Here is a 57,671-nt window from a genome sequence, read left to right as displayed (position 1 = left end):
CTTCAGGCGGTTTCGGGCAATTTTTCCTATGTTCAAGGGCCGTTTATGAGCGGCTTGGAGGACATGAAGCCATTAAAGGGGAAATGGTGGAGCATTTTGCCTTGAGTCAATGGGCGAAGAAATGCGGGGAATCCGTAGAAGCGGCAAGTGGCAGGAATGCCATTTCCATGAGGATGTATGGGGAAGGAATAGGTCAATTATTCCACGGGTGGTCAAAGAGCTTCGCTTCAGGAGCTAAGTCGACAAACATCCTACTCCTGGGGCTTTCTTCTTTGTGGATGGCTTCACTTATTGCGCTGGTCATTCACTCACCCGATATGATTAGGGAATATCCCTATTTATTCATAATCCACTATATCCTATTAGGGGGTTATTTCTATTTCTTAGTGAGAAGGATCGGTAATTTCAGCGTGTTCGAGACATTATTATTTCCGGTTCACATCCTATTTTTCCTAGCTACCTTTCTTCATTCATTTTTGAATACCTTTTTCAGGAAAAGGACTACTTGGAAAGATCGTTATGTATACATAGAGAAAGGAAAGAACGAGAAGATGAAATGATCCTGTTAGTGAATATTACTTCACAAACATAAACCTGCACCACCCGCAAGTCACCACATTTATAAGAATGTTACTTATCATACATACATTTTATGAATATGCACATTTTATTAATAAGAACCGAGGAAGTCCTCCACGAATGATAAGCCGTTAATCCCTTGATTTGCTCGGTTCCCCCTTATTCCGTCACTTCTTCCATAAATAAAAACGGCTCATTTGTATCGAACTTCCCTGACATTTTCCGGACGGGAATATTTCTTCCCCTGACCCATTCCTGAAAGTCCACCACCAATCCATCGGAACTTTCCCCGAATCCGATTAAGCATTGCAGTGATTCACATTGAAAGACACATGTATGAATCGTCCCTGCCCAAGCATCATACGCTTTCTTGAAAATCGGGCTGTCTCCACGGTTAAACAGTTTGAATGCCCCATCCATGGTTAATTCCTTTTCCTGTACTGAATGTAACAGGTCCAGCCTTTTTTGAGAATCCTTTAAATAATGTCGGTTATCCTTTTTCATATGATTCATTTGAAAATGGTTGGTACAACTTAAGGTTGAATGGTGATACACCCCTATTCCCCTCGGGGAAGCTTCCACCACGGCAGCTTTGCCACCTTGATCATATAAAGAATAGTTGAAACTGTGTCGGTGAGGCAGCCTGCGCAACACTTCGATGGCCTCGTCTGTATTCTTACATGTGTCCAGGAGGATGCGGGCGATTGTGGTACAAATGAATCCATCTCCCGGCTTTATTCGATTCACGAAATGAAAACCAACTGCCAATCCTTTTTCGTTCAACCCGTCAATCCGTCCGATTCCCCTTCCTGAAAATCCGATAGATGCATAGCCCCCCTCAGGCTCGACGAGTAACAGCCGGCCTTCATATGTTTTCGGGTGATAATCATAATTCCTCACGTATATACCGTCTTTGGCCAATGACGAACATCCTGACTCCTTCCATTCCTGTTGAAATCCCGAATATTCATGTATAGTATCTTCCAATGACCACTGTAAACCATGGGACAGTCCATTTAATTCATCCCATAATCCGGGTGCAAATTGCCGGAGTAGTCCCTCGACTTCAAGCAGCTTTACATTGTAATCTCTCAATGACTTCTTTCGTCTCTTTTCATGATGGGAATAGAGTGGCGACTGCCGAAGTTTCTGTCCGAATCGAACACCAATCTCATAATAGGTCCCTCTGGACTGCAATACGTCTACCACAACCTCTTTCATTGTTCCACGCCCCTTTCTGCGAATAAAGGATAATGTCGAATAAATATCTTCTTATTTTTCTCCCTGTTATGCTACACTTGATTCATAAAACACGAGGAGGAAATATCATGCAAAAAACATTTAAAACACTTTCACTATTTCAAGAAGGAGTGAACGTTCTGAATTAACGAAACGACGCTCCTTCTTCCGGTATATATAAAAACACAGGAAGCAGGAGACAATTTATGACAAAATCAACACTTGCCACCCATAACATCCGGGTGCTATTTTGGATTTCTTTTTTTGGTACAATCAGTTTTCTTCAACCCGTATTAACGTTATTCTATTTTGAAAGAGGGCTAAGCTCTTCTGATATTTTAATTGTGCTCATGTTCTGGAGCGGTGCCGTATTACTCGGGGAGGTACCGACTGGAATATTTGCAGATCGGTTTGGTGCAAAATATTCATTTCTATTCGGTTCTTTCCTTAAGTTCCTTAGTATTACACTGCTTTTATTCGCCTATGAACCTTGGATGTTCTTCTTATACAGCTTCATCAATGGATTCAGTGTAACCTTTTTTTCAGGTGCGGATGAAGCGTTAATCTATGATTCACTCAAAGAATCAAATGAAGAAAATCGAATGGACCATGCTATGGGAAAGATCCAATCAGCCTCGTTTATCAGTATGCTGATTGCCGTCCTTTTCGGTTCCTATTTGGCGAGGGATCTGGTGGACAGTCAATTCACTCTGCTTATCTTATTGGGATTAGCCTTTCACCTAATAGAACTATTTTTAATCCTTTCAGTCAAGCAGCCGTCTGTTGATTCATTTCAGAAAGAAAATCCTTTTTCTCAAATAAAGAGTGGTATCCGTGTAATACGCCAGGCACCCCAGTTATTGTTGATGTTTTTAAACGTAACATTGGTCTTCATTCCGGCTGGTGCCGTTTACCAATACTTTGATCAACCGCTTTTACAGGATGCAGGCCTGCCTGTCTATTTGATCGGGGTCTTTTATGCAGTTTCTGCCATTCTTGGCTATATTGCATCGAATTCAATCGGCTGGATGACAGCTCGCTATTCCAGAGTGATGCTCATGAATATTTCAGGTGTATCAGCGGCAGCGGGGTTACTCATTTCCGGCTTGTTCGGGTCTTCATTATGGATTGTATTGGGTTCATTTTTCTTATTAAGGCTTGTCCGGGCAATCCGTTATCCTATTTATTCACAATTAAGCAATGACTTAATTCCGTCCGGGGTCAGGGCGACGACCATCTCCCTGCTTTCCATTGTGGATTCGGGCTTGGACCTTGTTGTATTCGGAGTGCTCTCTACGATTGCGTTGAATGGCTATTCATACGTACTCATCGGGTGTTCCTTTATCGCACTGGTTGGAGCCCTTTTGCCGATCAGACCTGTTAACACGAAGGAAAGTCGTAAGATCGAACAAAGCGCTTCCCTTTAAATGTGAAAGAGTGCTGACAATCTGTCAGCACTCTTTCTTCTTGTGGAGATCGATTATTTATTCTTAAGATACGTCCATCCTTCTTCTTGATACACTTTATCTTCTTTCATCAATTTTCCCAGCGCCCTTTTAAAAGCCGCTTTACTCATATTGAAACGATCTTTGATTTCCTCCGGCTGGCTCTTATCCCAAAATGGTATCGCACCGTTCCGCACAGCCAGATACTCAAGGATGACTTCAGCATCATCCTGCATTTTATCCTGCTTCAATGGTAAGAACGAAACATTCAGGTTTCCGTCATCCTTCACGTCAATGACTCTGCCTTCAACGAGTTCCCCGAGTCTCGGCTCCGCTTTACGCTCATTCATGTGAACAAAGCAGCGATATCCTTGTTCAGATAAGAAGAAGGTTCCTACCCTCAGAAGTCGATACACCCGTCCCTGTATTTTAGCATTCATCATTTCAGCAGAGGCTCTTCTTGACACCTGTTCAATGATATTTTCAGTGGCCAATCTTCCGTATAAACGGTCTTGCTTATCACGATTCAAGGTGAGGAACAGCTGATCGCCAGGATTCGGCCAAAGCTCCTCAAATTTCGGAAGATCATCAGATGAGACCAAAATATCCTTAGGCAATCCAATATTCACAAATACACCTAAATCTTCCCGCTTATCAACTACTTCTGCCCAACCATATGCACCGACCTGCACCTTAGGGATTCTCATGGTCGCCGTCAAGCGAACGTCCTTATCATGATAAAGAAATACTTTCACCGTATCTCCCTCATGGATTTCTTCTGTTATTTCAGAGTGATGCAGAAGTACACGATCGATATCATTCGTTAGAAAGAAACCGTATGGCACTTCGTGGTCAACGTATAAATCCTCTACTGTACCTGGTTTTAAAGAAGACATTCTATTTATTCCTCCAATATTCATTCACTTATTAACTTACGTTTTCTCTACTCATAGTTTGTATTCACTAAATATAGCTTTTTTCAGGAATGATGTATAGGGCGTATGCAATTTTTAATAATAAATCATCAATTTAGAAAATAATGAATTCACGAACTTTTACCGGTTCCATTGACCGGAGGATAGTCAGTTGTTATGATTCTCCTAATTCAATTATACCAAATATAGATGCACCTTGTATAAGTTCAAGAATATGGCTTGAACGTTTCTACCAGCTACCTTAAATGGCTTGTCTACAAGATAAAGTAAGACCAATGGAATTATTTTATCCTGTAGATACACTCTGGTTGATTCAGTCACCGGAGTTTTTTTATTTTATTTTATCTACACGGAGGGTTATGTATGAAAACATTCTTTCAGTTTGATGAAAGAGGGACAAATTATAGAAGAGAAACGTTAGCAGGTGTCACGACCTTCCTATCAATGGCTTATATTCTGGTTGTGAACCCCATCATCCTGAGTCAGGCCGGAATGGATAAAGGGGCATTATTCACAGCCACTGCCCTGTCAGCCATTGTAGGATCCCTGTTAATCGGTCTGCTTGCAAACTTTCCGATCGGGATCGCCCCCAGCATGGGACTCAACTCGTTCTTTACGTTTTCGGTATGCATCGGAATGGGAGTCGACTGGGAAATCGCCCTGACAGGAGTATTTATTGCTGGCATCATCTTTATGATTTTAAGTGTGATGAAGATCCGTGAAAAAATCATTAATGTCATCCCCCAGGATTTAAAATTCGCCATTGCCGGCGGAATCGGTTTTTTCGTAGCATTCATAGGTTTTAAAAATGCGGGACTCGTCGTTGCCAACCCTGAAACATTTGTTTCGATCGGGAACCTTTCTTCCCCTCCAACACTACTTGCTGTGTTTGGTTTTATCATTACCCTGATGATGTTAGTAAAGGGAATTAAAGGCGGGATATTCTATGGGATGGTTGCAACGACCATCATCGGGATGGTCACGGGGCAAATCTCCGTGCCTCATTCCATTATTGGCGGAGTCCCTAGTCTCGAGCCGACATTCGGAGTGGTATTCAACCATTTAGGGGATATATTCACTCTTGAAATCATGGCGGTGATCTTTACCTTTCTGTTTGTGGCTTTCTTTGATACGGCAGGTGCCTTGATTGCCGTTGCCAGTCAAGCAGGGATCATGAAGGATAATCAGATTCCGAACGCAGGTCGGGCTCTCCTGGCTGACTCTGCATCGGGAGTGGCTGGAGCGATATTTGGTACCTCAACAACAGCATCATTTGTAGAGTCCTCAGCCGGAGTGGCCGTCGGGGGAAGAACCGGATTCACGTCTATCGTGATTGCCATCTGTTTCTCCGTCGCCCTGTTCTTTTCTCCCATCTTATCGGTCATCACTCCAGAAGTGACTGCCCCTGCACTGATCATTGTCGGTGCATTGATGGCTACGGAAGTCAGACATATCAATTGGAATCGACTTGAAGTGGTCATTCCTTCCTTTGTGACGATTATTATGATGCCTTTAACCTTCAGTGTTGCAACGGGAATCGCATTAGGCTTCATTCTTTATCCATTTGCGATGATTTCATTGAAAAAGTGGAAGGAAGTTCATCCAATCATGTACATCCTTTGTGGATTATTCATCATTTACTTTGCATTTTCTTAAAAAAACGAAGAGGTGATTCCGTTTGGACGAGATCACCTCTTTTGTTATTTATGAAAGTTTCTTACTGCTTCGTCTGAAGGGAGAAAGAATGTCATCATCCCGAACAGAGGAAGGAAGCTGCATAGGATCATGACGAATCGGATGGTGTAAAGATCGGCCAATCCTCCAAAGATGACTGCTCCGACAGCTCCCATGCCGAATGCCAAACCAACGGTCAAACCGGACACCATCCCGATTTTACTTGGCATCAGTTCTTGTGCATACACCACGATGACACTGAAACTTGACGATAAAATAAAGCCGATACAAAAAATGAACGGATACACAATGGAGAGCGGTAAATAAGGTAGTGCAAGGGTCAGAGGTGCAGCTCCAATCATAGAAAAGAAGATAATGTTCCTCTTTCCGAAACGATCGGCAAGCGGCCCACCCATGAAGGTTCCCAAGACTCCTGCAAACATAAAGGCAAATATGTAGGCCTGGGCTTTTTTAATGGTAAGACCGTAGTCCTCGATCAAGTAAAACTGGTAATAATTTGATAACCCTGCTCCGTACCATGACCTTGCAAACACAAGGAATACAACAAACACCATCGCCCACTTGATTTTTGGGTTAATTGGGGTTTTTCTCCCCTCTTCATTCTTTTTCCTCTTGCTTCTTTCATTGAAACGCAACTGATCTGAATACCAATTAGAGACCCTGTACAAGACAAGAACCCCAATAATGGCCACGATCGTAAACCATAAAGCCCCTATCTGACCAAAAGGGACAAAGACAAAGGCAGTAATCAACGGCGCAAGCGCCTGGCCGGTATTTCCACCCACCTGATAGATCGACTGAGCCAGTCCCCTTCGATTTCCGGCAGCCATATATGCCACTCTTGAACCTTCGGGATGGAAAATGGCAGAACCGAATCCGATAAATAACACAGAAACGATGATCCATATGAAATGACCGGAGAGGGCAAAACCAATCAACCCTGCCAAGCTGGACAACATCCCTAATGGAAGCAGGTACGGCTTTGAGCGTATATCGGCATAAAACCCGAAGACCGGCTGCAATAAAGAAGACGTCATATTGAGTGAGAAGGCAATCCAGCCGATTTGCATATAACTCAGTCCCAATGACTTCTCAATGATCGGGAACATAGCAGGCACGACAGCCTGGAGTGTGTCATTGATAAAATGACCCGAACTGATGGCTAATAGAATTCCATATATAGTAGGATTCACGGCCGTTTTGGATGCTGTCTGGGCCACGTCCATCTCTCCCTTCCATTTATTTCGTCACTCTAAATAGTATACTGAATCATTCGAACATTTCCTATGGGTAAATAAAAAAAGCCGAAACTGAGTTCGACTTTTTTTACGTAGCATTATCCTCTGTTCGGGAATACCCGTTTCACCATATCCGCTATCTCTTCACCAAATCCTTCAATCGGTTTCCCATTTCTGGCTTTATCGGCATACCCTCTCATGCGGTCTACGAAATCAGGATTTGTTGACACGTACACATTATTGATACTGCCATTTTCTTTTTTCACTTGATCCGAGATTTTCTTTTCCAATTCCTTTGAAACATTTCCATTCTTATCGTCTTCTAATACAGCAGCAACATATGCGTTTTGATCAGTCGTCAGCACATAAGCACTTCTCACTTCTTTAAGTTCTGCCACTTTCCCCGCTTCTCTGTCAGCAAGTGAGTAATTTTCTCTCATCATCCCGTCATTCACATAATCCCGGTTCGCCTGATCATTCTTGTAGTTCACTCTCTCCAGGTTACGGTTGTTCATTTGCTGTCCTTCTTCATTCATGTTATTGCTTGTGCCGCATCCGGCAGCAGTGATCATGAACATCAATCCAATAGTTGCAATCATTAGATATTTTTTCATTTCTTTGCCTCCTAAAATTTATTCAGTCTTACTTTCCCCAGGGCTCCCTGGAACTATACAAGGAATCGGTTTATGTTTAATCATTTACTACATTAGGGAAAACTCGATATGAAAACGATTTAGGGAGGTAGGATCATTGTTCCAGGCAGCTTTGTGGGGAGGGGTAGCCAGTCTCTCCCTCTTGATCGGGGCGTTTATGGCAATATTTCTTCATATACCAAAAAAAGTGGTAGCGTTTATTATGGCCTTAGGTACCGGCCTGATCATCGGGTCCGCTACTTTTGATCTCTTAAGTGAAGCAGAAGGAAAAGCGGATCTGTTATACCTCATTTCCATGTTCCTTCTGGGTGCCCTCATCTTTACATTATTTGAAATGTTCATTTCTAAAAAAGGTGGAAGCGAAAGAAAAAGGTCGAAGAAGAATCCCCATGGCCACTCGGGGCTCGCCATTTATGTCGGTACCATCATGGATGCGATACCCGAATCCATCATCATCGGCGTCAGCTTTATTGAAAGTCAATCCATGCAATGGGTCTTCATCATCGCTATTTTCATCAGTAATTTGCCTGAATCTTTATCCAGCAGTATTGGGTTAAAGCTCGATCATTACAGCACGAAGAAAATTCTTTACCTATGGGGAAGTGTTGTCATCCTTTCTTCTCTCAGTTCTTTGCTTGGATATGCGTTACTGCAGGATGCCCCTGAAAGCACTTCATACATTATCGGAGCGTTCGGGGCCGGGGGTCTGCTCGCTATGGCGTCTTCAACGATGATGCCGGAAGCATATGAGGAAGGCGGACCCATTGTCGGTTTCCTTTCATCCCTGGGAATCATCCTTTCCTTTGTACTGACACATATGTCATAGATGTTAGAAGCATGCATCAGAAAAAACGTACTCAGGTTCAACCCTGAGTACGTTTTTTCAATTATTCCTCAAGATTGATGGTCAAGCCTTCTACAAATCGTTTTCCCATGAGCTTATCCTTTTTACGATTTTCTTTGCTATTGAAGATAATATCGAAATCATATTCCTCTGGATACAATTCCTTGGCGGATACATACAGACGGAGCCGTTTATGACTCACAGATCTCTTTTCCCCTTTGATCTGTACGGTGTAATTCCCTAAACCATCAGGGCCTTCATAGACAATGCCAAATTCTCCTTCCGGGGAGATCTGGACATTATCTCCTTTGGCAAAGGAGATGATGCTTCTGGTTTGTTTCTGGATTTTTCCGTGATTCCTTTTTTTATGCTTGTTAACGATCATTTGTTTCTCCATTTCCTTTTTTTCACTGTAGTCGATTTCTCCAAGACTATATGTTTTCTTCTGCTTATAGGTGATTTCATGTGCTTTTTCAATGATCTCTGGGTGCATTCCAAGCTTCAATGCAATGGAAAATGCCTGACTATCCCCACCCTGACCAACAATCAGTTTATACGTTGGCTGCAAGGTGTCGATGTTAAACTCCATACTGCCATTCATAAAACCTTCATGCTCCCCTGCAAAATGTTTGATCTCACTATAGTGAGTAGTGGCAATAAGCGTGGCTCCCTTTTCATATAATTGATCCAGGATAGCCGTGGCAAGACCCATTCCCTCCATAGGATCTGTACCGGAGCCGAGTTCATCCAACAGGACAAGGGACCGGTCGTTTGTATCCTTTAATATGTTGATGATATTTTTTATATGGGAACTGAATGTACTCAAGTTTTGTTGAAGGCTCTGCCCATCCCCGATGTCCAGGAGTATGTGTTGGTATATACTGATTTCACTGCCCTCGGCTGCGGGAATATGCAAACCGCACTGGGTCATGAGGGTAAGGAGCCCAACCGTCTTTATGGTTACGGTTTTCCCTCCCGTATTGGGACCGGTGATGACCAAGGCATGAAATCCATCCCCCATCCTGATCGTTAGCGGGACTGCCTGTTTCCCGAGCAGTGGATGAACCGCATTGATCAAGTGAATCCTCTGGTCTTCATTTACAACAGCCTTCACTCCATCATAGGCGCGACTATATTTTGCTTTGGCGAACAATACATCATAGTGGACCATTGTTTCAACCGCAAGAGTTAGTTGTGGCTCGTATGTTTGCACCATACCAGTCAATGTCCATAGAATATTTTCAACTTCATGATCTTCTTCGAATTTTAGAGTGAGGAGCTGATCCTGTTGTTTGCTCAATTCCTCCGGCTCGATATACAGGGTTGAACCCGAGGCTGAAGAATCCAGAACGGCCCCTTTCATCTTCCCCCTGAATTCTTTCTTGATGGGAATGACATATCGCCCGTTCCGTTGACTCACAATCGCTTCTTGAAGGAAGGATTTATACTTTGATGATTTTACAATCGATTGTACTTTATCCTTTAGCCGTTCTTCCTGAATTCCCGCCTGCTTTCGAATCCTCAGCAATTCTTTACTCGCATAATCGTCGACTCTGCCATTCCTGATGCATCGGTTGATTTCCTCTCCGAGATCGGGGATCTCTTCAATGGAATAAACATAGGAAGAAACCATCGGTGCGAGCCATTGTTTATCCTCCATATATTTTTTCAGCTTTTTACATGCATCGAGAAAATAATATAAACTTGTGAGCTGATCCGGCCTCATGGGAACACCTTTATTCAAATTCCCCATGATGTTCTCCACCCCGTCTAATGCGTGGATAGGTACGCTGGCACTTTTCTTTAAGATGTGTACAGCTTCTGACACCTCATCGAGGAGCATTTCAATTTGACGGATATTTGTGGATGGCCGTAACTTCCACAATTCCTTTTTACCTTCTTCCGTCAGAGCAAATCCCATTAATTCTTCTTTCACTGAGTTAAACTCAAGTGTTTGAAACGTTTTTTCATTCATTCCATTTCCCTCCGAATATACAAAAATAGACCACAACGAACAATGTCCATCGTGGTCTTCCTTCACTCGTATACAATCCTCCCCATCATAATAGCGCACGTGTAATTGCAAACAGCCTCCCGATCACCTATGTGAAAAGAAGTCCTCATTTGCAGAATGATGCACAAAAAAAGAGCTGTGCACAAAGACACAGCTCTCCTGATTTAGGGGTGAGTATGCTATGACCATTGTTCTTAACTACATTTTGAAGGCATAGCTAAATAAGCTGATCCAGCAGCCTGAATTAAAAGGCTACTGCCTGCAAAATGTCCGTATTCATTTCACGGTTAGTTAAGAACGACACCTAACATATTACATACTCCCTTTGTATACACTATTTAAATTCAAGAATAGTTTACGACGCATTCCATCTATTGTCAATAGGTTACTGTAATGAACGCTTATATTGGAACCTTTTCCATTGAAAGCGGATGAAACATCCTATGCAGAATCCTGCAAGGGCGACGGACGCAGCCACAAAGACCATCCCTGAGAAAAGATATACCCCCGTATTCCATCCTGCCAGGCTACTAATGATGGAGCCTCCCAGACAGCTGACTGCAATGATATTGTTGAAACGTTGCTGCTCAGCGTCTTCAGGCGGATATGCGGTAGGTTCTTTCCTTAAGAAGAGCTTCCCTGCCTGCATGACGGGATTATACTTAAAAAGTAAAGCTGACATTCCGACCAAGAACGGAAGCAGCAAGAAAAATTCTATTTGGGACAACCATGAAAGAGCAACAGTTGTTACGATGAACCATTGATTCAACTGAACTAATGGTTTTGGTATTGAATTGGCTGGAGCTGTACTCATATTAATTCATACCTTTCTGATTGGAATTGATGTAATTATAGTGTATGGGATAGAGATGAAAAAATCAAAAGAAAAAACCGAAACCGGCTGCCCATTTTTGGCCGGTTTCGGTTTTCACTATACGGACGCAACGCCTGCTCATTTCTGTCATTTCTTCAACTCATATTTTTTTTGTAACTCTAGAGGAGCCATCTTTACCATCAGTTGAAGAATGAAGGTAAACACCGCCAGATCATCGACAATCCCCAGCACTAAAAACACATCCGGGATCAAGTCCAACGGCAGCCAGATATAAAATGCAACCAACCCCACCGATAAACCCTTCTTCACCGCGGAAACATCACTGGAACGAAAAAAATCAACCAAAAACGGAACCGATCTACGAACATTAAACAGAAACCGCACCCGCTTCACAAACCTTATCATCACATCATCACCTGTTTGTTTTTTTCGTTATCATAGCACACAAACCAACAGGAAGTATCATTTCATACAGAGCATCGATTTTTGGCTCATTCGAGGGAAACGAACGTTTCCCTCGCCTTTCAGCAAAAGCTGAAAGGTCCCCAAGTGACACAAAGCCAGGGCAAAAATGCATTTTTGCCCTGGCCTTTGTGTCACTTGGGGAAATGAGCCAAAAATCACTTGGTAAAAAATAATATACTATGTTGCCTTTTATTCTTCTTCCAATCCTCTCTCTCCTTATGTAAATACCCCGTAAAATTATCACTGTTCCTGCTAACACTCTATCTTTTTAGCATACTTGCGTGTTATAATCTTTTAGATTGAGTATTAGGAGGTATTTCACATATGATTCAGGTATCAGATGTAAGCTTACGTTTTGGTGATAGAAAGCTATTCGAAGACGTGAATATAAAGTTTAATCCAGGGAATTGCTACGGACTTATCGGAGCAAACGGTGCTGGTAAATCAACATTTTTAAAGATTCTTTCAGGAGAAATCGAAGCACAGACCGGCCATGTATCCATGGGGTCAGGAGAGCGACTTGCTGTCTTAAAGCAGGATCACTTCGAATATGAAGAATATGAAGTGCTGAAAGTTGTCATTATGGGGCATACCCGTTTATATGAAGTCATGCAGGAAAAAGATGCCATCTACATGAAAGAAGATTTTTCTGATGAAGACGGTATGAGAGCGGCAGAATTAGAAGGTGAATTTGCCGAGCTTAACGGTTGGGAAGCTGAATCAGAAGCGGCCATCCTACTAAAAGGCTTGGGAATCAACGAAGACCTTCACACGAAACAAATGTCCGAACTGACCGGTGGAGAAAAAGTAAAAGTATTACTGGCACAAGCACTATTCGGCAAGCCGGATGTCCTTTTACTCGATGAGCCTACCAACCACTTGGACATCCAGGCGATTCAGTGGTTAGAAGACTTCTTGATCAACTTCGAGAACACAGTCATCGTGGTATCACATGACCGTCACTTCTTAAACAAAGTATGTACGCACATTGCCGACCTTGACTTCGGGAAAATCCAAGTATATGTCGGGAACTATGATTTCTGGTATGAATCCAGTCAATTGGCTCTGAAAATGGCTCAGGATCAGAATAAGAAGAAGGAAGAAAAGATCAAAGAGCTTCAGGCATTCGTTGCCAGGTTCAGTGCAAATGCATCTAAATCGAAACAAGCCACTTCACGTAAAAAATCGTTGGAGAAAATTTCATTGGATGACATCAAACCAAGCTCACGTCGTTATCCATATGTACAATTCAAGCCGGAGCGTGAAATCGGTAACGATGTACTCCGTGTTGAAGGTCTTACAAAAACGGTTGATGGAGTAAAGGTCTTGAACAATGTTTCCTTTATCCTGAATAAAGAAGACAAAATCGCACTCGTCGGAGCAAATGAAATTGCCAAGACCACTCTTTTCAAAATCCTTGCCGGGGAAATGGAACCCGACAGCGGTACATTCAAGTGGGGAGTGACGACCTCCCAAGCTTATTTCCCGAATGAAAACTCAAAGTACTTTGAAGGAAATGAACCTTCCCTTGTGGACTGGTTACGTCAATACTCACCGGAAGATGAGAGTGAAACATTCCTTCGCGGATTCCTGGGTCGCATGCTTTTCTCAGGTGAAGAAGTATTAAAGAAACCGAGTGTTCTTTCCGGAGGGGAAAAAGTCCGCTGTATGTTATCCAAGATGATGCTTAGCGGGTCAAACGTCCTTCTGCTTGATGAACCTACCAACCACTTGGATTTGGAGTCCATCACGGCATTGAATAACGGTTTGATCAACTTCAAAGGGGCGATGATTTTCGCATCCCATGACCATCAGTTCATTCAAACAATCGCGAATCGCATTATCGAAATCACCGAAGACGGTGTCATCGATAAAGAAACAACCTATGATGAATTCCTGGAAATGAAAGCTGCCATGAAGGCGTAACAAGATATAAACAAAAAAGCAGATGCCGAAAAATCGGTTTCTGCTTTTTTTCTTATGTGTGACAAGGGTTATGAGCTTTGTCCGCTCTTTACTAAGTACCCTTTGATTTGAAAATAGCTGATGTCTTTCGGCAGCTCTTCTTTAATTGGTTTCAACAGGTCCGTCCCTGCCTTTGAAACCGCTTCTTCAATCAGGCTCTCCTCTTCATCTGTAAATAGGATGCTCCAATCATCAAGGATGCCTTCCTGATAGGTACGGATGATGTGATTTTCAATCGTAGCCGTACTCATCCCCCGCTCTTTCGCAATTTCTTTAATTCCTTTGTGATCCTTAAATAAGGCATAGCTGATTAAATAAGATGCCGTATCAGAATGATTCGCCTTCCGTGCAGGCGCAGGCTTCACTGTCTCCACCTGATGTGTTGGATTTTCTTGTAAGAATGCTGAAATTTCCGCAATGAACATTTCTCCATAGCGATCCTTCTTACTTTCCCCCACTCCACTTACCTGAAGAAATTCTTCTGGGGTTTTCGGCAGTTTCACACACATATCCTGTAATGCCTTATCCGAGAAAATGACAAAGGGCGGGACCCCTTCTGATTCTGCAATGGATTTCCGGAGGGCTCTGAGGGTCTGAAATAAACCATCTTCCTTAGGGATAATGGCAGAAACCGTAGGCTGTACCTTTCTGGATACGGTTCTTTCTCCCATCAATACCTCTTTCCCCTTGGATGACACCTTCAGAACAGGAAAACTGCCACCCTCCACCTGTATGATCCCTTCAGAAATCAAATAATCAATGAACAGTCCTACTTCTTTCTGAGATTGATCCTTCATTAATCCATAGGTGGATAACCGGTCGAATCCCCAGTCAAGTATTTTCTTATTCTTTGATCCCGTCAACACTCCACTGATAAGGGAGGTTCCAAACCTCTCATTCATCCTCATCATACAGGATAAGACCATTTGTGCTTCCTTTGTGACATCTTCGGATTCTCTCTCATCAAGGCAATTGCTGCAATGGCCGCAGGCTTCCTCCACCCGTTCCCCGAAATATGCCAGAATGTAGTTCTGTAAACAGGATTCGGTATGAACAAAATCGACCATGTCACGTAATTTCTGCATTTCGTTCTGATGCAATTCCGGATTGATGATATTTTGATCAATGATGTACCGCTGCGTCTGGATATCCTGTGGGGAAAACAATAACACACATTCGCTTTCCACTCCATCACGGCCTGCCCTGCCGGCCTCTTGATAGTATCCTTCCATATTCTTCGGAATTTGATAGTGAATCACGAAACGGACATTCGACTTATTGATCCCCATTCCAAACGCATTGGTCGCTATCATGATGGTGATGGAATCATTCAGGAAAGCTTCCTGCTGTTCCTGCCTTAATGTGTCAGAAAGCCCGCCATGATATTTCCCGACGGCCACTCCTTTTTTCTCGAAAAATAGATAAAGGTTTTCCACTTCTTTGCGTGTCGCACAATAAATAATACCCGAATGCTGCTGATTCTTTTTTACATACCGTTCTACCCAACGCTTTCGATCTTCTCCTTTTACTACCTGGAAAAATAAGTTCGTCCTCTGGAATCCAGTTAATACTTTGTATTTTTCCGGAATGTGCAGGTGATGAAGGATATCGGACTGCACCTGGGGAGTGGCTGTTGCTGTAAGAGCAAGAATCGCTGGATTTGAACGGAGCTGGTTCACAGCATTGTAGATCCCTAAATAGCTGGGTCTGAAATCATGTCCCCATTGGGATAAGCAATGGGCTTCGTCTACAGCTACAAGGGGAATGGGCAAGGTATTCAGGAAACGAATAAAACCATACGATTCCAATCGCTCCGGGGCAATATAAACAAGCTTGTATTCCCCTGATGATATCTCTTCCATCCTATTCTCTACTTCACTGTTTGATAGGGTACTATTAATAAAGGTAGCGGGAATGCCTTGATGAATCAATGAATCCACCTGGTCCTTCATCAGGGAGATAAGGGGTGAGATCACCAGGGTCACGCCATCGAGCATAAGTGCGGGAATCTGGTAACAGAGTGATTTCCCACCACCAGTGGGCATAATGCCGACAGTGTTTTTTCCGTCCAGTATGTATTGAATGATACTTGCTTGACCATCCCTGAATTCATCATATCCAAAGTATTGCTTTAATACTTTTTTTGCTTCTGTGATCAAATATCTTCCCTCCAAATGATGTTCTTTCCCTATATTGTATTAAAGAAAAGGGGAAGTGCCAATAGGAAGTCCAAAGTTCCCAAAAAAAGCCCCCTCTTACTCTCCGTATTGAGGGGGTGATTCCAAATCCTTATAACGAATAGACCTTCTTACCATTATGCCATGTTTCTACAACCCTGATGTTGTTTATTTCATCGCTTGAAACCTCCATGGGATGCCGATCCAGCAGGATGAAATCTGCACGTTCTCCTTCCGAGAGGGTTCCTGAATTATGTGGTTCATTTAATTCGATGATGGTGGGCATGGACGTATATCCCCTATACGCTTCATTCACTGTCAGCTTTTCCTGGGGCTGCCAGCCACCTGATGGATTTCCAGTAAGGTCTGTCCTGTTCACGGCTGCAAACATACCCTCGAAGGGATCGATGGAACCAATAGGCAGGTCCGAGCTTAATGTATAAGGGATTCCCCGGTTTACAATACTTTTAAATGCATCGCAGTAGGGAGCAAGATCTTCCCCTACCCATTTTACTTTTTGGTCCCATTCCCCCATTAAGAAAGAAGGCTGAGTTTCAATCGTGGGTTTGAGTTTTTCCAATCGGTATAGTAAGTCCTCCCCCAAGGTTTGAGCATGGATGACCCTGTGATGATACATATCGGTTCGCGCTTCTTTCTGTTCGAGTGCGGTAATCGCCTGTTCAACCGCTTGATCACCGATGGCATGCATGGCCACCTGCATGCGATTTTCACCTGCCAGCCTTACCAATTCATTCAGCTCTTCCTGTGTATAGATCAAGATGCCGTTTGTATCAGGCTGGTCCTTATAAGGGATCCTCATGGCCGAGGTATGAAGACGTTGAGTCCCATCAAGGAATATCTTCACAGCGCCAACTTTCACATGTTCTGTACCTTCGCCTGTCCGTTCTGGATGGCGCTCGAGAAAATCGTGCAGATGCTGTTTTTTAAAGATGTAGTGATGCAAGTATACTCTGATCGGTAATTCCCCTTCTTTTTCCAACCCGGTATAGGCCTCCCATAACCGATCATAAGAACCAATGAAATTCAGGTCGTCCGTGTGAATGGTCGTAATCCCATGCTTGAGCATATGAGGAATCCCGTGTTTGATTGCATCCTTGGCATCTTCACTGCTTCTCTTCCGGAAATGATGTTTGATGAAATGTACGGCACTATCCTTGAAACGGCCTGTCCAGTCGCCGCTGTCATCTGTTTCTTTGAAAGCATCTGGAATTTCGTTGAATTCCTTTTCATCCTTTAACAAATCTATGACCTTATGATTCACAATGCATTCATGACCGTCCTGATGAAGAAAAAACATATACGTATGTAAATGCAATTCATCCAGATCCTTACCGGTCAAAAGATCATTTCGATCCTTAAACTCACTGTCATCAAGGCCTCTTCCTACGACCCAATCCCCATTCTCCATCTCAGGGTAATATTCAAGAACTTCCTTTTTCATTTCTTCCCAGCTTGTCACATGTCTAAGGTCGAGTTCTCTCTTCATTAATCCATACCGTAAAAAATGCATGTGTGAATCATGAAATGCCGGGGACAGCACTCTTTCCATCCCATCGACCGTTTCCCCGTTTTCGGTTTTTCTTTCCCCTTCTGTGATCTCGGTTATCCTCCCCTCCTCGATCGTTACACTATAATTCTTAGTCGGGTTGGTATATTCATGACCGTCATATAATCGAACATTCGAAATCCTCACTAGACACTTCCTCCTTAAAGTTGGCTATACTCTTTTATACCTCAACCCGATTCGATTAAACGTAAAAAAAGCTGTACATGCATAGTCGCATGTACAGCCTCTTTAATGAATCAGAACCATCTTACTGTTTTTTCTTCTTTATTTTCGTCAACTGGTTTGGACAGCTTCCAAAAACCGTCCCATACAGTTTCTTTACGCTCATTTTCAACGGAAGTACTTTTCACTTCTTTCTCTTTTTTGGACATGTTGCTCCCTCCTTTAATACATAAATACATTACATACTATTCAAATGTAAAAAAAGAGTTTAAGCATTTTTTTGCAATTCTTGAAACAGTTGCGATCCGGATAGAAAAAAGAACCAATCCGGGGATTGGTTCTTTACGTTCAATCAGGATGATTTCATTGTTGGATGGGGATTATCCACGACTTGCAATACTTTAGTGGAAGTCACCATATCTTCTTTACAAAGCGGACACTTAGGTGTATCTTCACTCTTGAAATTATCTCTCATCCAGCCCTTACAATCTTCAGCGGAACAAGCCCAAATCTTTGTTTCCTCTGTTTTTATTTCTTCCTCAACTTGATTTCTACGACCAAAAGCCATTGAACGTCCTCCTTTAAGGTAAGTAGGATTTCCTTGCTATGCTTTCTAACAGGAAAATATTGATTGTGGTAATTTATGCTGCAGATAGTATGTGGTCAGTAATAGTACGTTAATAATCGGATAAAATGCATCGATTATTTCCATTATACCATACTTGACTCCATTTTAATATATCAACACGAAAGTATGGGCTTTATGTAAAGATGGAAAGACCCGAATCATTTTTTCTTTTTGCCCCTTGAGGATGGCGCCTTCACTCCACCTGGCATCTCCTGGCTTGTCGTACCTTGCCCTTCTACTTGAGAAGAACCGAGAGTGGCTTTAGATGCATCCTTTTTCCTGTTACTCATCGAAATCACCTCCCTTTCTACCGTTCCCATGAACCTCTAATTTTATGTACATCACATAGAAATTCAATCGCCCCTTTCAATGAGTAAGAAACGGGGACATGGGAAATCTAATCATTAAATTAAGGTTTTAGGGTGTTGAGGTCTGTGTTCAAACGAAGAGAGATGAAGAAGAGTATAGATCAAGGTCCCCCTCACAGCTTTGATATCGAGGACTTCCACAAGGAATTGCTTGCTATGGTGAGCAACAGTGAAGACTTAGTATTCAGGGTCATTACAAAAGGGGATCAAAAAATCGCAGTGGCTTATTTTGACGATCTGATTAACCCCACCTCCATGCAGGATAGCATTGTCAGGCCACTTGAGGAATCCAGCGAAGATCTGAACTATCATCTGATCAAAGATACAATTAATATTGCAAAGCTTACAACCACGAATGCCATTACTGATGTAGTCGATAATCTTGTGAATGGGACCGCTTATATCTTTAAAGAGGGGGATACCCATGGGGTTTTAGCCGATGTGGCAGATAAAGGCACACGGGCACTTGAAAAGGCGGAAACCGAATCATTGGTGTTTGGGCCGAAAATCTCATTCACTGAATCCATAACGAAGAATCTCAATTTAATCCGTTCAAACATCAATGATCCTAAATTATGCGTCGAGACCTTTATGGTCGGATCCAGAACGAAAAAAAAGGTGCAAATGGTTTATATAAAGGATATTGCAGAGGAAGAAAACGTCAATACGTTCAGACAACGGATGACAGATATTGAAATTGACAGCATTGTGGATTCTACTGTACTTGCTCAATTGATTGAAGATAATTCTTTCACCTTCTTCCCGCAATTCATTACAACGGAGCTGCCCGACCGGTGCACCATCTCCCTTCTACACGGTAAAATCGCTTTACTCGTGGATCGCAGTCCCACGGCTATAATCGGACCTTCCACGTTCATAAATTTCTTCGAATCCACAGAAGATATTTATATGAGATGGAATATGGGGACCTTTCTCCGTTTCATCCGTTTTGTAGCGATCTTTTTTTCTATTCTTTTGACCCCGGCATATGTAGCCGTCCTAACGTATCATTACGAAGTCATTCCTTCTGCTCTATTAGTTTCATTGGGCCAATCACGGTCGAATGTGCCTTTCCCCCCTGTCTTCGAAGCCTTGTTATTGGAATTTATCATTGAATTATTAAGGGAAGCCGGAGCCAGGTTGCCAACCAAGGTAGGACAGACGATGGGTATCGTGGGTGGTATTGTCATCGGACAGGCGTCCGTTCAAGCGGGATTCACCAGTAATATCCTGATTATCATCATTGCGATTTCCGCGCTTGGATCCTTTACTGCCCCCAGCTATGCCATCGGGACTGCCGTTCGGATCATACGTTTCCCAATCATCGTCATGGCAGGATTGTACGGCGGAGTCGGAATCATGTTTTGCTTTTGCTTTATCTTGATTCATTTACTGAAGATCACAACATTGGGAAGACCCTATTTATCTCCCATCTATCCATTCAGATTTTCGGATTTGAAATACAGCATATTCCGCATGCCATATCAGTATTTAGTCAAACGTCCCGTATCCAATCATCCCATTGACAAGGGGCGCATCCCGATCAAAAAAGCCAAAATGAAAAAAGACGTTGATGAGTAAAGGGTGATATGTATGGAGATCAATGTGAATCCTAAAGAGCGGCTGATGTTTAATGCGTTTTTACTTATGTTTATTTTACATACCGCCCAAACCGGGGTGGGAATTGCCGGCTTACCAAGGATCATTTACATGGAGGCGAATAGGGATGCCTGGATTTCGGTAATCATTGCAGGCATTCTTGTTTCCTTTGTGTTATTCCTCATGGTTAAAACACTTGAAACCTATGATAGTGCAGATTTATATGGGATTCATATGGACGTATACGGCAAGTGGATCAGTAAAGGAATGAATTTCCTCTATATCCTTTTCTATCTGGGCGTGACCTATGTCATCCTGATGAATTACATCGAGATGGTGCAGGCCTGGATCTTCCCGAGAATGCCGACTTGGCTTTTGATGGGGCTGCTCCTCTTCTTACTTGTTTATGCTGTTCTTGGAGGAATCAGAGTAGTCGTGGGAATTGCGTTCTTAGGTCTGATACTGGCATTTTGGCTATTATTCATGATCTACACCCCGGTTAAATTCATGGACTTCAATCACCTTCTGCCGGTCATGACTTCCTCTCCAAAGGAGCTCATGATGGGTGCTTATAAAACGAGCTTTACCATCATTGGCTTTGACTTGGTGTTATTTGTCTATCCTTATATAAAGGAAAAGAAAAAAGTATTAAAATACGCTCTCATCGGCACAGGATATTCAACCTTTTTATTTACTCTGGTCACCGTTGTAAGCATAGGTTTTTTCTCAGAGGACGCTTTGTTAAAGACAATCTGGCCCGTTCTATCCATGTTCAAGATCTTGAGGATACCAAACCTGGAGCGCTTTGAGTTCATTGCCGTCTCCTTCTGGATGTTAGTCATCCTCCCAAACATATGTCTGTACTTTTGGGTGGCGACCAGGGGGATGAAGAGAGTCTTTCATTTTTCTCAAAAGAAAGCCATCTATCTCTTCGCAGCCACGCTATGGATTTTATCACTATTCGTTCAGGAACGAATAACAATGAATACCATTACGGATAAGGTGGGTACTGCAAGTTTTTTTCTTTCTTTCATGTATCCCGCTCTCCTGTTTATCCTGGTTAAATTAAAACATATCGGCAACAGGAAAAAAGGTGTAGACCTATGAATAAAGTCTTGTTACTTATTTTGGTCTGTCTCCCCTCTGTTTTCTTAAGCAGCTGTGTGGAAACGAAATATTTAGAAAAGCTCGGTCTGATCACAGCCGTCGGCTATGACCAGGCTGAAGATGACAAAATCACGGGGACGCTTGTACTTTATCAATTCAACCCTGCCATGGAGGATGTTGAAAAAATCCTCTCCACCACGTCTAAAACGAGTAAAGGCATCCGGTTATCACAGAATCTGGAGTCTGATCATAAACTTGTGTCCGGCCAGTTGAGGATCGTTGTATATGGCCGGGAGCTGGCAGCCAGAGGGATTTCCCACCTGGTCGATACGCTTGAAAGGGATTCCGCAATCGGGAATATGGTGTATTTAACGATAGCCGATACGACGGCTGAAGAAGTATTGAGGTATCAGACGGAGGAAAAACCTTCGAACAGGGGGACCTATCTTTACAATTTAGTCAGGCAAAACGTAGAATCAGAGATGATTGTTTCCCCAACCTTGCAGGAATTCATCACTGATTACGGAAGCGTCGGTAAAGACCCCATCCTACCATTATTGACGGCTGCAAATGGAAAAGTCGGGGTAGATGGCTTCGCATTATTCACAAGAGATAGGTTCATTAAGGAAATTAATAAAGACCGCATCTTCTTCATCCGTTCGTTAATGGAAAACTACAACGCAGGGAGTGTAGAGGTAGAATTACCTCTGGAAAAGTTCAAGCCATACCTATCACGCCTTCCTGCAGCTCCCGAAAACAACAAAGTATATATGATGATCGACAGCATCAAATCTTCCCATAAGATCCAGACAGAGAAAAAAGAGCGGGCTTCCTTCAAGGTCGAATTGAATCTTGAGTCACGAATACTCGAAATGACCGAAGAATTGCAGCTGTCTAAACCAAATGCCCTGCACTTGGTTGAAGAGGAAGTGGAGAAATATATTGAAGAAAACATTAGGGATACCCTCCTGATGCTGCAGGAGGAAGGAACAGATCCGATTGGGTTTGGAATGGAGTACAGGAGTGTCAGAGGACACGAGGATTTGACAAGGAAGCAGTGGGACAAACTGTATAAAGAGGCTACCTTTGATGTGAAAGTGAATAGCAAAATCATCCGTACAGGCGTTATCGATTAATAGCGGGAAAAGGTCTATCCAATATCGGATAGACCTATTGTTCCATTCTACTGGTGATTTCCGTGACGATCGAGTCATCCATGATCTCCATCGGTTGATCGTTCTCAAAGATGACCAATCCATAATAGACCTGCAGATCATCATCACAGGCTTCACAAAAATACACCTCTTCCGGATCCCAAAAGGCTATGGAGTGAAATTTCTTCGTCTTTGCCTTTGGATAACGTTCACTGAATCGTTTCAATTCCATTAGAAAGGTTTCAACGGCTTCTTCCCTGCTATCAAACGTCCAATCGCTTCTGATATCCTTTTCCCAGCCTTCAAAGAACCACCATGGCTCTGCATCACTTTTCGTCGTTATAACTCTCCATCTAGTATTCAATGCTTCACCCTCCTTGCTGCCATGTCCAAATTGTACATAAAATGGACAGGAAAGAAAAATATTTAACTTATCCCTCCTATAAAATTATTGACAAGTTCCCTGCCGTACAAGCATAGGTTTAATAGAAAAGTACTATGCTTTCTGACCGAGGAGGGAAATCATATGAATTTCATTGTTTTGAAGAAAGGTTCCATCATTGCCATACTGGTGACAATCCTGGTGATTACAGTCGGTACGATTTGGTCTCTATCTTCGAAAAACTCATACCCGACAGTGTCGCTATCCGAGAAAACGGGAGAAAAACAAGTCATTCAGCTTGTAACCGGAGAATTCAAATCGAAGACTGCCGACGGCAAGGAAATCGAAGCATATCGGTGGGACCCCGGGACGATTGTGGTGGAAAAAGGCAAAGAGGTGGAACTGCGCATTTACGGAGTGAACGGCATGGAACACCCATTTTACATCGAGGGCACGGATATTAAAGGGACTGTAAAAAAAGGGAAAGAAACCGTTGTAGATGTAACGTTCTCAAAGGAAGGAACGTACAGGCTTATTTGTGAAATGCATGAAACCATCGAGAATAACGGTCCGATGATTGCGTATATCGTTGTCGATTAGCGTAATATCACTGAAATGAGAGGTCTCTAAAGTGATTTGTCACTTAGAGACCTTTTAACTTGCTCTCAAATACATTTTTTCAATGAAACCAATCGTTCACAAAATCGTATAAACAATTACCATGGATTCTATCCGGGTTTCGCAGTATACTGTAAATGTGATAAAATGTTCTTTCATCTATTATGGATGCAACTAGAATAGTAAAAGGAGTCTTCTCCATTGACATACATTATTGTACAAGACTTATTGGATTTTTACTTAAGTCCTTTGCATGTCAGTATCGTATTTTTATTCATACTGGCATTGATCTGGGATCGGTGTCCATCACCATTCCATCTCTATACACAATACTATGATAAAAAACTGGAAGGAAACAACCTCATTGTCAGACAGGTTGCGGAAAATGAAGCCTTACCTGTCAGGGTCTGGTTTACAACCTGTATGAAGTTTCAATTCTATCATACTGATAATGATGAGGAATCCTCTTCTGTATTTATGTAAAAGAAAAGCATATATACAGAGGAGGAAAAACATTGAAAAAAATTTCATTCATTTTCGTTTTACTTTTATTAACATTGACCGGATGCCAGTCTGCCACCACTGAAGGGGCATTCTTTCATGATTATCTTGTCAATCCATTTTCATTTCTCATCCATGAAATAGGAACCTTCCTTGGCGGGAATTTCGGCGTGGCCATTATTGTGATCACCCTCCTTATTCGTCTTATTCTTCTGCCTTTTATGCTTAAAACGTATAAGAATCAACAGGATATGAAAGGGAAAATGGCGTTGATAAAGCCCGAGATGTCTGCGATCCAAAAGAAGATCAAAGAAACGAAGGATAAAGAAGAGCAGAAGAAGCTTCAGCAGGAATTGATGATGCTCTATCAAAAAAACGGTGTAAATCCTCTCAATATGGGATGTTTGCCTTTATTGATCCAAACGCCCATCCTGATTGGACTTTATTATGCGATCCGTTCATCTTCAGAGATTGCCAGTCACTCTTTCCTATGGTTCAACCTGGGACAACCGGACCATATCATGGCGATCATTGCCGGGGTTGTGTACTTGGCCCAATCACGCGTTTCCTTGATGAACATCCCTGCAGAGCAGCAGGCACAGATGAAAATAATGGGGCTTCTGTCCCCGGTCATGATCTTCATCTTTTCACTGAACGCACCGGCTGCCCTTCCATTGTATTGGACGGTCGGAGGCGCATTCCTCATCTTGCAGACCCTGATCGGCAAGACCCTTTACCATCAGCAGCCAGCATTAGAAAAACAGGAAAGTCAATAACAAAAGGGAGCCTGCTGGCTCCCTTTTGTTCTATATTCCACTCTTACTTAGTGAAAGAGCCTGGCCGAAACACGGATACCCCTGCAATGAATAGAAGGGCCAGGTAAATCATAAGCGGGTAAAATAAAAGCTGACCGCTCCACTCCTTCCCGAAAAACAGCCCCTTGTGCTCACTCGAAGCAACTGCTTCGGTGTGCGTTACGGGTGTTCCCTCCACCGGTGTCAAATTGGTTGACAACATTTCTTCATGATCCTGGTTATAAAGGGTCAACTTCCCACTTGCGGCAAGCTTCTGTATGATCTTCCCGTTAACAGGCTGGGTAAATGGAATGTCCTTTTTCAAATCATAAGAAGTACCGTTCAATTGAAAGACGGTCTCCTTAGGGATATAATTCCTTTCAAACTGATTCAACCCATAGTCAAGCAGTTTCCTCGTATCCGAATAAATGGCTTTTTTGGACTGTGCCTTCATCGTGACGACCACGATGGAAAGTTTGTCATTTTTCGCTGAGGTCACCAAGGTGTGACGGGATTCGTCTATAAACCCATTCTTACCACCCGTCACTTCAGGATAGGGGATTTCCCCCTTCACCATCTTATGATGATTATAAAGGGTTGTATTCCAGCCTTCAGCCTTCCACTCCACGGAGTCTATATCAAATAACTCTCTAAATTGTTCATTCTGTAACGCGTAGCTTGTGATTTTAGCCATATCATAGGCGGTTGTATAATGATTTTTTCCATAAAGTCCATGGGGATTTTCAAAATGAGTATCACTGACCCCCACTTCCTCCTTAAGAAAGAGATTCAATTGATCGACAAACTTTTTTACAGAACCTTCTGTATGTTCAGCGATGGCAACGGCGGCATCATTCCCGGAGTTCACCATCAACCCTTGAAGCAGCTGCTCCATACTCACTGTTTCACCGGGAGCTAAATACACAGTGGAACCCTCGGTACGGCTTGCCTTCTCACTGATTTTCACCTGGTCACCGAGATCGCTGTGCTGAATCGCATAAATCGCTGTGGCAATCTTTGTAATACTTGCAGGGTTCATTCGTTTCGTACCATTTTTAGAGTACAGGATACTCCCGGTTTTAGAATCTATTAAAATAGCCGAATCACTATAAATATGTTCTGGTTTTTTTACTGCACTTTGTTGAGCTGACACACTTGGGGTAATGAAGCAAAGTAAGATCAGCACAATAACCTTTTTCATATATCCACACACCTGTCTTGTCATTGGTCTCACTTACCCATTCTACCAAAAATGGATTTCCTATAATCATTCAATATAAAAATGTTAAGAAATTGAAAGAATGATGCTAATTCCTTACATATCTCCCCGATTTTTCTTCCATCATTGATACTTTATTTCCATTTTCCCTCCGTTTCCACTAAAATGAGAGTATGAATATGAAACCTTTTCCACGATGAAACGTAAGTATGATAAGCATCTTTATTAAGGGGTAGATGAAATGAACACATTTCTGCAATTTTTATTAAGGACGGTCATTTCTTTCAGTATGGGGACCAGCAGTTTTATCGCTTACTTACTCCTCTTTGACATGGGATTCCCGCTTACACTCTTATCAGGTGTAGGTACCGGAGTACTCTTTTACATGATCGTTAAGGCTCTTCAAAAAAAATGGTGGTTGAATAAAAATGGTCTTTCCGGACAGGAGTTTCGATATATAAACAGAAATTTAAAGGAAGCGAAAGAAAAGGTAAAACGGCTGCAACGTCAGCAGTTAAGGGTAAGATCGCTTGGAGCTTTTAAGCAAATTCTTGAAATCAACCGATTAAGCCGAAGAATTTATCAACTTGTAAGAAAAGAACCCAAGAGATTTTTTTCAGCTGAGTCCTTCTTCTTCTACCATTTAGATTCTGTCGTGGAAATTACCGAGAAGTATACGTTCCTGGCTTCCCAGCCTGGTAAAAATAAAGAAACCTTCCTGTCTCTCCAGCAAACCCGTACGACACTGGACGATTTAACAGGTTCCTTGGAAAATGATTTACAGAAAGTCCTGGCAGATGACATGGATCACCTGCAATTTGAACTGAATTTCGCCAATCAGCATTTATCGCACAAAAAAGATCTCAAATAAATGTCGGAGGTTTTATGATGGAACAACGAAATGAACAATCAGAACTGGATTTATTGCTTTCAAACCCGTTCGGGGAAGAAATGCCTGCGGTGAACGAACAAACCAAGTCTCCCCTTTTACTTGACCGATTGCCTAAAGAACAGCAGGAAAAAGCCAAACAATTAGCAGCACAAATCGACTACAAGGACTATGAAGCCATTCTAAAATATGGAACAGCGGCCCAGACCCAACTGTCGACATTCTCACATTCGATGTTGGATCATGTGCAAAAACGGGATATCGGACCGATCGGTGACGTGTTAGGCGATTTAATGAAAAAGCTTGAGCAAATGAATCCCGATGAGCTTAATACGAAACAGAAAGGCGTATTTAAAAAGCTCTTTCGGAAAGTTTCATCCTCTTTACAGGAGGTGCTTTCTAAATACCAAAAAATCGGATCTCAGATTGATCGGATTTCAGTCAGACTCGAGCATTCGAAAAAGACCCTGCTCGATGATAACCGATTATTGGAAACATTATATGAAAAAAATAAAGACTATTTTCAAGCCCTTAATATGTATATTGCGGCTGCTGAAATCAAACGGGAAGAAATCCAGCACAACCTCCTGCCCTCTTTGCGTAAGAAAGCAGAAGAAACCGATGATGAGCTGATTTATCAGGAAGTCAATGATACCATGCAGTTCCTTGATCGATTGGATAAACGAATCCATGATCTGAAGCTGAGCAGACAAATGACGATTCAGTCCGCCCCTCAAATCCGTTTGATACAAAATACAAATCAGGCATTGGCAGAAAAGATACAGGCTTCTGTCCTTACAGCGATTCCTCTTTGGAAGAATCAAATCGCCATCGCCCTGACCCTTCTGAATCAACAGAAGGCTGTAGCCGCTCAAAAGCAAGTATCACGCACGACTAACGAGCTGCTATTAAAGAATTCCGAGATGCTCAAAACAAACAGCATCGAGACCGCTAAAGAAAACGAACGGGGAATCATAGATATCGACACCCTCAAGAAAACCCAGGAAAACCTGATCTCCACCATTGAAGAAACCTTGGCCATCCAGGCGGAAGGCAGACAAAAGCGACAACAGGCTGAACAGGAAATGGTCACTATGGAAAATGATTTGAAACAAAAACTCATCGAAATCAGAAAGTAAACACGATAATATATATAAGCACTGGCCATTCCTGCGAATCTTTCGTGGAAATGGCCTTTCATTTTATTCCTGCATAATATACTCCCTCATTCGAGTACTGAATCATATATCTTGCATATCCGATTTGATTATACTATCATTCTCCACATGCAAATAATTGATACCTCAATAAATTGCACACAATTTTATTGAAACACAAGAAATAGTTCCCACGTGTATCTGCGGTACAATACGGGAAAAGCATAAGTGTTACTATTCATCAAAGAGAAGAGGAGTTTTTACTATGGAAAACTACCAAGAACTTATCAATAAACAGCAAACATTCTTTCGTACTGGTATTACAAAGGATACCAACTTCAGGATAGAAGCTTTGACTAAGTTAAAGGATCTTATCCAAACGCATGAACACGACATCATAAATGCTGTAAAGAAAGATTTGAATAAACCCGAAATAGAGGCTAAGCGGGCAGAAATCGGCCTTGTCCTTGGTGAGATTGACTTTACCTTAAAGAATCTTACTGGATGGGCATCAGCTGAGGAAGTTCAAACACCTGATACACATCGAGGGGCAAAGAGCTTCATTTATCCAGAGCCTTATGGATCGATCCTTGTCATCGCTCCATGGAACTATCCATTCCAACTTGCCGTGGCACCCCTGGTTGGAGCAATCGCTGCCGGCAATACCGCTGTCCTGAAACCATCGGAATTGACCCCGAACACTTCAAGACTGCTTGCAGGCATGATCAATGACCACTTCCAGGAAGAGTATCTCCATGTCGTCGAAGGAGAAGTCGAAACAAGCACTGCATTGCTCCAGGAAAATTTCGATTACATTTTCTTCACAGGAAGCACTGGTGTCGGGAAAATCGTGGCAGAAGCTGCAGCCAAGCATTTAACACCCGTCACACTGGAACTTGGTGGTAAAAGTCCGACGATTGTACATTCGGATGCGGATATTGATGAAGCCGCGACACGAATTGCAAGAGGGAAATTTGCTAATGCGGGTCAAACATGTGTCGCACCGGATTATGTTCTCGTCCACCGCGACGTAAAGAACGAGCTGTTGGAAAAACTGAAAGGAGCCATCCATGCCAGTTACGGGGACGATATCATTCATAACCAAGACTTTGGCCACATTGTTAGTACAAGGCATTTTGATCGCCTGAAAAGCTTTCTGGACAACGGGAGCATTGTTACCGGTGGGGATTCAGACCGTGATAATCTCGTCATTGAACCGACAATTCTTGATTCGATTTCATGGGAAGACCCGATCATGCAGGATGAAATTTTCGGACCGATCCTTCCGATCATTGAATATGAAGACACTTCTGAAGTAATTGATCAAATTGTGAAACGTCCGAAGCCGTTGGCACTTTATCTTTTCTCTGAAAATGAATCCCTTCAGGATGAAATATTGGCGAATATCTCATTTGGAGGCGGCGCGATCAATGATACAATCAACCACATGACATCTCACTATCTTCCTTTCGGTGGGGTTGGCGCCAGCGGAATGGGTGCTTATCATGGAAAAGCAAGTTTCGATACATTCTCACATTTCAAGAGCATCTTGAAACGATAGAATGATCATGTAACCTTTCTGATTGTGATTCATCTTGGTAAGACTGGAGATTCAATCTTTCGATAGCAAAAACGGGACCATGGGCTCTTCATATTTGGAGAGCCCATGGTCCATTACTACTTATGCCGGGAAATTCTTTTATCCACGTTATTTGATTTATTTCTCCTCGTTATGCACGATGCTGTCCGTAATACTGTCATATTCATTCTCGGCAATGGCACTACTGATGATTTCTTCTTTTTCTAGCTTTGCAACCGCCTCATACTCTGCATACATGGCGTGTTTTCTAAGTGTAGAGAGCTGTTTTTCTTTTAATACCGGGTTGCGTTCAAATAAGTCATCCAATTGTGCTTTCAGCATATCGATTCTTTTTTCGTATGTATCAATGAGCTCCTTCGAAATTGGGTCGGTGATATAGAGCTTTTGTTTCACACGATGAATCTCTGATATCGCCATTTCATAACGATGAAGCTGACTAAGTAATTTCTCGAATTCCTCATTTCCTTCCTCTTTCGGCTTAATGCCCAATACATTGATTAACGGTTTGATGGTAAGTCCCTGGACAACCAGGCTGAATAAGACAACACTAAAGCCAAGGATCAACACGTCCTCCCTGCCTGGGAAGTCCCGTGGCAGACTCAGTACGAGAGCAATCGAGAGAGAGCCTTTCAATCCTCCCCAATTCAATATGTGCTTCCACATATGCGGGAAGTTCCCGATAAGGGACAAGCTTGTATAAACGGCTATACTCCTTGCCACTAATACGATAAGTATGGCTGCGAAAATATATGGCCACTTCTCGAGGAGGTCGATCCTTGTTATCTCAAGGCCGACCATTAGGAAAACCAAAGAATTCGCAAGTAATGCTGCAACATCCCAAAAACTGTTGATATTCAACTTGGTAGTGGGACTCATTCCGATCTTCCCGCCGAAATTACCAAATATCAGGGCTGCAATCACCACGGCGATGACCCCTGAAGCATGAACACTTTCCGCCAGTAGGAAGGAACCGTAAAATAGGATGACACTAAAAATGATTTCAAGTGGATAATCATCGTAGTACTTCGTTAAAATCGAAAAGGCATACCCCAGGGAACCACCGATGATCAGTCCCAATGAGACCACCCTGATGAACTCCCACAATCCGCTCCCAAGGCCCGCCCATCCAGCATCGATGTATGACACAAGATAAAAGGCGGAAATATTGAATAAAACAACAGCTAAACCATCATTGAATAAGCTTTCACCTTCAATCACAACGGCCAATCTCTTCTTAACGCCCACACTCTTGAAAATGCTTAATACACTGACAGGATCCGTTGCACTCATCAGGGCTCCGAATACAAAAGCTGCCTGAATAGAGAAATCAAAGAAATAATACGCTGAAAAACCGACGATTAAAAATGAAATCAACGTTCCCCCGAATGCCAAAGCGATGATCGGTTCTTTATTTGCCTTAAGATGGGAATAAGGAAGCTTCAAAGCAGCTTCTCCCAAAAGAGCTGGTAAAAACAGGGTGATAATGACGAAATTAAAGACTTCACCTTCTGTAATGAAAGCCTTAAGCGGCTCCAATACAGGTATATTGAATAACCCGATCAACGCTCCAACGATCACGAGGGCAATCGGATAGGGCTGCTTGAATTTCTTGGAAATCGCCGTTATACCGGCTGCAATCATAACTAATATAAGACCGAGTTCGAAAATATGATGCATATCCAGCTCTTCCATATAAGTTCCTCCCTCCCTTGTACACTATTATCATTTCCCTATCTTGTTTATTTACTAACCTACCCAACACTCATCTTCCCACCAATTCTTAACAGGAACCTACACTCATCTTTCTTTAGTATACAGAAATTTCCTTGGAGATTAAAATCCATTCCATACATTGAAAAAGGATAACAAGGAAACGCAAAAAATGACGACTACAGCGTAACCTGGTAGTCGTCATTTTATCATTTAAATACTCTTATATAGGAGCTTTCTGAGTAAAGGAAATAATACTTCCGGGAGTTCTTCCACATCTGAAACAAGGATGCTGTAATTCCCGTAAATATTTTGGATGGTTTTTCTTTGAGATTCATCGATTTCACCGTTTGATAAAAATACGTTGATGACTTCGATTCCTTTTTTCCTTGCATCCAAAACCGCCTCGTGTGTATCGACAATACCATTTTGTTCGTACTCCATGGCTGCAGGCTCACCATCTGAAAAAACAAGAAGGAATTTTTGTTTTTCATTCCGCATCAGAATTCTTTCTGTCATCAGACGAATCGCAAAACCATCCCGATTGTCCTCTTCCGGCTGCAGCTGCATGATTTCAGAACCACTGCCCGGGTTCAGTGAAGTATAGAAATCGAGCACAGGATTTAAGTAATTCGGCTGACTTGTCTTGGACGCGCGATTCGTATCTTCCCAGAATCCGACGACTTCATGTGGGACCCTGACTGATTTTAACGATTCATGAAACAACGTGATACCAAGCTTCGTCTGATCCATTTTGTCATACATGGAGCCTGAACAATCGACCAATAGAGAAAACACTGCGTCTATCTCTGAGGAAGGATTCTGCTTTTTGTAAAAAAGTCTTGGATTATCGTCTGTTATGAACCGTAATAACTTGTTATTCAATCTGCCGAAATGCAGATCGCTGCGCGGCTGTATACGCTTATGTTCCAGTGTTTTCTCAATCATCTTCTGAAGCTTTTTTTGAAACGGAGCTACCATTGTTTTGTTCTGAATATACTTTAGCTTTTCTTCAGAAGTGGGAACAGACGGGGTAAGAAAGTGAGGTATGGCGAAGCGATTGTCCTTTCCATACTCACTTTCTCCCCCTCCTGACTCTTCCCTCTCCTGCTCCTCGGCTTTCACATCATGGTACTGCTCCCGTTCTGTCTCCTGCATAGACCCTTGAACCATTGCCAAAGCCTGATCAGCATCATCTCCTTCACGTACACCTTCTCCCATGAGGTCGGATTGCGAACCTTGATCCAGATCGAACTGCAGGAATGATTCCCCTTTGTCACTTGTTTCCCTGTGCCATGTACGGAATTCTTCATCCAGGATTTCTTCTTCCCCTGTACTTTCTTCTTCCAGTACATCCTGATTCTCCAGAGGGTCTTTCCTTTTTAAATCCTCAAATGTTTCACCGGACGTTTCTTCTATCTCATAGACGTCCTCAGGCAGATGGAAGTATTCATTCAACATATCTTTCTGAACAATTTCATCCACAACCTCTACAATCTCCAAAGCTACCCTCACGACATCCTTCGTCTGACGGGTCTCATAAAACCGGGTAATCTGGCCATGGATAAACGGCATGGCCAGGTCGATATCCTCATTGATCTTCACCGGTTGTTCCAACGGGGATTGAGCGTGAAGAAGAAGGTAAACCGAATTGAACAGAGCATCTGTAAACACGCTTTTCGTCAAATTCACTTTAAGCTGGGCTTCAAAGTGCTGACGGTATAATGTTCTTCTCGTGTCAAATGATTTCTTGGTGCCCGGGCGTTTGGATTTACAAATTTCCTCTAATCGTATCTCTTCCCCGATGACAAATAATTGCTTTGCAAATCGTGGGACAGAAGTGTTTTTTACTTTTTCAATGTATTTTATGACATCTTCTTTCACCGTTTCATGGAGGTTACCGATAGTCCTCAAGTAGATATCACTTTTCAACCCATGGACTTCATCATCTCTTTTTCGATGATCCCAGAAATGACTGACATAGACCGTTTCCTCTTTATAGTCCAAATAAGAAAATGGACCATATTTCAGGTTCATATCCCCATTCTTAGACAGTGTCTTTGTAAGATCAGCCATTTCCATCACTAAAAATGAATCAATATTTTCATCATTAAATTGAATAAATCGGTGCATTACAAATCCCTCATTCAAATAAGGTTTCTGCTATATTCATAATAGCCGCTTTCTCACGTTCATCTTCAAGCTTATCAACAATTCCCCTCTGTATCGCACGTTTGGCAGGGAGATACAGAGCTAAGTCACAGGCATCAAGGAGAGCACGGATCGATGCTGCTTCTTCTGAAATTTGTCCATTTTTCACCTGGATCAATAAATCCGAAGACAAATTTACAAATTGGGAGATGAGTTTGTCATCCGCAAGCTTACTCTGACTTTCAATGACACTCTTCAGCGTTTCTCCTTCAATATAAGGTACGTCTATGACAACAAAGCGATTTTTCAGTGCCTCATTTAACGGAACCGTACCTACATACCCTTCATTGATAGCGGCTACAACACCAAATGAGGGAGCAGCTTTCACGACTTCACCTGTAAATGGATTCGTAATACTTCTTCTATAGTCCAACACACCGTTTAAAATCGGCAATGTTTCAGGTTTGGCCATATTGATTTCGTCGATATAGAGCAGGTGACCATTTTTCATTGCTTGGATCACAGGCCCTTCAATGAAATCGATGGTATTTTTCCCATCCCTTTCGCTGATCGTTTTATATCCTAATAATGCTTCTGCATCGAGATCAACAGAGCAGTTGATACTGTGCATCGGCTGAGAGAATATCGATGATAATGTGTCAGACAGCTTTGTTTTCCCAGACCCCGTAGGTCCTTTAAGGAGAAGATTTTTCCCCAGGGAAAGTGAGATGATGCTGTCCTCGATGATATAATCTTCACTTGCCGTATATCCCCCTTCGCCGATCAATGAGTGGTTCTCAGTACCAGCAAATGCTTGTTTTCTTTCATGTATTATACGAGTGACCGATTCCGGTAGTCGTCTTTCTAAATTCATGCTTTGACATCCTTTCCAATTCACATACTAGTTATTCTACATGTAATAGCGCTTACACTGCAAAGGGTCTGCACACATTTATTATTTCTGCAGATCAAGAAAAAAACACCCTTTTCCGGGTGTGGTAAACTTTTATATGTTCAGATCATATCGGGTGAATCCCCTATAGACATACATACCGGCTTTTTGATAGACAATTGTGGCATCGGTGTAGCTGTCGCTGTCTACGGATAGGGCTGCTGTTTTCATCCCGCGTTCTTTCAGCTGGTGAAATGCGTAATGAAGTAAATGATGGGCAAGTCCCCTGCGACGCAAGCTTCTCTGAATTCCCAGATGAGAAACTTCCCCCATCCTGGTCTCTTCATTGACAGTACAAAGTATAAATCCTATGAGATTGTCACCTTCTTTCAATAGGTACCAAAGAGTAGGATCGAAAGTAGGGCGAAGAAAACGCTTCTTGAATTCTTCCAATTCAGTCGGGTGATAATCAAAATGGTCCGAAAAAACCTCTTCGAACAGTTCATGAAGACAATGAGCTTCAGTATCGGGATTGAAACTTGTTATCTGATAAGAAGAAGGAATGGAGGTATTCGTCAAATCTTCAAGATCCTTTTTCATCTGAAACCAGAAGCGGGTTGCCGTAAACCCACATTGTTCGAGAGTCTTTTTCTCTACTTCAAGATTTGCGGATAAGATGATCGTTTTGTTTTCACCTTTCATCATTTTCCGGGTTCTAGCGGATGATAGTAATTCTTTTACCATCTCTTTTATATAGTGATCCATATGTTCATTTGGGTTAGCAAGAATTAAAGAGGGGAGGCGATGATCTTTTTCAGTCAAAATGGAGAGGGCAGCCAATTCCCCATTATGCCAAAGACCTATGCGATCCGTTTCCGGAATCGATCCCACCATCTCTTGTATTTCTTCTTCGCTCGTTTGCCTTTCTCCAAATGCCTTCAGTTCATAGTTCATAAATAATTCTTTCAGTGATGACATGTCCTGTAGAGTAACCACCCGTTTACTAAAAGATTTCTTCATTTCTCGTCTCCCCATCCATCCCGATTTTCAAGCACGTTGAACGATAAATTTACATGAAAAAAGCTGATTTCTTCCGTTCAGGAAAAAATCAGCTGGAGGATGGTTTAGACCTCTTCGAAGTATTCTTTGTAGAATCCTCCCATTTTGCCACTTTCATCTATGACGAAGTAGTATTCTTCTGATTCGTTTTTCACTTCATATTCTTTTCCAACTGTAAGGACATTCGCAACTGTGTATTTCTTTGCGTCCGTATGTACACACTTTATTTTTTTATTTGAATGATTCTCCGTCCAAGTTTTATGGATCATGTCGATAACCTCCTTTTCAATGGAACTATGCTACTAGTATATTCTTACAGGCTCATTAGTTCAACTACTATCTAAGCCGGAATTCGGCTGAACCGATATCAAGCGCTCATTATAAAGTTTTTTGTCGACTTTTTAAGGATTTTGACACATCGGACAATTTTTATATGGTATATTATAGGAGATAACATATTGGGAGAGGTTCGATATTCGTGAAAAAAGGATTAATCAGAATAGGGATGATTTTCTCCATCCTTCTGCTATTTTATATGAGCACGCACCGGCCGAATGAAGAACAGTTTTACTCTTGGCTATTAAATGAATACGATATCGAATGCCACGCTTCCATAACCTGCACCAAAAAAATGGAGGGGAATTCCTATACGACCCTGATTGAAACGGGATCAAATATTAAGAATGGGTACTTGCTGTTTAACACAATCGGCAAAATCTATGAGGATGAGAACGGTTCCAGAACCACGGTTAAAGCGATAGGGATATTTGGAAAGTATTTCACGATCATGATAGATGAACAGGGCTGATGACAATACCTCCATCAGTCTTTTATTATTTCCGATACCTTACTTTTTTCCACTTTGCTGTACTGTTGCTTTTTTTCATAGTGAGGAAGAGTCCGTAAATAATCAGTGTAACAAAAAGAATGACAAAAATGATCCCTGCTTTTAGGCTTATTTCCTCTAACAGCACCTGAAAGCTCTTAGGGAAGTACCGTCCAATCTGAAAATAGACGATTCCCCATACGAAAGCTGATGGAAGGGCATAAAGAAGATACTTCATGAAGGTGATCCCTCTTGTTGTCCCTGCAATATATGGCATGACTAACCTGATACCGGGTATAAAATAGCTGAATGAAATGGCCAATGGACCAAATTTGTTCAGCCAGGCTTCTCCGTTTTCAATGAGCTTTTTGGATCTGTTCCCATTCCTCATCCGGGATGTTAGCTTAGTGCCAAAATATCGTCCATTCATGAAGGCAAAAATTCCATAAGAGACTAATCCACTATACATAAAGAAAAAAGAGGTGTACGGATTAAAATGTCTCCATTCAGAAAGATACCCGGCTAATGCGGCAGCCAGTTCGTTTGGTACCGGTAAACCTACAAAAACGACCCAACTGAATAGGAACATGGCAATATAACCAAATTGATCAACCAATTGAAGTAAAAAGTCCATCACACACCTCTTTTCACACAAAGCAATCTGTGTTTCCCCACGGACCTAGCTGTACTTATTAAATACCCTAGCAGCTTAAGATGAAAACCACTTCTGATTCATGAAGCGTCCCGACCTTTAAATCGACTCCAGGAGGTTCTTCACTTGATCTTTCGTCATACCTATTTCCAATAACTGTTTTTGTAGTTTTTCATGATAAGACCGACTTACATGTGGAAGGCTTCCCCTGAGGATTTCCCTGGCGTAATGATCGGGAGGACATGTTTCATCGTATTTCACCTTTACGATAAAGGTCAGTACATCCTCATACGTTTTACCGTTTATCAGTATGTCGATGAAAGCCGCCCTGTACCAACCCGGAGTGACCCCCTCCCTTGTAAACAGGTACTCTACAGCCTCTTTGGGAATATCATATACAACCCCTTCCATCGTCCCTCCATCTTCAATGATATCTCCACGGCCTCCATCATGTACCTGAAAGAGATACTTCATCGTATATCCTTCCAACACACCCGATCCAAGGCAATCCTTGAAATGGTGGTCCACCCGTGCTTTCTTAAATCGATCATCATCCATACAGGATCCGTATGCGAAATAAAGTGTACTTTCTGGTTTTCTCTTAAGAAATTGATGCACCTTCCAATCTCCAGAGGGAATTTCTGCTTGAAATAATGCTTTGTCTTCGGAATAATAGACAAACGCTTCCCGGGTTCCGGTGTCTGTTCCCACTTCTTTAAGTTTGCGGGTAAATAGGTTCTCTGCACGATCTTCCAGAAAATCCTCAAGCTCATCGATCTTCAATAAGATGTCGGAGTCGATCTTATATATTTCGCCATAGGCTGTTCCATTGCCTTCTTTCAGGGCTGGATAACCTTTATTCGTTTCATACAGTATTCCTTCTACCCAGGCTTGTTCCCTGACCAATGAAGCATCCTTTAATAAGGAGTGATTACTTTCGTGTCTTCTTAACGTACCATAGACAAAAACGTACACCATATTACCCCTTTCTCTTGTTAACATAACTTCATTACAGTTAATCAACTAAACTGGCTTTCTTATATTTTATCAAATGACCTTTGAAATTTCAGTATCCTCTGCTTTCATTATACAAATAATCATAAAAAAGGACATTTCCACCATAACGGTAGAGATGTCCTTTAAGAGGAAACGCTTTCAATTTTTCATTTACTTTTTTGGGATGGCGGTTTGCTTTGCCTGCTCCCTTAATCGGAACTTTTGGATTTTTCCGGAAGCAGTCATCGGGTAAGCATCAGTAAATTCGATATATCTTGGGATTTTATGCCGTGAAATCTTTCCGGTGCAATACTCCCTGATCTCTTCAGAGGTCGCAGTTTGTCCTTCCTTCAATATGATCCAGGCCATGACCTCTTCACCATAAACCTCATCTGGAATCCCAATGACCTGTACATCCAAGACCTTAGGATGGGAATAAAGAAATTCTTCAATCTCTCTCGGATAAATATTCTCACCACCTCGAATGATCATATCTTTTAATCTACCTGTAATCCTGCAATAACCATGTTCATCCATGACGGCTAAATCACCCGTATGAAGCCATCCTTCATCGTCAATGGCAAGCCTTGTCGCTTCTTCATTCTTATAGTACCCTTTCATGACATGGTATCCACGGGTACACAATTCTCCCTGGACTCCACAAGGGATTTCCCGATTTGAACCGGGCTCCACAATTTTCACTTCGACATTAGGCAGTGATTTCCCAACGGTTTCGACCTTTAATTCAATCGGATCATGGGTACGTGTCTGGGTGATCACGGGAGATGACTCTGTCTGCCCATAGGCAATCGTAATCTCATCTGCTCCCATTTTGTCCATGACACCTTTCATCACTTCAATCGGACAATTACTGCCTGCCATGATACCTGTGCGAAGATGGGATAGGTCATATTGATCGAAATCCGGGAGATTCAACTCGGAAATGAACATGGTAGGAACTCCATGAAGGCCTGTGCACTTTTCATCCTGGACCGTTTTCAAGACCAGACGGGGATCGAATTCCTGTAAGGGGACCATTGTGGCTCCTACAGAAACACAAGCAAGGACCCCCAGCACGCACCCGAAGCAATGAAAGAATGGAACTGGAATGCACAAACGATCTTCATTGCCGAGTCTCATGCATCCGGCGATATTATACCCGTTATTTACGATATTGGAATGAGTGAGCATGACCCCTTTCGGAAACCCTGTCGTCCCTGACGTATATTGCATATTGATGACATCATGAGGGGATAGGCTGGAAAGTCTTTCGTCAAGATCATTCTCTTCCACTTCCTTCCCTTTCTCCATAATGTCCTCCCAGCTATATGTACCCGGATAGGAATTATCCCCTAGAACAATCACATTTTTCAAGAAAGGCAGTTTGGCACTTTTTAGTTCTCCAGGCTCAGAAGATTTCAATTCCGGACAGATTTCATAGAGCATATCAATATATGACGCACCTCTGAATTCTTCCATCAAAATAATCGTCTGACTGTCTGATTGTCTTAGTAAATATTCTAATTCAGCACTTCGATAGTTTGTGTTCACTGTGACCAGTACGGCACCCATTTTACCCGTGGAGAACTGGCTCACTAACCATTCAGGTGTGTTTGATGCCCAAATGGCGATATGATCCCCTTTATTGATGCCAAGTTTCATAAAGCCTTTTGCGGCCTGTCTGCATAATTGGTTAAATTCATGATAGGACCATCTTAACCCTCTGTCAGCATAGACGACCGCTTCAATGTCCGGCTGAATGCGTGCTTTTTCTTCGAGAAGATCCCCTACTGTAGTGTGTAAAATCTCTGACAAATGATATTCCCCCTTTGGTATGACCCTGTATAAATAGGAACCTTCCGTAAGTGATTCAAGAGGTGACATTTCAGTTCCTTATGCGTGTATATTATCACAAAAATTTAAATTTTCAAACTAATTACCTCATACCTCTAATATAGGTTAAATAGTCCGGTATCACACTGTCGACAAAATTCAACAATTCCTCTTTGGTCTCATAAGACAAAAAGCGCTTTCTTTAAACCAAATTCAACAAAACAACTAAAAATACAACTTTAGAAGGAATTTATGAAAAAACACTTTTCAAATGGATGTTTTCTCTGTAGAATAAATAGAAAATATAGAAAATTCTATATTTTATACATTTCCTGGGAGGTTGGTCATGAAAATCTTAAGTAATGAACAGTTGGTGGCAGCTTATCGTGATGCTGAGAAACAAGGGAATGATCAAGACTGGATATCGCTTCTTAAGAAAGAAATTCGTAACCGTGGATTGAAACCTTTTAGGAAATCTTGACGTTGTAAATAAACAAAAAATTAAAAACAATTAATCTCACCCCCTGAGATATTGATGACAGACTCACGTTCATTTGAGTCTGTCTTTTTTCATGACTTTTATTCCATGGTATTCCTCTATTTGCTTAAATTGATCATGATCCAGAAGTCCGATCTTATGAAATAAATAAGAATACTGAAGCACTTTTTTTGAGTGATAAGCGTTCATTTCCCCCCACCCTCTCCGGTTGTTGTCCACAATTTTCCTTACGGAAACTTTATTTTATTTAACCACATTTTATGCGCTTGGTTAAAATATGTGAAAAAAAAAGCTGATTCATATACCACCAGGGGTCATATGAATCAGCCAAACATTCATCTATCACTATTCAATCAGAGTGGTTTACCCTTCAAGAAGTAAATCTTCAGGGTTTTCAAGTAAGTCTTTAACCATTGCCAGGAATCCAACCGCTTCTTTTCCATCAATGATTCTATGATCATATGATAAAGCAATGTACATCATCGGACGATTCTCCATTGTGTCCTTATCAATGGCTACAGGACGAAGTTGGATTTTATGCATTCCCAGAATTCCAACCTGTGGTCCATTTAAGATCGGAGTGGAAAGTAATGAGCCGAATACCCCACCATTTGTAATGGTGAATGACCCACCTTGCAGGTCTCCAAGGGATAACTTATTGTTTCTGGCCTTGGTAGCCAGTTCCATGATTTCCCCTTCAATTTCTGCAAAATTCTTTCGTTCACAGTCGCGTACGACAGGTACAACCAATCCATCATCCGTGGATACGGCTACGCCGACATCGTAGAACTTCTTAAGGACGATTTCATCCCCATCGATTTCTGCGTTTACATAAGGGAATTTCTTAAGTGCCGCTACCACTGCTTTTGTAAAGAAACTCATGAAACCAAGTCTTACATCATGGTCATCAAAGAATTTGTCCTTCTTGCGTTTCCGTAACTCCATGACTTTACTCATATCAATTTCATTGAATGTCGTCAGCATGGCAGCTGTCTGCTGAACCTCGACTAATCGTTTCGCGATGGTTTGACGTCGGCGGGACATTTTCTCACGTACCACTGGCTTTCCATCATCTTTCTTAGCTGGAGCCTTCTTCTCCTGTGCAGAAGGCTTAGAAGGAGCTTCTGCCGGTTTATTGCTATAGGCTTCTATGTCCTGTTTACGAACACGTCCAAGTGGATCTGTTGGAACATCGGACAGATCGATGCCTTTCTCACGAGCTAACTTGCGTGCTGCCGGAGAAGCGATCGGACGATTCTTTTTCTCGTCTTTGACTGGTGTTTCTTCAACAGGTGCTTCTTCCGTCTTCTCTTCCTTCTTGGGAGCTTCTTCCTTTGCTTCAGGAGTGGCATTGGCTTCTCCGCCTGCACCTACAATGGCAATCACTTGTCCAACTTCAACCGTATCGCCTTCATCAGCTTTAAGCTCCTGGATTGTACCGGCTTCTTCTGAAATGACTTCCACGTTTACTTTATCGGTTTCAAGCTCGACGATATATTCGCCTTTTTCAACATAATCCCCTGGCTGCTTCAGCCATTGTGCAATCGTACCTTCTGTTATTGATTCTGCTAATTCTGGAACTTTAATTTCTGCCACTGTGATGTCCTCCTCTTTCTTATCGGGTTAACGCTTCGTTTATGATCCTTGATTGTTCTTTTTTGTGTACAGTTGGTTCGCCTTCGGATGGGCTGGAACGTCTGCGACGCCCGATATAATGCACATCGACACCCTGAGGGGCAATGTCACGGAGTCTTGGTTCCGCAAATGTCCATGCTCCCATATTCTTAGGTTCCTCCTGGATCCAGACCAATTCTTTAAGGTTTGGATACCTTTCTAAGATGGTTGTAATATCCCCTTTAGGGAAAGGATAGATTTCTTCCACCCTTAGAACGTGCAACCAGTCTTTATCATCGAGATCCTGAAGCTTCTCTTCTACATCAATCGCAATCTTGCCGCTGCATAACACAACTCTTTCTACAGCATCCGGGCTTTCCCCAAGACCCTTTTGCTCGAGGACTGAATGAAATTCCCCATTGGCTAATTCTTCTGCCGTGACAGCTGCAAACTGATTTCTCAGCAGGCTTTTTGGAGTCATGATGACAAGCGGCCTTACTTCTTCTTTTTGTAAGATAGCGGCTTGACGTCTTAGGATATGGAAGTATTGACCCGCTGTTGAACAGTTGGCGACTGTCCAGTTATATTCCCCGCCAAGCTGTAAGAAGCGCTCCAGACGGGCGCTGGAGTGTTCAGGACCCTGTCCTTCATAACCATGTGGCAGAAGCATGACAAGACCTGTTTTTTGACCCCATTTCGCGCGACCTGCTGAGATGAACTGATCAAACATCACTTGTGCCATATTCGAGAAATCACCGAATTGAGCTTCCCATAGAACAAGGGTTTCAGGTGCAAAAACATTGTATCCATACTCGTAACCAACTACGGCTGTTTCGGTTAGAGGACTGTTATGGACGACGAATGACGCATGGCTTTCTTTCAGATTGTGTAATGGAATATATTCTTCACCTGACTTCTCATCATGGAGTACCAGGTGACGTTGAGCAAATGTTCCCCTTTCAGAGTCCTGTCCGGTCAGACGGATTGGCGTTCCATCTTTAAGGATGGAAGCAAAAGCCAATGTCTCGGCATGCGCCCAATCAATTTTCCCTTTTCCTTCGAATACCTGGCTGCGTCTTTTCAGGATGCGATCTAATTTCTTGAACACATTGAAGCCTTCTGGCCATTGAAGCAGTTCGCTGTTTAACCCTTCCAGCTTATCGAAATCGACGCTTGTATTGATTTCAGGAAGTCCATTCGCCACGTCTTCAGGTGGAGCAAGAACCGTATCTGGATCATCGTCTTTAGCCGGTACTTTATTATAGGCTGCTTTTAATTCTTCCTCGATTTCGGAATCCATCTTTTCTACATCTGCAGATGTTACGATACCTTCTGAGATGAGCTTGTCAGCGTACATCTTCTTAACATTCGGATGATTCTGAATGACTGAGTACATCAATGGATTCGTTACCATCGGTTCGTCCATTTCATTATGACCAAAACGTCTGTAGCCAATTAAATCAATGACAAAGTCTTTACCGAATGTTTTACGATATTCATAGGCAAGGACTGCTGCAGCAAGACATGCTTCGGGATCATCCGCATTGACATGCACAATCGGCACTTCAAAGCCCTTGGCCGTATCTGATGCATACTTAGTTGAACGTGAATCACGGCTTTCAGTCGTGAATCCTATCATGTTGTTGGCGATCAGATGAATGGATCCCCCTGTATTGTATCCGCGCAGTTGACTCATATTTAACGTTTCGGCTACGACACCCTGACCCGGGAAGGCAGCATCTCCATGTATCATGACGGCATATGATGCTTCAGGGGACTGCTCAGGGTAACCTTTATCTTCACGGACTTCCTGCGCTGCACGTGTGTAGCCTGCAACGATCGGGCTGACAACTTCCAAGTGACTCGGGTTGTTGGCAAGCGTCACCCGTGCACGGGCTGTCGGTGACTGCTGAGGAGAGATCTCACGGTCTGCCCCCAAATGGTACTTAACGTCTCCCGTCCATCCAAATGTGATGCCGATCGATCCTTCAGAAGGAATCAAGTCCTTACTCGGAGCGTGTTGGAATTCTGCAAAAATCATTTCGTATGGTTTACCGATGACATGTGCCAGGACATTCAGGCGTCCTCGATGAGCCATTCCGATATTGACGGTCTTAGCACCTGATTCAACGGAATAACGAACCATCTCGTCCAGTAATGGAACCATCGTGTCCAAACCTTCAATTGAGAAGCGCTTTTGACCAACAAAGGTACGATGAACATATTTTTCAAATCCGTCCACTTGGGCAAGACGTTTCAATAACGCCATTTTCTTCTCTTTAGAAAGCGGGGTGAAATAGGATTCAGACTCGATCTTTTCCCTTAACCAATTTTTCTCTTCAAGCTCATGAACATGAGCATATTCGAATGCCAGCTTATTTGTGTAAACCTGTCTTAAGTGCTGAATCGCCTGAAGACCGTCTTTAATATGAGAAGGTGCATTCGGACATAGGAAATCGACAGGTATCTGTTTTAAATCTTCTTCTGTTAGATTAAACTCAGAAAGTTCAATTCTTCTTGTATCCTTATTCCGGTCATTCAGGGGATTAATATCCGCAGCTAAGTGACCATATGTACGAATATTATCTGCTAATTTAACCGCAGCCACCATTTTACTCAAGGCAGTAGGCTGTTCAGGTAGTGTAAACGATGAATCACCGTGCTGTGCGCTCGCGATCACCTTTACGTCTTCAACGGTGGGAGGCCCCCATTGTTCGAATAATTCCTTCAGTTCAGGATCCACTTCCGTTGGATCTTCAAGGAATTGTTCATAAACCTCCATTACATAACCAAGGTTTGGTCCGTAAAACGATTGCCACGGTTCCCCTTTTGCAGATTGCTTTTTCATTGTGAAAAACCTCCAACTATTTTGCCAGTTAGTATAATTTGGGTATCATGTATTCTTACAATTCAATCAACGGTATTCATTATGCAAGAATAGTAATTTTTAATACATAAAAACGCTTACAAGGACATTTTATCACTGTGCAGTAGTAAGATAAAGTCTTTATAACAAATTTCTTAAAATTTTGTTTTCCGTACTTCTTATGGGGATATTACTTATATTCCCATAATAAAATACTTGAAAACCTTTCTGTATAACGACTATTCTGAAATAATATTTTATTAAGCGCTTTCTCTTTCACCTTCTTGTATCCCTATGACAGGGTACTTTTTTCATAAACCATCTTACTACTGTTACCTAAAAAAACCAAATATTTTTTGTTATTTTCCACGATTTTTTGTTAAGTCTATGTTAACAGAGTCATAGATAAAGATTTTTCATTCTAACCTTCCTCTTGCAATTCCTGAAATGAACTCATCGCCCATCCAATGCATAGGATAGAACCAGAAGGAAACAAAGGGGCTATTTATTATGTTTAAAGTGAGGTGGTTCACATGTTCCCATGGAGTTTATTCCCTTTCAATAAAAACATGAAAGATCAAATGAATCAAATGAACCCCAAAGATATGGATAACTATATTCAAGGTATGATGAAGAAGATGTTCCCTGGCGGGTGGGACAGCATGATGAATCCGAATGATATGATGAATGGGGCACAATCCTTTATGAATCCGATGGGCAACCAGGGGCAGCAAACACAACGCGAGGAAGCACCCAGGTCCAATTCAGCGATCCCTACCAATGTGTTCGAAACCTTTGAAGATATCTATATCCGTTTCCAAGTACCGAATGAGGAATGGATGAAGCACCTCAAGATTTTTCACACGTCAAATCAGGCAATCATAGAAAATATACCCGGCTGCGACGAAAGACAAGTGATCACCCTCCCTTGTCTGGTAAAGAAAAAAGGCGCTGTTGCTCAATACAAAGACGGAATCCTGGAACTGAAAATCCCTAAAAGCATTGACATGCAGTACACAGAAATAGACGTCTCAGAAAAATATTGAGACGTCTGTAAATTCAATGGATTTGTTTAAGGGCCAGTCGAATGATGGTCCCATGAGGATGGTTTCCAATGGCCATAATCTCACCGTCATAGTTTTGGACCAGCTTCGAAGCGATGGCCAAGCCCAGTCCATATCCACCTTTCTCGCGGCTTCTTGCTTTATCCACGCGATAAAAGCGGTCAAAGATTTTCGGAAGATCTTCCTCAGGAATACCGATCCCCTCATCCTTAACTTCTATGATAATGTCTTCCTGAGAGTCCATTAGCTTCACTTCAATAGTGGAATGCTCATCAGAGTATTTCACGGCATTATCCAACAGGATGATCATGATCTGCTCCAGGTGCCTCGGCATAATGGTTACCAACGCTTCGTGGTTTAAATCATCAAAACAAGAAAAAGTGTATTCCTGATGAAGGAACCTAAAATCCCTCATCACTTTATCCACTACTTTCTGTACATTTGCCCTGGCGTTTTCCAAATCGAATTTTTCCCTGTCCGCTCTGGAAAGCTCCAGCAATTCCCCTACAAGGCGTTTTACTCTCTCAAGTTCATCTAAGGATACTTGTAAAGACTCCTCCAGTATGGTCGGATCCTTTTTCCCCCAACGATTCAATAATGCAAGATGCCCTTCAAGTACCTGAATGGGGGTTCTCAATTCATGTGAAGCATCTTCCACAAATTGCTGCTGCTGTTGAAACGATTTTTCAATCTGACTCATCATTTTATTGAAAATTTGGGATAAGTCACTGATTTCATCATGGGCCTTTACAATCTCCACTCTTTCGTGAAATCCTTTTCTTTCGATGGATCTCATTGTTTCAGAAAGTTTATTCAATGGACGGACAAAGCTTTTCGCCATCGAATACCCAATAACAGCACTGATCAATAGAGCCAGGATGCCCGTGATGGTCATCATCCAAAAAAGATTCTTCATGATGTTTTCATACCGGTTCAATGGCTGTATGATTTCTACATAACCATTAAATCGGGTCGATTTGATGGGTGAACGCCCAATGAGCATTTTCTTGCCTTCTGATTCTATGAGTTCCACAGATTTATCATTCACAGGTTGAAATGGCACATAGAAGGCAGACTCATTTTCTCCCCTGATTTCCAATACCTGTTCCCCTTGACGATCCAATATCCGTATCGTCTGGTCTTTTTCGGCTATTTGTTTCATTAGGTCCCGGCTATCATATATGTCCTGAAGCTTTATATCGTTCCCTCTCTGTTTAAAGAAGACAGTAATTTCATCCAATACCCGGCCAAAGTTACTTTCTTCTTCATCAAGCATCCATTTATTAATGGCGTGATATTGAAAAAAACTGAACAAAAAAAAGGCAAGGAATATGGCTGACCCGGCTGCAAATGCCCACTTCACCTTAAGGGAAGAAGGCTTAAGTCGATTGATGAATGTATTCATGTCCTCATCACATATCCGGTCCCACGTACGGTCTGGATATAACTTTCTTCGCCTGGGGAATCTATTTTATTCCTTAAGTACCTTACGTATACGTCCACAACATTCGTTTCCACTTCCGTATCGTATCCCCAAACTTTATTGAGGAGGACTTCACGGGTCAGCACAATATTCTTGTTCTCTAAAAAAGCAAGTAGAAGGTCATACTCCCGTTTGGTCACGTCAATTTCATCTTCAAGCTTAAAAACTTGCCTGGACTCCTTGTATACGATGAGATCCCGAAAATGAAACGAGGTCTGTTGAGCGGCATCCTCTTTTACGGCGCGCCTGAACACAGCCCTTAGCCTTGCTAACAACTCTTCAATGGCAAAGGGTTTGACGATATAATCATCCGCCCCGCTGTCAAGCCCCGATACCCGGTCCATCACGCTATCCCTTGCCGTAATCATCAGGATGGGGATGGCTTTGACCTGCCTGACTCTTCTGCACACTTCCAATCCATTTAAGCCGGGAAGCATCAGATCCAGGAGGATGATGTCCCATTCTTCGTTAAGGGCTTGATCCAGGCCATCTCTCCCATCATAGGCCAGGCCGACTTCGTACCCTTCGTATTTCAATTCCAATTCGATGAATCGGGAGAGATTCTTTTCATCTTCAATGACCAAGATTCTTTTCACACAATCACCTGCTCTAAATCTTTAATACCCTTTATTTTAATTTACTTTTGTTGAAAATAAAATCGTTTAAGGCATGGAATATTTCAATGCCTTGATACGTCATTAATGTTAACGCTGTAAAGCTGAAAAATAAAATAGGAATAATTCGAATCCACATGGTTCTAACCTCCCTTTTATCACTACTTTCATTCTGCTCCTCCATCATTAAAATAAAATGAGAAAAAGGTGAGTTTTCATTAAGAGATGAATCAATTTACATAATCATATTATAATCATCTGCATTATTCGGTTTGTTGATCCTGATCATGTTTCATTCTCTTCATAATGTGGTAGATATATCCATAAACATAGTTGAGAAGCAAAAGGGGGAAATTGTATGACTTGGATCGTGGTGATTGTTTCTTTCTTTATCCTCATCATCCTGGCGGAGGAATTGGTTTACCACTTTTTAAGGACCAGGGTCATGGAGAACCAGCCTAAGAGAAAAAGAAATGCAGGAAAATTGAAAGAATGGTTCTATAAAATCAAACTAAAACCCCATAACGGGCAACAAAACCACTGACAGGTGAAGAACATCTTCCCTGTCTTTTTTTTATATCTAAAAGAATGACTTTTGTCGTGATTCCAACAAAGACTATGATTTTCTTTCTCTGTTAATCTTTATGTGTTAAAACTTTCAAAATTCAGTTGATTGGAGCGGAAGGTGCTCGACTCCGACGGGAATAGCGGGAAAGTTGAGACCCCACAGGGCAGCGCTGCACTGGCCCCATAATGTTGGACACTTAAATTTCTAAGCAGCTAATTCAGTACTTACTCGATAAGCTACCGGACTTTTTCGTTTTAACCTTGATTTGATTCTCAGGTGATTGTAGTAATACATGTATTCTTTCAGTTCTTCTTTAAAGTGCTCGATACTATCAAATTCCTTTAAGTAAAGGAACTCAGACTTCATTATCCCAAAAAAGTTCTCCATGACCGAGTTGTCGTAACAGTTTCCTTTACGAGACATACTTTGGGTGATGTTATGTTTTTTCAGTGTCCTTCGGTACTGAGCCATTTGATAATGCCACCCTTGATCTGAATGGATTAAGAGCTCATCGCCTTCATTTACATGTTTTAATCCTTTTTCTAACATCTTCTCGACCAAGTCAAATGTCGGCCTTGATTGGAGCGTATAGGTAATGATCTCTCCGTTAAATAGGTCTAGAATGGGGGACAGATAGAGCTTTTGACCGAACAGTTTGAACTCCGTTACGTCTGTCACCCATTTTTGATTAGGTTTATCGGCTCTAAAATTACGATTTAGGATGTTGGGAGCTACTTTTCCAACTTTCCCTTTGTAGGATTTATATTTTTTCATTCGCACAATGCATTTAAGGCCCAATTCTCTCATGATTCGAAGGACTTTCTTTTTATTTATATCGTGTCCTTTTGCTTGAAGAACGTCCGTAATGCGACGGTACCCAAGGCGTCCTAAGTGTTTATGGTAGATGAAATTGATCCTTCTTTTCCATTTGCGATCAGGATCTGGTTGGTCTAATTTTTTTGTGATGTGATAGTAAGTACTTTTAGGCAGCTTAGCTACTTTTATCATTTTAGTCACCGGGAATTCGTTCCTTAGTTCAAATACTACTTTCGCTTTGATTTCGTTGGTGATGGTTCTTCCTGAACTAAGGCTTTTAGCTTTTTTAAATACGCATTTTCCATACGAAGGTATTCCAGTTCTTTTTTCATATCTTCCATCGTTTGGTTAGAAGAGTTATCTTTGATCTTCTTATCTTTATGATTAGATGTCATTGTAGAAGGCCTCATTTCTAATGATCCGAAGGCATCTTCTCCAGCTCTTTCCCACTTTTTGACCCACCTACGAACCATACAGGGGTCTGGGATATGAAAAATGGCTGATGCCTCTCGAATGGAGCAATTCTTCTCCGTAATAAATTGAATTACCCTCAGTTTAAAGGCGGAAGGATAGTTTGTATAGGGAAAGGTAAAGGCTTGGTCCCCGTGGTGACGAACTAACATCACCCAATAGCGCAGAACAGATTGATCAACCCCCACTTGATTGGCAAGATCTCGATAACTAACGAGTTCATTAAGATAACGTTTAGCAGCTTTCAATTTAGATTCTTGAGTAAACTTGGCCATACGTGCTGGCACCTCCTATTGTTGGTTGGGGTGTCCAACAATAGGGGTGCAACTCAAGCGCCCGAGGAGGCTCAACTCACGCCCCGCGGAAAGCGAGCACCTGCAGCGGAAATCAACCACTACTTGCTTTGGGTATAATCAAGATTTTTTGCTAAAAGAGTATAATGAAATAAAAAAAGAAGACAAAAGCTTCAGCAAGGCTTTTGTCTTCAAAGGAAAGAAATTAGAATGGGTCTTACATAATAAAGATTTAAACAGATTAGAAAGCTACCCCACTTTCAATCTGTTTAGGGAGTGATAAATCCTTATTCATAAGCAAGATTCATTGTAACGCCCGAAAAAGTGAACTCAATTAAAACAAGATTAAAATTTGATGAGAAAATGCATTTGTTTATTAACAGTCTATTTAAAGAGCAAACAAACGGACATACTTTTATGATATGATGAAGAAGAATTCAGAATGTTACAATACATTCTCATGCTCGAAAGGATGAAAAAATGAAAATTGATTTAAATTGTGATTTAGGGGAAAGTTTTGGTGCATATACGATAGGAAAAGATGAAGAAATGATGAACTATGTCACATCCGTCAATATCGCTTGCGGTTTTCATGCGGGAGATCCCCTTGTGATGAAACAAACTGTTTCAAACGCAATGAAACATGGAGTGAAAATGGGAGCGCATCCCGGGCTGCCGGACATCCAGGGATTTGGAAGAAGAATGATGCAGATCTCCCCCGAGGAGACCTATGCCCTCATTCAATACCAGATAGGGGCTTTATACGCTTTTATCAAAGCCCAAGGCGGGAAACTATCACATGTTAAGCCACATGGGGCACTGTACAATATGGCTGCAAAGGATTCCAAACTGGCTCAAGCGATTGCTGAAGCCGTTTACGACCTTGACCCCGCCCTCACTCTATTCGGCCTGTCACAAAGTGAACTTACAAGGGCTGGTGAAAAAGCAGGATTGCGCGTAGCTCATGAAGTATTTGCCGATCGCGCCTATCAATCCGATGGTACATTAACTCCTCGCTCTCTTCCTCATGCTGTCCTTCATGACGGGGACGAAGTGGAAAGACAGGTGCTTCGAATGGTAGAAAAACAGGAAGTGGTATCTATTGATGGGAAGACCGTATCCATCCAGGCAGACACGATTTGTCTCCATGGAGATAATGAAGCGGCACTATCCCTGGCCAAGCGTCTATCAGAAAAGTTACGTTAGGGAAGTATTGTTGAAAGAATAAGCTATAAGGGAGATGGGGCTGAACCGTGAATAAAACATTTCTATTAAACGGGTTAAGGTGGATGTTCATCTTCCTTATCGCTTTTGTCATTGTGGTATACGTATACAAGCGGAGCATTTTGCACAACAGTATTCAATCCTCCATTCGCACGTTGGCACCGGGTTCGACCGTTGTGGGGATCATTCAGACCCATACCACAAAGAGCCATGACAAAATCTATCGGGCACTCTATAAAACAGAAGAGGGAACGTGTTTCAGGGCATCATTCGAACGAACAACGTATACACTCATTGAAAATCAGGAATCACCTTGTCAGTAAAGGAGCATCATGATGAAAAGAGCGATCCATATCTTCCCTTCATTTCATTCAGTTGAAAAAATCCAGGAGATCAGACATATGTATGACCCTCTGTCGGATAAAATACCTCCCCATATTACCCTCGTTTTCCCTTTTGAATCTTCCATCCCCTCAGTTGATATCCTGGTTCATATTAAGTCGGTAGCGGAGCATATTTCTCCATTCCCCATGACCTTAAAGGATGTGACAGGTTCCGGCGGAGAATTTTTATTCTTGAATGTTAAGGAAGGCAACGACTTCCTTATACAATTACATGATCAGTTGTATGAAGGAATTCTTGCGCCTTATCGAAACCCCCATTTTACATACTCTGCACACATCACACTTGGACGGCCTGGAAACAGCGAAGAATATAGCAGTGCCCTTGAAAAGTGTAAGGATTGGAGGGAATCCTATCATACGGTTGTAAAGGAAATTACGTTAGAAGAAATAGGTGAAGGCGAGGTGTCCAACGTCATCGGCCGTGTCCCCCTTAAGGATAACAGGTTTTAAATTAGACGCTTTGTGGAATGTAAACGAATAGGTCTAATAAGGGAAGGGATTAATTATGATCAAAACATTAACCATTGATACAAAGAAGCGTGATGAAATGATCGACATTACTCGTTACGTACAAGATATCATTAATCGGTCGGGGATGACAGAAGGTCTTGTGGTGGTGCAGTCTTTACACACAACAGCGGGTATCACGGTAAACGAGAATGCCGATCCCGATGTGAAAACCGACTTCATTCGCCGATTAGACGAACTTTACCCATGGCACCACTCGTCTGATCTGCATGGAGAAGGAAATACAGCTGCTCATTTGAAAACCAGTACCGTCGGACATTGTCAGACGGTCATCGTGTCAGATGGTGAACTACTATTGGGGACATGGCAAGGTATATACCTATGTGAATTTGATGGTCCCCGTTCAGGAAGAAAAGTTTCCGTTAAAACGATTCAAAGTGAGTAAGATGATTGGTAAATAGACCCGGGCACTCGTCCAGGGTCTTTTTTAATGGTTTGATTCTTTTCCTCATCACATTCTCCAACACAATTTCGCTTATTCTATGAATCGTTCCCTGATCTCCTTTGAAGGAATCATGCATGATTCCTGTTTCCCGAACCATTTATATCTATTCCTTGCAATAATCCTGTATATGATGTCTCTTAAAGGCTTCGGAATGAAGAGAAACAGAGCAAAAATCTTCCAAGGCCACTTGAGTTTAGAAGATACTTTCAAGGCAGCTGTTGATTCAACCGAAGCCTGATCCCCATCAACCAATACGAAGCTGTCTGTCGTTTTAGGTATGTTGTGCTTCTCTAACAACTTCTGTCCCGTCTCACTTTGTAGGGAGGCAAAGCGAAATTCCCCTTTTGCATCACGCTTAATGATAAACTGGACACTTTTATTGCAAAAATTGCATATGCCGTCGAACAAAATGATACGCAAGTAAATCACCCTTCGTCTTAATCAAATTTCCATTCCCTTATACTATCATACACTCAAACTAAAGGCGCGAACAGGTTGCGCCTCCTTAAAGAGAAGTATAATTTTACTAGATTCTGTGGTATACTATATTACCATTAATAGAGATTATTGAGAAATAAAATAAATAAACATGCAGTATAAGGAGTTGGCTGAAGAAAATGAGAGACGAATTATTATATCTGGGTAAACAAATTGTTTCCCATAAATCCGAAATCGCTCAGGGTGTCATTCGCTACCAGGAACAGAAATTTTCTGATCAGCTTACGTTATCGGGACTGAAGATGGAACAAGTCACCGAATGGCGCATGCAATTAATTGAAATGCTCGGACAATCTTTGTACGAAGACAAAGTAGAATCATCCCGTAAAGTAAAGGAATGGACTGGGAAAGTCGGGGAAGTGGCTATTGAAAATGGAATGGCTCTCAATGAATCCCTAAAAACCCTATCAGGGTTCCGTACTGCCATTTGGGATATATTCATGGAACAGTTGAATGATGAGCAAATCTCAGCCTCCCTTATGCTTCAAGTCAATAAAGAAATCAATCCCATTCTTGATGAAATTGCGTACCAGCTATACGAAGTATTCCGCACCCAAGAAAAGGATCAGATTGCCCTCATCCACACTGCCATGGATGAACTATCTGCCCCGGTTGTACCCATTGCCGAGAAGATTGCGATCCTGCCCCTTATCGGGGAAATTGATACCCACAGAGCAAGTGCCATCATGGAAACGGCGTTGAAAAAAAGCTCTGATCTGCAATTAGACTATCTATTTATAGATATTTCCGGTGTTGCCATCATGGACACGATGGTATCCCATAATATTTATCAGATCATCAATGCTCTTAAAATGATGGGTGTTCAATCCGTCTTAACCGGTATCCGGCCTGAAGTGGCTCATACATTGGGGAACCTCGGTATTACCTTTGAGAATCTGAAAACAAGCTCAAGCCTGAAAAAAGCCCTGGAAGATATCGGCTTCACTCAATACGAAGCGGTTCTCTCTGTCTAAAAAAACCGGAAATCCTGCCAGCAGGGTTTCCGGTTTTCTATTTAAAAGCTATCGACAGTCTTTTCTTATCTGGTGATGTACTATAAGTTGAATACTTTGAACTGCCATGTAGATAGGGATGGACCAATACATCTTATATCCCTTGTCGAAGTGGAAGATTCCGATTTTTACTGTAAACCACTCCATTAAGAGGGAGAAAGCGGTCCAGATCAATATGTACGCCAGGTTCATGATTCCGTTGATTCTCAATTTACGATAGATATAAATAAAAAAATAACTATAGGGCCCATACATAATATAACTGATAAAATCAATTCCCTGATAGGCGGAACTATCGTTCACATCATAAAAGTCCCATGGCGGGATGCTGATGGTATGATCATAGAACATACCCACCGAAATTCCATAAACGAAATAACTCATCCCTTCAAGGAAGGAGAAGATCTTCGGAGTAACCCATAGCAGCAATAGAAGACCGATCAGACTAATGATGATGAACCATTCATTTAAATCAAAGGATCTCTCATAAATCCTGTCCACGCCTTCCTTCCTCCTTCTTCTGAAAATAGTATAGTCCTTTCCCCAACCAAATACAGAATACTAAATACACCCCATTGACGATGACTGTATTAAAAAGACTCCAATCCGGATAGGAAAGAGAATGAAAATACACGTGCAGCATGTCCAATATACTGATAAAAAACAAAAGACTTAGATAACAAAGCATTTTGTCGCTTCTCTTCTTATAATTCATGTATCCATTCACCAAGATTACACCTACCAAAGGTAAAATACATTCCCGGTTTATGAGAAGACTGATAAATTGGGTGACATCCTCGGATGCCTTCATCCATTCCAGGTTTTTCGTCATAATGGTAATATAATTTGTGGAAATAATGGATAACACCATAAATTGAATGGAGTTAGCAGTAAATGACAGTTTCTTCTTCATAAAGAGAGCAATGTATATCAACATGATCAACACGGTAATAAAGAATGGGAGCGACATAAGGATCACCTATACTTTTTTCTTCATTCTTCCCTTAAACCCTTCATCACATAACACTTAGTAAATACTTAGATGTTTGAATTATTTGACTTGGGGAAAATAAGGAAGAAGAAGCAAGGAGGTAGATGGATGAGACATGAAACGATAAACCCTAAATATGGTACAGACGAAATCAAGGAAATTTTCGTAGATGGATTGCAACGTGACCTGTCAACCGAAGAGGAAACCCTTCTATCCGGTTGGACCCGCACATTCGATAAGACTGAGAGAGCAACCATCATCAATATGATGAAGGAATTACTTAATAAACATAAAAGACACGATTAAACAGCGGGCATAATCAGTGTGAAGCATGAAAAAGGCAGACCCTTTACTTTAGGGCCTGCCTTTTTCATGCTTTTTCATTCTCTATATGGAACTCCACTTATAGATCACTTGTTAATTCTAATAGTTTATCGATGTCTACGCGATAGATGGGGCGATTGATATCTTCTTGTCCAAGTTCTACGGTATCTTCTAGTACTTCGTCTATATTCATACTTATAAATACCTCCCAAAGTTGTTAATATCAGAATGTGCTGAAAGATGATCCATCATCTTCACTATAATATACGAATCCATTCCTTCATTCTTGGGGGTACTTTTCAAAGATTTTATCTTGGTAATTGTGTATAATAATCAGAAAGTTGAGTAAAGTCATCATGTATGTTATCGTTAGACAACCATAGATTCTACTTAAATAGTAATAGATGGGTAGAATGGCTCTCTCCTTAAAGGAGGCATACTGATGAAACGATTTTCCATGCTTCACGTACCTAAGGATTTCAGGCATAGAGGGCGACCAGCTGTTACGGTTCATGTCTTACCTGTTCATAAAGAATACTTTGCAATAGGTAAATCATTAAAAGGAAACGGTAAAGCTGCAAACAACAATGAAAAACTAGCCGCATATTATGCGTATCTAGATACATTAGAATAAACGCTTATCTCTATAGAAAAGCTGATCAGAACCTCATCTGATCAGCTTTTTTGCGATATTGGCTTTGGTCTATAACGGTATGTATTGACACACTTCAAATCCATTGCCATCCAAGTCATGAAATTCAAAATAGGTCACATCTTCATCCACTTCAATTTCCCCTGCCTTCACATTCTTCTCCAAAAGCTTCAACCTCGTTTCTTCCAGCGCATCGGAAAACAAGATGGGCTTGACCGATGAGGGACGGACCTCTCCTTCCTGAATCGTCAGAGTCGATTCCCCTACCCCTATTTTAAATACCAAATATTTTCCTGAATCAAAGAGCTGTTCCAACTCCAATACCTCTTCATACCAATGTTGAGCTTTCTTTAAATTCTTAACTTGAATATGTACCGTGTCTATTTTCGAAAACAATGCAAATTCCTCCTTCACTCCATTTAATCTTTTAATAAAGACAAATGACCGACAATTTCCTTAGCTGCATCTTTTTCCATCGGGGGTAGTGCGGTCACAGTCAAGGAACCTTCTTTGATTTCAGTTAACCCGCTGTCATGTATGCTGAAATACCCCTTCTTCTCTAATTTCTCCAGCTCTGCCGTTTTCCCCTTTAATACCACTTTCTTCATGCCCGTCTGCACCCACTCTATAAATTCCTCCTGCCTGTCTTGGAAAGGAGAATCCTTTGACATCATCGTCAAAGTACTCAATGTGGCGGCATGTGCCACTTGTGCAGCGGTCTTCCCTTTCGACATCGATAAATCTCTGTTAACGATAAAATATTGAACAAGGTTCTTTTTCGTCATTTGCATGATCATTCCTATCATAAAAGAATTCAATACTATGGTATTATCCTACCACACTTACTTCCTTCTTAGTTTTACTTGATTTTTTTCAATCGGGACTATTCTGACCTTCTCCCCGATGTTGTAATCAAGGTATTCATCGCAGTCCACTGAATACGTATGACCATCATCAAATTTCATGGCACATGTGGTAACACGTTGAGAAGGATCCAGTTTTTCCCCCGACTTGATTCCTAACGGATCGTGTCCATCCTTTAAGGGAAAGTACTTCTCTTCGATTACTACCCAGTCATCCTTTGTACCAACCACTATTTTCAAAAACAGTAAACATACCAGCATTATAACCAATAAACTAAGAATGGTCGCTTTCCACCATAAGACTTTCATACGATTCCCCTTTCCCCCGATTAAAATCAACAGAAGATTATATGTATGGGATGGGCTGATCATTCGCATGCATTCATTAAGAGTGATCATTTTCAATTCTTGCATTTTGCTGTAAAGGGTATTATAATCAAACTAACGACCGTTAGTTAGTTTCAGGGAGAGG

58 protein-coding genes and 1 riboswitch (1 of these 59 running past the window's edge) are annotated in these 57,671 nt (G+C 41.8%); of the genes, 25 read left to right on the top strand and 33 right to left on the bottom strand.

Features of this window, described 5'->3' with window-relative positions; genetic code table 11:
• On the top strand, positions 1–560 hold the 3' portion of the coding sequence (locus N5C46_RS02165) for a glycosyltransferase family 2 protein (RefSeq protein ID WP_261750730.1). Its footprint begins 556 nt before the window's first position; only the last 560 of its 1,116 coding nucleotides appear in the window; the start codon falls outside the window, past its left edge; its stop codon occupies positions 558–560.
• Positions 561–738: 178 nt separating this feature from the next.
• On the opposite strand, the gene N5C46_RS02160 is transcribed toward N5C46_RS02165, so the two are convergent.
• Complete coding sequence (locus tag N5C46_RS02160; protein WP_261750729.1) at positions 739–1,800, bottom strand: C45 family autoproteolytic acyltransferase/hydrolase; 1,062 nt, start codon at positions 1,798–1,800, stop codon at positions 739–741.
• Between the two features lie 224 nt (positions 1,801–2,024).
• Between N5C46_RS02160 and N5C46_RS02155 the strand changes: the two genes are divergently transcribed.
• Positions 2,025–3,245, top strand: coding sequence for an MFS transporter (locus N5C46_RS02155; RefSeq protein ID WP_261750728.1), 1,221 nt, complete (start codon positions 2,025–2,027; stop codon positions 3,243–3,245).
• A 53-nt stretch (positions 3,246–3,298) separates the two neighbouring features.
• Here N5C46_RS02155 and N5C46_RS02150 read toward each other — a convergent pair whose 3' ends face one another.
• Complete coding sequence (locus N5C46_RS02150; protein ID WP_261750727.1) at positions 3,299–4,159, bottom strand: CvfB family protein; 861 nt, start codon at positions 4,157–4,159, stop codon at positions 3,299–3,301.
• 215 nt (positions 4,160–4,374) lie between these two features.
• A riboswitch (purine riboswitch) is annotated at positions 4,375–4,475 on the top strand.
• 86 nt (positions 4,476–4,561) lie between these two features.
• Here N5C46_RS02150 and N5C46_RS02145 point away from each other — a divergent pair.
• Positions 4,562–5,854 (top strand): NCS2 family permease, encoded by a 1,293-nt coding sequence (locus tag N5C46_RS02145; protein WP_061809891.1) that lies wholly within the window; start codon positions 4,562–4,564, stop codon positions 5,852–5,854.
• A 44-nt stretch (positions 5,855–5,898) separates the two neighbouring features.
• On the opposite strand, the gene N5C46_RS02140 is transcribed toward N5C46_RS02145, so the two are convergent.
• Positions 5,899–7,119: an MFS transporter gene (locus N5C46_RS02140; protein ID WP_261750726.1), complete on the bottom strand. Its 1,221-nt coding sequence runs from the start codon at positions 7,117–7,119 to the stop codon at positions 5,899–5,901.
• A gap of 110 nt (positions 7,120–7,229) precedes the next feature.
• A complete protein-coding gene (locus N5C46_RS02135) occupies positions 7,230–7,745 on the bottom strand; it encodes a YhcN/YlaJ family sporulation lipoprotein (protein ID WP_261750725.1) in 516 nt (171 codons plus the stop codon).
• 136 nt (positions 7,746–7,881) lie between these two features.
• Between N5C46_RS02135 and N5C46_RS02130 the strand changes: the two genes are divergently transcribed.
• A complete protein-coding gene (locus N5C46_RS02130; protein WP_098440218.1) occupies positions 7,882–8,610 on the top strand; it encodes a ZIP family metal transporter in 729 nt (242 codons plus the stop codon).
• Between the two features lie 61 nt (positions 8,611–8,671).
• Here the strand turns inward: N5C46_RS02130 and N5C46_RS02125 are convergent, their stop codons facing one another.
• From N5C46_RS02125 to N5C46_RS02115, 3 genes are all read right to left on the bottom strand, one after another.
• Positions 8,672–10,603, bottom strand: coding sequence for an endonuclease MutS2 (locus N5C46_RS02125; protein WP_261750724.1), 1,932 nt, complete (start codon positions 10,601–10,603; stop codon positions 8,672–8,674).
• 424 nt (positions 10,604–11,027) lie between these two features.
• The gene (locus N5C46_RS02120) at positions 11,028–11,456 is read right to left on the bottom strand and encodes a DUF4395 domain-containing protein (RefSeq protein WP_261750723.1); all 429 of its coding nucleotides are present in this window, start codon (positions 11,454–11,456) and stop codon (positions 11,028–11,030) included.
• A 147-nt stretch (positions 11,457–11,603) separates the two neighbouring features.
• Entirely contained in the window at positions 11,604–11,882 is a 279-nt protein-coding gene (locus N5C46_RS02115; protein WP_261750722.1) for a YkvA family protein, read from the bottom strand.
• A gap of 384 nt (positions 11,883–12,266) precedes the next feature.
• On the opposite strand from N5C46_RS02115, the gene N5C46_RS02110 reads away from it, so the two are divergent.
• Positions 12,267–13,868: an ABC-F family ATP-binding cassette domain-containing protein gene (locus N5C46_RS02110; protein WP_034758938.1), complete on the top strand. Its 1,602-nt coding sequence runs from the start codon at positions 12,267–12,269 to the stop codon at positions 13,866–13,868.
• Between the two features lie 68 nt (positions 13,869–13,936).
• On the opposite strand, the gene recQ is transcribed toward N5C46_RS02110, so the two are convergent.
• From recQ to N5C46_RS02085, 5 genes are all read right to left on the bottom strand, one after another.
• On the bottom strand, positions 13,937–16,066 hold the full coding sequence (recQ, locus tag N5C46_RS02105) for a DNA helicase RecQ (RefSeq protein ID WP_261750721.1): 2,130 nt from the start codon (positions 16,064–16,066) through the stop codon (positions 13,937–13,939).
• A gap of 130 nt (positions 16,067–16,196) precedes the next feature.
• Positions 16,197–17,798 carry an amidohydrolase gene (locus N5C46_RS02100; protein ID WP_261750720.1) on the bottom strand — a complete coding sequence of 534 codons (1,602 nt, stop codon included), beginning with the start codon at positions 17,796–17,798 and terminating at the stop codon, positions 16,197–16,199.
• A 110-nt stretch (positions 17,799–17,908) separates the two neighbouring features.
• Positions 17,909–18,043: a hypothetical protein gene (locus N5C46_RS02095; RefSeq protein ID WP_261750719.1), complete on the bottom strand. Its 135-nt coding sequence runs from the start codon at positions 18,041–18,043 to the stop codon at positions 17,909–17,911.
• Positions 18,044–18,186: 143 nt separating this feature from the next.
• Entirely contained in the window at positions 18,187–18,402 is a 216-nt protein-coding gene (locus N5C46_RS02090; protein WP_034758928.1) for a cold-inducible protein YdjO-related protein, read from the bottom strand.
• A gap of 218 nt (positions 18,403–18,620) precedes the next feature.
• Positions 18,621–18,752: a YuzL family protein gene (locus tag N5C46_RS02085; RefSeq protein WP_261750718.1), complete on the bottom strand. Its 132-nt coding sequence runs from the start codon at positions 18,750–18,752 to the stop codon at positions 18,621–18,623.
• Between the two features lie 162 nt (positions 18,753–18,914).
• Here N5C46_RS02085 and N5C46_RS02080 point away from each other — a divergent pair, with 162 nt between their 5' ends.
• The 3 genes from N5C46_RS02080 to N5C46_RS02070 are packed head-to-tail and all read left to right on the top strand — an operon-like array spanning position 18,915 to position 22,672.
• Entirely contained in the window at positions 18,915–20,411 is a 1,497-nt protein-coding gene (locus tag N5C46_RS02080) for a spore germination protein (protein ID WP_406687983.1), read from the top strand.
• Positions 20,412–20,423: 12 nt separating this feature from the next.
• Positions 20,424–21,536, top strand: coding sequence for a GerAB/ArcD/ProY family transporter (locus N5C46_RS02075; RefSeq protein ID WP_261750717.1), 1,113 nt, complete (start codon positions 20,424–20,426; stop codon positions 21,534–21,536).
• Positions 21,533–22,672, top strand: coding sequence for a Ger(x)C family spore germination protein (locus N5C46_RS02070; protein ID WP_261750716.1), 1,140 nt, complete (start codon positions 21,533–21,535; stop codon positions 22,670–22,672). The genes N5C46_RS02075 and N5C46_RS02070 overlap by 4 nt, the downstream gene beginning before the upstream one ends.
• 34 nt (positions 22,673–22,706) lie before the next feature.
• Here the strand turns inward: N5C46_RS02070 and N5C46_RS02065 are convergent, their stop codons facing one another.
• Positions 22,707–23,054: a DUF1033 family protein gene (locus tag N5C46_RS02065; protein ID WP_261750715.1), complete on the bottom strand. Its 348-nt coding sequence runs from the start codon at positions 23,052–23,054 to the stop codon at positions 22,707–22,709.
• 162 nt (positions 23,055–23,216) lie between these two features.
• Here N5C46_RS02065 and N5C46_RS02060 point away from each other — a divergent pair, with 162 nt between their 5' ends.
• The 3 genes from N5C46_RS02060 (at position 23,217) to yidC (ending at position 24,967) form a co-directional block, all read left to right on the top strand.
• Positions 23,217–23,672, top strand: a complete 456-nt coding sequence (locus N5C46_RS02060) for a cupredoxin domain-containing protein (protein ID WP_224519809.1) — start codon at positions 23,217–23,219, stop codon at positions 23,670–23,672.
• A gap of 219 nt (positions 23,673–23,891) precedes the next feature.
• Complete coding sequence (locus tag N5C46_RS02055; protein WP_261750714.1) at positions 23,892–24,173, top strand: hypothetical protein; 282 nt, start codon at positions 23,892–23,894, stop codon at positions 24,171–24,173.
• Positions 24,174–24,205: 32 nt separating this feature from the next.
• The gene (yidC, locus tag N5C46_RS02050; protein ID WP_261750713.1) at positions 24,206–24,967 is read left to right on the top strand and encodes a membrane protein insertase YidC; all 762 of its coding nucleotides are present in this window, start codon (positions 24,206–24,208) and stop codon (positions 24,965–24,967) included.
• A 43-nt stretch (positions 24,968–25,010) separates the two neighbouring features.
• Here yidC and N5C46_RS02045 read toward each other — a convergent pair whose 3' ends face one another.
• A complete protein-coding gene (locus N5C46_RS02045; RefSeq protein WP_261750712.1) occupies positions 25,011–26,186 on the bottom strand; it encodes a D-alanyl-D-alanine carboxypeptidase family protein in 1,176 nt (391 codons plus the stop codon).
• Between the two features lie 259 nt (positions 26,187–26,445).
• Between N5C46_RS02045 and N5C46_RS02040 the strand changes: the two genes are divergently transcribed.
• The 3 genes from N5C46_RS02040 to N5C46_RS02030 all read left to right on the top strand — a co-directional run bounded on the left by N5C46_RS02040 (position 26,446) and on the right by N5C46_RS02030 (position 29,811).
• A complete protein-coding gene (locus N5C46_RS02040; protein ID WP_261750711.1) occupies positions 26,446–27,075 on the top strand; it encodes a 5-bromo-4-chloroindolyl phosphate hydrolysis family protein in 630 nt (209 codons plus the stop codon).
• Positions 27,076–27,089: 14 nt separating this feature from the next.
• Positions 27,090–28,232 (top strand): toxic anion resistance protein, encoded by a 1,143-nt coding sequence (locus N5C46_RS02035; protein ID WP_061809901.1) that lies wholly within the window; start codon positions 27,090–27,092, stop codon positions 28,230–28,232.
• Positions 28,233–28,515: 283 nt separating this feature from the next.
• Positions 28,516–29,811, top strand: a complete 1,296-nt coding sequence (locus N5C46_RS02030) for an aldehyde dehydrogenase (RefSeq protein WP_261750710.1) — start codon at positions 28,516–28,518, stop codon at positions 29,809–29,811.
• Positions 29,812–29,967: 156 nt separating this feature from the next.
• Here the strand turns inward: N5C46_RS02030 and N5C46_RS02025 are convergent, their stop codons facing one another.
• The 5 genes from N5C46_RS02025 to N5C46_RS02005 form a co-directional block, all read right to left on the bottom strand.
• The gene (locus N5C46_RS02025) at positions 29,968–31,542 is read right to left on the bottom strand and encodes a cation:proton antiporter domain-containing protein (protein WP_261750709.1); all 1,575 of its coding nucleotides are present in this window, start codon (positions 31,540–31,542) and stop codon (positions 29,968–29,970) included.
• Positions 31,543–31,773: 231 nt separating this feature from the next.
• The gene (locus N5C46_RS02020; RefSeq protein ID WP_261750708.1) at positions 31,774–33,693 is read right to left on the bottom strand and encodes a vWA domain-containing protein; all 1,920 of its coding nucleotides are present in this window, start codon (positions 33,691–33,693) and stop codon (positions 31,774–31,776) included.
• 10 nt (positions 33,694–33,703) lie between these two features.
• Positions 33,704–34,585 (bottom strand): ATP-binding protein, encoded by an 882-nt coding sequence (locus tag N5C46_RS02015; protein ID WP_261750707.1) that lies wholly within the window; start codon positions 34,583–34,585, stop codon positions 33,704–33,706.
• 132 nt (positions 34,586–34,717) lie between these two features.
• Positions 34,718–35,623 carry a GNAT family N-acetyltransferase gene (locus tag N5C46_RS02010; RefSeq protein ID WP_261750706.1) on the bottom strand — a complete coding sequence of 302 codons (906 nt, stop codon included), beginning with the start codon at positions 35,621–35,623 and terminating at the stop codon, positions 34,718–34,720.
• Positions 35,624–35,727: 104 nt separating this feature from the next.
• Positions 35,728–35,931, bottom strand: coding sequence for a DUF6501 family protein (locus N5C46_RS02005; protein WP_079531868.1), 204 nt, complete (start codon positions 35,929–35,931; stop codon positions 35,728–35,730).
• Between the two features lie 209 nt (positions 35,932–36,140).
• Between N5C46_RS02005 and N5C46_RS02000 the strand changes: the two genes are divergently transcribed.
• Positions 36,141–36,470, top strand: coding sequence for a hypothetical protein (locus N5C46_RS02000; RefSeq protein WP_261750705.1), 330 nt, complete (start codon positions 36,141–36,143; stop codon positions 36,468–36,470).
• A gap of 25 nt (positions 36,471–36,495) precedes the next feature.
• On the opposite strand, the gene N5C46_RS01995 is transcribed toward N5C46_RS02000, so the two are convergent.
• From N5C46_RS01995 to N5C46_RS01985, 3 genes are all read right to left on the bottom strand, one after another.
• Complete coding sequence (locus N5C46_RS01995) at positions 36,496–37,122, bottom strand: DedA family protein (protein ID WP_261750704.1); 627 nt, start codon at positions 37,120–37,122, stop codon at positions 36,496–36,498.
• Between the two features lie 117 nt (positions 37,123–37,239).
• Entirely contained in the window at positions 37,240–38,115 is an 876-nt protein-coding gene (locus N5C46_RS01990) for a gamma-glutamylcyclotransferase family protein (RefSeq protein ID WP_261750703.1), read from the bottom strand.
• A 192-nt stretch (positions 38,116–38,307) separates the two neighbouring features.
• Positions 38,308–39,942, bottom strand: coding sequence for an AMP-binding protein (locus tag N5C46_RS01985; protein ID WP_261752255.1), 1,635 nt, complete (start codon positions 39,940–39,942; stop codon positions 38,308–38,310).
• A 373-nt stretch (positions 39,943–40,315) separates the two neighbouring features.
• On the opposite strand from N5C46_RS01985, the gene sda reads away from it, so the two are divergent.
• Positions 40,316–40,450: a sporulation histidine kinase inhibitor Sda gene (gene sda, locus N5C46_RS01980; RefSeq protein ID WP_034758885.1), complete on the top strand. Its 135-nt coding sequence runs from the start codon at positions 40,316–40,318 to the stop codon at positions 40,448–40,450.
• Between the two features lie 69 nt (positions 40,451–40,519).
• Here sda and N5C46_RS01975 read toward each other — a convergent pair whose 3' ends face one another.
• From N5C46_RS01975 to N5C46_RS01965, 3 genes are all read right to left on the bottom strand, one after another.
• On the bottom strand, positions 40,520–40,657 hold the full coding sequence (locus N5C46_RS01975) for a hypothetical protein (protein WP_261750702.1): 138 nt from the start codon (positions 40,655–40,657) through the stop codon (positions 40,520–40,522).
• Positions 40,658–40,831: 174 nt separating this feature from the next.
• Entirely contained in the window at positions 40,832–42,064 is a 1,233-nt protein-coding gene (gene odhB / locus N5C46_RS01970) for a 2-oxoglutarate dehydrogenase complex dihydrolipoyllysine-residue succinyltransferase (protein ID WP_261750701.1), read from the bottom strand.
• A 19-nt stretch (positions 42,065–42,083) separates the two neighbouring features.
• Positions 42,084–44,930 carry a 2-oxoglutarate dehydrogenase E1 component gene (locus N5C46_RS01965; RefSeq protein ID WP_261750700.1) on the bottom strand — a complete coding sequence of 949 codons (2,847 nt, stop codon included), beginning with the start codon at positions 44,928–44,930 and terminating at the stop codon, positions 42,084–42,086.
• Between the two features lie 551 nt (positions 44,931–45,481).
• On the opposite strand from N5C46_RS01965, the gene N5C46_RS01960 reads away from it, so the two are divergent.
• Positions 45,482–45,994 (top strand): Hsp20/alpha crystallin family protein, encoded by a 513-nt coding sequence (locus N5C46_RS01960; protein ID WP_261750699.1) that lies wholly within the window; start codon positions 45,482–45,484, stop codon positions 45,992–45,994.
• A gap of 13 nt (positions 45,995–46,007) precedes the next feature.
• On the opposite strand, the gene N5C46_RS01955 is transcribed toward N5C46_RS01960, so the two are convergent.
• Together N5C46_RS01955 and N5C46_RS01950 are read right to left on the bottom strand one after the other, a co-directional pair.
• On the bottom strand, positions 46,008–47,417 hold the full coding sequence (locus N5C46_RS01955) for a HAMP domain-containing sensor histidine kinase (RefSeq protein ID WP_261750698.1): 1,410 nt from the start codon (positions 47,415–47,417) through the stop codon (positions 46,008–46,010).
• The gene (locus N5C46_RS01950; protein WP_261750697.1) at positions 47,414–48,091 is read right to left on the bottom strand and encodes a response regulator transcription factor; all 678 of its coding nucleotides are present in this window, start codon (positions 48,089–48,091) and stop codon (positions 47,414–47,416) included. Before N5C46_RS01950 ends, N5C46_RS01955 begins: the two co-directional genes overlap by 4 nt.
• Positions 48,092–48,467: 376 nt before the next feature.
• Between N5C46_RS01950 and N5C46_RS01945 the strand changes: the two genes are divergently transcribed.
• Positions 48,468–48,653, top strand: a complete 186-nt coding sequence (locus N5C46_RS01945) for a hypothetical protein (protein WP_261750696.1) — start codon at positions 48,468–48,470, stop codon at positions 48,651–48,653.
• 228 nt (positions 48,654–48,881) lie between these two features.
• Here N5C46_RS01945 and N5C46_RS01940 read toward each other — a convergent pair.
• Positions 48,882–50,239 (bottom strand): IS3 family transposase gene (locus tag N5C46_RS01940; RefSeq protein WP_261749909.1). Its coding sequence is split into 2 segments (ribosomal slippage): positions 48,882–49,768 and positions 49,768–50,239, totalling 1,359 coding nucleotides; the frame shifts between segments, so codons are not numbered across the junction.
• 498 nt (positions 50,240–50,737) lie between these two features.
• On the opposite strand from N5C46_RS01940, the gene N5C46_RS01935 reads away from it, so the two are divergent.
• From N5C46_RS01935 to N5C46_RS01920, 4 genes are read left to right on the top strand one after another with little or no spacing between them, the layout of a single operon-like run.
• Positions 50,738–51,463: a LamB/YcsF family protein gene (locus tag N5C46_RS01935; protein ID WP_261750695.1), complete on the top strand. Its 726-nt coding sequence runs from the start codon at positions 50,738–50,740 to the stop codon at positions 51,461–51,463.
• Positions 51,464–51,510: 47 nt separating this feature from the next.
• On the top strand, positions 51,511–51,804 hold the full coding sequence (locus tag N5C46_RS01930; RefSeq protein WP_261750694.1) for a hypothetical protein: 294 nt from the start codon (positions 51,511–51,513) through the stop codon (positions 51,802–51,804).
• Positions 51,805–51,816: 12 nt separating this feature from the next.
• Complete coding sequence (locus tag N5C46_RS01925) at positions 51,817–52,335, top strand: 2'-5' RNA ligase family protein (RefSeq protein WP_261750693.1); 519 nt, start codon at positions 51,817–51,819, stop codon at positions 52,333–52,335.
• A 55-nt stretch (positions 52,336–52,390) separates the two neighbouring features.
• Complete coding sequence (locus N5C46_RS01920; protein ID WP_261750692.1) at positions 52,391–52,798, top strand: secondary thiamine-phosphate synthase enzyme YjbQ; 408 nt, start codon at positions 52,391–52,393, stop codon at positions 52,796–52,798.
• A gap of 90 nt (positions 52,799–52,888) precedes the next feature.
• Here N5C46_RS01920 and N5C46_RS01915 read toward each other — a convergent pair whose 3' ends face one another.
• Positions 52,889–53,278: a thiol-disulfide oxidoreductase DCC family protein gene (locus tag N5C46_RS01915; protein WP_261750691.1), complete on the bottom strand. Its 390-nt coding sequence runs from the start codon at positions 53,276–53,278 to the stop codon at positions 52,889–52,891.
• Between the two features lie 197 nt (positions 53,279–53,475).
• Here N5C46_RS01915 and N5C46_RS01910 point away from each other — a divergent pair, with 197 nt between their 5' ends.
• On the top strand, positions 53,476–54,330 hold the full coding sequence (locus N5C46_RS01910) for an STAS domain-containing protein (RefSeq protein WP_261750690.1): 855 nt from the start codon (positions 53,476–53,478) through the stop codon (positions 54,328–54,330).
• Positions 54,331–54,378: 48 nt separating this feature from the next.
• On the opposite strand, the gene N5C46_RS01905 is transcribed toward N5C46_RS01910, so the two are convergent.
• The gene (locus N5C46_RS01905; RefSeq protein ID WP_261750689.1) at positions 54,379–54,870 is read right to left on the bottom strand and encodes a hypothetical protein; all 492 of its coding nucleotides are present in this window, start codon (positions 54,868–54,870) and stop codon (positions 54,379–54,381) included.
• A 598-nt stretch (positions 54,871–55,468) separates the two neighbouring features.
• On the opposite strand from N5C46_RS01905, the gene N5C46_RS01900 reads away from it, so the two are divergent.
• Together N5C46_RS01900 and N5C46_RS01895 are read left to right on the top strand one after the other, a co-directional pair.
• Complete coding sequence (locus N5C46_RS01900) at positions 55,469–55,666, top strand: hypothetical protein (RefSeq protein WP_261750688.1); 198 nt, start codon at positions 55,469–55,471, stop codon at positions 55,664–55,666.
• A 460-nt stretch (positions 55,667–56,126) separates the two neighbouring features.
• Complete coding sequence (locus N5C46_RS01895; protein ID WP_061809919.1) at positions 56,127–56,318, top strand: hypothetical protein; 192 nt, start codon at positions 56,127–56,129, stop codon at positions 56,316–56,318.
• 69 nt (positions 56,319–56,387) lie between these two features.
• On the opposite strand, the gene N5C46_RS01890 is transcribed toward N5C46_RS01895, so the two are convergent.
• Genes N5C46_RS01890 through N5C46_RS01880 form a run of 3 tightly spaced genes read right to left on the bottom strand, consistent with a single transcriptional unit; the run spans position 56,388 to position 57,508 of the window.
• The gene (locus tag N5C46_RS01890) at positions 56,388–56,732 is read right to left on the bottom strand and encodes a VOC family protein (RefSeq protein WP_261750687.1); all 345 of its coding nucleotides are present in this window, start codon (positions 56,730–56,732) and stop codon (positions 56,388–56,390) included.
• Between the two features lie 23 nt (positions 56,733–56,755).
• Entirely contained in the window at positions 56,756–57,121 is a 366-nt protein-coding gene (locus tag N5C46_RS01885) for an aminoacyl-tRNA hydrolase (RefSeq protein ID WP_261750686.1), read from the bottom strand.
• A gap of 57 nt (positions 57,122–57,178) precedes the next feature.
• Positions 57,179–57,508, bottom strand: a complete 330-nt coding sequence (locus N5C46_RS01880) for a hypothetical protein (RefSeq protein WP_261750685.1) — start codon at positions 57,506–57,508, stop codon at positions 57,179–57,181.
• Between the last annotated feature and the right edge of the window lie 163 nt (positions 57,509–57,671).

The sequence above is a fragment of the Rossellomorea vietnamensis genome, assembly GCF_025398035.1.
GTDB lineage: Bacteria > Bacillota > Bacilli > Bacillales > Bacillaceae_B > Rossellomorea > Rossellomorea vietnamensis_B.
This window is presented reverse-complemented; position numbering and strand designations above follow the sequence as displayed.

Excerpts from the sequence above, each read along its gene's own strand:
- N5C46_RS02160 (WP_261750729.1), bottom strand. The coding sequence starts at position 1,800 with ATGAAAGAGGTTGTGGTAGACGTATTGCAGTCCAGAGGGACCTATTAT.
- N5C46_RS02155 (WP_261750728.1), top strand. The coding sequence starts at position 2,025 with ATGACAAAATCAACACTTGCCACCCATAACATCCGGGTGCTATTTTGG.
- N5C46_RS02150 (WP_261750727.1), bottom strand. The coding sequence starts at position 4,159 with ATGTCTTCTTTAAAACCAGGTACAGTAGAGGATTTATACGTTGACCAC.
- N5C46_RS02145 (WP_061809891.1), top strand. The coding sequence starts at position 4,562 with ATGAAAACATTCTTTCAGTTTGATGAAAGAGGGACAAATTATAGAAGA.
- N5C46_RS02140 (WP_261750726.1), bottom strand. The coding sequence starts at position 7,119 with ATGGACGTGGCCCAGACAGCATCCAAAACGGCCGTGAATCCTACTATA.
- N5C46_RS02135 (WP_261750725.1), bottom strand. The coding sequence starts at position 7,745 with ATGAAAAAATATCTAATGATTGCAACTATTGGATTGATGTTCATGATC.
- N5C46_RS02125 (WP_261750724.1), bottom strand. The coding sequence starts at position 10,603 with ATGAATGAAAAAACGTTTCAAACACTTGAGTTTAACTCAGTGAAAGAA.
- N5C46_RS02120 (WP_261750723.1), bottom strand. The coding sequence starts at position 11,456 with ATGAGTACAGCTCCAGCCAATTCAATACCAAAACCATTAGTTCAGTTG.
- N5C46_RS02115 (WP_261750722.1), bottom strand. The coding sequence starts at position 11,882 with ATGATAAGGTTTGTGAAGCGGGTGCGGTTTCTGTTTAATGTTCGTAGA.
- N5C46_RS02110 (WP_034758938.1), top strand. The coding sequence starts at position 12,267 with ATGATTCAGGTATCAGATGTAAGCTTACGTTTTGGTGATAGAAAGCTA.
- N5C46_RS02095 (WP_261750719.1), bottom strand. The coding sequence starts at position 18,043 with ATGTCCAAAAAAGAGAAAGAAGTGAAAAGTACTTCCGTTGAAAATGAG.
- N5C46_RS02090 (WP_034758928.1), bottom strand. The coding sequence starts at position 18,402 with ATGGCTTTTGGTCGTAGAAATCAAGTTGAGGAAGAAATAAAAACAGAG.
- N5C46_RS02085 (WP_261750718.1), bottom strand. The coding sequence starts at position 18,752 with ATGAGTAACAGGAAAAAGGATGCATCTAAAGCCACTCTCGGTTCTTCT.
- N5C46_RS02080 (WP_406687983.1), top strand. The coding sequence starts at position 18,915 with ATGAAGAAGAGTATAGATCAAGGTCCCCCTCACAGCTTTGATATCGAG.
- N5C46_RS02075 (WP_261750717.1), top strand. The coding sequence starts at position 20,424 with ATGGAGATCAATGTGAATCCTAAAGAGCGGCTGATGTTTAATGCGTTT.
- N5C46_RS02070 (WP_261750716.1), top strand. The coding sequence starts at position 21,533 with ATGAATAAAGTCTTGTTACTTATTTTGGTCTGTCTCCCCTCTGTTTTC.
- N5C46_RS02060 (WP_224519809.1), top strand. The coding sequence starts at position 23,217 with ATGAATTTCATTGTTTTGAAGAAAGGTTCCATCATTGCCATACTGGTG.
- N5C46_RS02045 (WP_261750712.1), bottom strand. The coding sequence starts at position 26,186 with ATGAAAAAGGTTATTGTGCTGATCTTACTTTGCTTCATTACCCCAAGT.
- N5C46_RS02040 (WP_261750711.1), top strand. The coding sequence starts at position 26,446 with ATGAACACATTTCTGCAATTTTTATTAAGGACGGTCATTTCTTTCAGT.
- N5C46_RS02035 (WP_061809901.1), top strand. The coding sequence starts at position 27,090 with ATGATGGAACAACGAAATGAACAATCAGAACTGGATTTATTGCTTTCA.
- N5C46_RS02030 (WP_261750710.1), top strand. The coding sequence starts at position 28,516 with ATGGAAAACTACCAAGAACTTATCAATAAACAGCAAACATTCTTTCGT.
- N5C46_RS02025 (WP_261750709.1), bottom strand. The coding sequence starts at position 31,542 with ATGGAAGAGCTGGATATGCATCATATTTTCGAACTCGGTCTTATATTA.
- N5C46_RS02020 (WP_261750708.1), bottom strand. The coding sequence starts at position 33,693 with ATGCACCGATTTATTCAATTTAATGATGAAAATATTGATTCATTTTTA.
- N5C46_RS02015 (WP_261750707.1), bottom strand. The coding sequence starts at position 34,585 with ATGAATTTAGAAAGACGACTACCGGAATCGGTCACTCGTATAATACAT.
- N5C46_RS02010 (WP_261750706.1), bottom strand. The coding sequence starts at position 35,623 with ATGAAGAAATCTTTTAGTAAACGGGTGGTTACTCTACAGGACATGTCA.
- N5C46_RS02005 (WP_079531868.1), bottom strand. The coding sequence starts at position 35,931 with ATGATCCATAAAACTTGGACGGAGAATCATTCAAATAAAAAAATAAAG.
- N5C46_RS01995 (WP_261750704.1), bottom strand. The coding sequence starts at position 37,122 with ATGGACTTTTTACTTCAATTGGTTGATCAATTTGGTTATATTGCCATG.
- sda (WP_034758885.1), top strand. The coding sequence starts at position 40,316 with ATGAAAATCTTAAGTAATGAACAGTTGGTGGCAGCTTATCGTGATGCT.
- N5C46_RS01975 (WP_261750702.1), bottom strand. The coding sequence starts at position 40,657 with ATGAACGCTTATCACTCAAAAAAAGTGCTTCAGTATTCTTATTTATTT.
- N5C46_RS01965 (WP_261750700.1), bottom strand. The coding sequence starts at position 44,930 with ATGAAAAAGCAATCTGCAAAAGGGGAACCGTGGCAATCGTTTTACGGA.
- N5C46_RS01960 (WP_261750699.1), top strand. The coding sequence starts at position 45,482 with ATGTTCCCATGGAGTTTATTCCCTTTCAATAAAAACATGAAAGATCAA.
- N5C46_RS01955 (WP_261750698.1), bottom strand. The coding sequence starts at position 47,417 with ATGAATACATTCATCAATCGACTTAAGCCTTCTTCCCTTAAGGTGAAG.
- N5C46_RS01945 (WP_261750696.1), top strand. The coding sequence starts at position 48,468 with ATGACTTGGATCGTGGTGATTGTTTCTTTCTTTATCCTCATCATCCTG.
- N5C46_RS01935 (WP_261750695.1), top strand. The coding sequence starts at position 50,738 with ATGAAAATTGATTTAAATTGTGATTTAGGGGAAAGTTTTGGTGCATAT.
- N5C46_RS01925 (WP_261750693.1), top strand. The coding sequence starts at position 51,817 with ATGAAAAGAGCGATCCATATCTTCCCTTCATTTCATTCAGTTGAAAAA.
- N5C46_RS01920 (WP_261750692.1), top strand. The coding sequence starts at position 52,391 with ATGATCAAAACATTAACCATTGATACAAAGAAGCGTGATGAAATGATC.
- N5C46_RS01910 (WP_261750690.1), top strand. The coding sequence starts at position 53,476 with ATGAGAGACGAATTATTATATCTGGGTAAACAAATTGTTTCCCATAAA.
- N5C46_RS01900 (WP_261750688.1), top strand. The coding sequence starts at position 55,469 with ATGAGACATGAAACGATAAACCCTAAATATGGTACAGACGAAATCAAG.
- N5C46_RS01895 (WP_061809919.1), top strand. The coding sequence starts at position 56,127 with ATGAAACGATTTTCCATGCTTCACGTACCTAAGGATTTCAGGCATAGA.
- N5C46_RS01885 (WP_261750686.1), bottom strand. The coding sequence starts at position 57,121 with ATGACGAAAAAGAACCTTGTTCAATATTTTATCGTTAACAGAGATTTA.
- N5C46_RS01880 (WP_261750685.1), bottom strand. The coding sequence starts at position 57,508 with ATGAAAGTCTTATGGTGGAAAGCGACCATTCTTAGTTTATTGGTTATA.